The sequence below is a fragment of the Zobellia sp. OII3 genome, assembly GCF_002211465.1.
Taxonomy (GTDB): Bacteria; Bacteroidota; Bacteroidia; order Flavobacteriales; family Flavobacteriaceae; genus Zobellia; species Zobellia galactanivorans.
In genome coordinates, this window is record NZ_MWRZ01000002.1 from 1 (window position 1) to 57671 (window position 57671).

The 57671-nt window shown below is 43.1% G+C and carries 56 protein-coding genes (1 of these 56 running past the window's edge); 25 read left to right on the forward strand and 31 right to left on the reverse strand.

Features of this window, described 5'->3' with window-relative positions; genetic code table 11:
* Positions 1 to 378 (reverse strand): hypothetical protein (locus tag B4Q04_RS07135; RefSeq protein ID WP_123772342.1); only part of this gene is annotated, 378 nt, incomplete at its 3' end.
* 208 nt (positions 379 to 586) lie between these two features.
* Between B4Q04_RS07135 and B4Q04_RS07140 the strand changes: the two genes are divergently transcribed.
* A complete protein-coding gene (locus tag B4Q04_RS07140) occupies positions 587 to 2032 on the forward strand; it encodes a sulfatase (RefSeq protein WP_201723381.1) in 1446 nt (481 codons plus the stop codon).
* Positions 2033 to 2042: 10 nt separating this feature from the next.
* Here B4Q04_RS07140 and B4Q04_RS07145 read toward each other — a convergent pair whose 3' ends face one another.
* From B4Q04_RS07145 to B4Q04_RS07170, 6 genes are all read right to left on the reverse strand, one after another.
* Positions 2043 to 2711, reverse strand: a complete 669-nt coding sequence (locus B4Q04_RS07145) for an SCO family protein (protein ID WP_088696782.1) — start codon at positions 2709 to 2711, stop codon at positions 2043 to 2045.
* Between the two features lie 508 nt (positions 2712 to 3219).
* Positions 3220 to 4575, reverse strand: coding sequence for a hypothetical protein (locus B4Q04_RS07150; RefSeq protein WP_088696417.1), 1356 nt, complete (start codon positions 4573 to 4575; stop codon positions 3220 to 3222).
* A 253-nt stretch (positions 4576 to 4828) separates the two neighbouring features.
* Positions 4829 to 5947, reverse strand: coding sequence for a DNA polymerase III subunit beta (gene dnaN / locus B4Q04_RS07155; RefSeq protein ID WP_013995157.1), 1119 nt, complete (start codon positions 5945 to 5947; stop codon positions 4829 to 4831).
* Positions 5948 to 6077: 130 nt separating this feature from the next.
* Positions 6078 to 7748, reverse strand: coding sequence for a gliding motility-associated ABC transporter substrate-binding protein GldG (gene gldG, locus B4Q04_RS07160; RefSeq protein WP_088696418.1), 1671 nt, complete (start codon positions 7746 to 7748; stop codon positions 6078 to 6080).
* Entirely contained in the window at positions 7748 to 8479 is a 732-nt protein-coding gene (gene gldF, locus B4Q04_RS07165; protein ID WP_013995159.1) for a gliding motility-associated ABC transporter permease subunit GldF, read from the reverse strand. Before gldF ends, gldG begins: the two co-directional genes overlap by 1 nt.
* Before the next feature lie 168 nt (positions 8480 to 8647).
* Positions 8648 to 9481, reverse strand: a complete 834-nt coding sequence (locus B4Q04_RS07170) for an S-adenosyl-l-methionine hydroxide adenosyltransferase family protein (RefSeq protein WP_013995160.1) — start codon at positions 9479 to 9481, stop codon at positions 8648 to 8650.
* A gap of 290 nt (positions 9482 to 9771) precedes the next feature.
* Here B4Q04_RS07170 and B4Q04_RS07175 point away from each other — a divergent pair, with 290 nt between their 5' ends.
* Positions 9772 to 10725: a PhoH family protein gene (locus B4Q04_RS07175; RefSeq protein WP_013995161.1), complete on the forward strand. Its 954-nt coding sequence runs from the start codon at positions 9772 to 9774 to the stop codon at positions 10723 to 10725.
* 38 nt (positions 10726 to 10763) lie between these two features.
* Positions 10764 to 11714, forward strand: a complete 951-nt coding sequence (locus B4Q04_RS07180) for a phosphoribosylaminoimidazolesuccinocarboxamide synthase (protein ID WP_088696419.1) — start codon at positions 10764 to 10766, stop codon at positions 11712 to 11714.
* Between the two features lie 4 nt (positions 11715 to 11718).
* Here B4Q04_RS07180 and B4Q04_RS07185 read toward each other — a convergent pair whose 3' ends face one another.
* Together B4Q04_RS07185 and B4Q04_RS07190 are read right to left on the reverse strand one after the other, a co-directional pair.
* The gene (locus tag B4Q04_RS07185; protein WP_013995163.1) at positions 11719 to 12375 is read right to left on the reverse strand and encodes a PolC-type DNA polymerase III; all 657 of its coding nucleotides are present in this window, start codon (positions 12373 to 12375) and stop codon (positions 11719 to 11721) included.
* Entirely contained in the window at positions 12375 to 14300 is a 1926-nt protein-coding gene (locus tag B4Q04_RS07190) for a DUF294 nucleotidyltransferase-like domain-containing protein (protein ID WP_088696420.1), read from the reverse strand. The genes B4Q04_RS07185 and B4Q04_RS07190 overlap by 1 nt, the downstream gene beginning before the upstream one ends.
* 190 nt (positions 14301 to 14490) lie before the next feature.
* Here B4Q04_RS07190 and B4Q04_RS07195 point away from each other — a divergent pair, with 190 nt between their 5' ends.
* Together B4Q04_RS07195 and B4Q04_RS07200 are read left to right on the forward strand one after the other, a co-directional pair.
* Positions 14491 to 16710, forward strand: coding sequence for an FUSC family protein (locus tag B4Q04_RS07195; RefSeq protein ID WP_088696783.1), 2220 nt, complete (start codon positions 14491 to 14493; stop codon positions 16708 to 16710).
* A gap of 122 nt (positions 16711 to 16832) precedes the next feature.
* Positions 16833 to 17267 (forward strand): Hsp20/alpha crystallin family protein, encoded by a 435-nt coding sequence (locus tag B4Q04_RS07200; protein ID WP_013995167.1) that lies wholly within the window; start codon positions 16833 to 16835, stop codon positions 17265 to 17267.
* Positions 17268 to 17351: 84 nt separating this feature from the next.
* On the opposite strand, the gene B4Q04_RS23080 is transcribed toward B4Q04_RS07200, so the two are convergent.
* Positions 17352 to 17483, reverse strand: coding sequence for a hypothetical protein (locus tag B4Q04_RS23080; RefSeq protein WP_262508228.1), 132 nt, complete (start codon positions 17481 to 17483; stop codon positions 17352 to 17354).
* Between the two features lie 85 nt (positions 17484 to 17568).
* On the opposite strand from B4Q04_RS23080, the gene B4Q04_RS07205 reads away from it, so the two are divergent.
* The 5 genes from B4Q04_RS07205 to B4Q04_RS07225 all read left to right on the forward strand — a co-directional run bounded on the left by B4Q04_RS07205 (position 17569) and on the right by B4Q04_RS07225 (position 25059).
* A complete protein-coding gene (locus B4Q04_RS07205) occupies positions 17569 to 18159 on the forward strand; it encodes a DUF6134 family protein (RefSeq protein WP_088696784.1) in 591 nt (196 codons plus the stop codon).
* A gap of 51 nt (positions 18160 to 18210) precedes the next feature.
* Positions 18211 to 19647 (forward strand): cardiolipin synthase, encoded by a 1437-nt coding sequence (gene cls / locus B4Q04_RS07210; RefSeq protein WP_088696421.1) that lies wholly within the window; start codon positions 18211 to 18213, stop codon positions 19645 to 19647.
* Between the two features lie 71 nt (positions 19648 to 19718).
* A complete protein-coding gene (locus tag B4Q04_RS07215; RefSeq protein WP_013995171.1) occupies positions 19719 to 20495 on the forward strand; it encodes a patatin-like phospholipase family protein in 777 nt (258 codons plus the stop codon).
* A 240-nt stretch (positions 20496 to 20735) separates the two neighbouring features.
* Complete coding sequence (locus B4Q04_RS07220) at positions 20736 to 24014, forward strand: PAS domain S-box protein (RefSeq protein WP_088696422.1); 3279 nt, start codon at positions 20736 to 20738, stop codon at positions 24012 to 24014.
* Positions 23992 to 25059, forward strand: coding sequence for a response regulator (locus B4Q04_RS07225; RefSeq protein WP_013995173.1), 1068 nt, complete (start codon positions 23992 to 23994; stop codon positions 25057 to 25059). The genes B4Q04_RS07220 and B4Q04_RS07225 overlap by 23 nt, the downstream gene beginning before the upstream one ends.
* Before the next feature lie 19 nt (positions 25060 to 25078).
* Here the strand turns inward: B4Q04_RS07225 and B4Q04_RS07230 are convergent, their stop codons facing one another.
* Genes B4Q04_RS07230 through B4Q04_RS07240 form a run of 3 tightly spaced genes read right to left on the reverse strand, consistent with a single transcriptional unit; the run spans position 25079 to position 25992 of the window.
* Complete coding sequence (locus B4Q04_RS07230; protein ID WP_013995174.1) at positions 25079 to 25309, reverse strand: DUF6327 family protein; 231 nt, start codon at positions 25307 to 25309, stop codon at positions 25079 to 25081.
* Positions 25306 to 25656, reverse strand: coding sequence for a hypothetical protein (locus B4Q04_RS07235; protein WP_013995175.1), 351 nt, complete (start codon positions 25654 to 25656; stop codon positions 25306 to 25308). Before B4Q04_RS07235 ends, B4Q04_RS07230 begins: the two co-directional genes overlap by 4 nt.
* Positions 25657 to 25662: 6 nt before the next feature.
* Positions 25663 to 25992 carry a YtxH domain-containing protein gene (locus tag B4Q04_RS07240; RefSeq protein WP_013995176.1) on the reverse strand — a complete coding sequence of 110 codons (330 nt, stop codon included), beginning with the start codon at positions 25990 to 25992 and terminating at the stop codon, positions 25663 to 25665.
* 161 nt (positions 25993 to 26153) lie between these two features.
* Here B4Q04_RS07240 and B4Q04_RS07245 point away from each other — a divergent pair, with 161 nt between their 5' ends.
* The 3 genes from B4Q04_RS07245 to B4Q04_RS07255 all read left to right on the forward strand — a co-directional run bounded on the left by B4Q04_RS07245 (position 26154) and on the right by B4Q04_RS07255 (position 28013).
* On the forward strand, positions 26154 to 26657 hold the full coding sequence (locus B4Q04_RS07245) for a hypothetical protein (RefSeq protein WP_013995177.1): 504 nt from the start codon (positions 26154 to 26156) through the stop codon (positions 26655 to 26657).
* A 91-nt stretch (positions 26658 to 26748) separates the two neighbouring features.
* Complete coding sequence (locus B4Q04_RS07250) at positions 26749 to 27519, forward strand: DNA-directed RNA polymerase sigma-70 factor (RefSeq protein ID WP_013995178.1); 771 nt, start codon at positions 26749 to 26751, stop codon at positions 27517 to 27519.
* 86 nt (positions 27520 to 27605) lie between these two features.
* On the forward strand, positions 27606 to 28013 hold the full coding sequence (locus B4Q04_RS07255) for a hypothetical protein (RefSeq protein ID WP_013995179.1): 408 nt from the start codon (positions 27606 to 27608) through the stop codon (positions 28011 to 28013).
* A 213-nt stretch (positions 28014 to 28226) separates the two neighbouring features.
* Here the strand turns inward: B4Q04_RS07255 and B4Q04_RS07260 are convergent, their stop codons facing one another.
* From B4Q04_RS07260 to B4Q04_RS07300, 9 genes are all read right to left on the reverse strand, one after another.
* On the reverse strand, positions 28227 to 29426 hold the full coding sequence (locus tag B4Q04_RS07260; RefSeq protein WP_013995180.1) for an ABC transporter permease: 1200 nt from the start codon (positions 29424 to 29426) through the stop codon (positions 28227 to 28229).
* Entirely contained in the window at positions 29423 to 30610 is a 1188-nt protein-coding gene (locus B4Q04_RS07265; protein WP_088696423.1) for an ABC transporter permease, read from the reverse strand. Before B4Q04_RS07265 ends, B4Q04_RS07260 begins: the two co-directional genes overlap by 4 nt.
* A 4-nt stretch (positions 30611 to 30614) precedes the next feature.
* Positions 30615 to 31589: an HlyD family secretion protein gene (locus B4Q04_RS07270; RefSeq protein WP_088696424.1), complete on the reverse strand. Its 975-nt coding sequence runs from the start codon at positions 31587 to 31589 to the stop codon at positions 30615 to 30617.
* 7 nt (positions 31590 to 31596) lie between these two features.
* Positions 31597 to 33075 (reverse strand): TolC family protein, encoded by a 1479-nt coding sequence (locus B4Q04_RS07275; protein ID WP_088696425.1) that lies wholly within the window; start codon positions 33073 to 33075, stop codon positions 31597 to 31599.
* A gap of 100 nt (positions 33076 to 33175) precedes the next feature.
* A complete protein-coding gene (locus tag B4Q04_RS07280) occupies positions 33176 to 34447 on the reverse strand; it encodes an MgtC/SapB family protein (RefSeq protein WP_088696426.1) in 1272 nt (423 codons plus the stop codon).
* 29 nt (positions 34448 to 34476) lie between these two features.
* Positions 34477 to 36159 carry an ABC1 kinase family protein gene (locus B4Q04_RS07285; RefSeq protein ID WP_013995185.1) on the reverse strand — a complete coding sequence of 561 codons (1683 nt, stop codon included), beginning with the start codon at positions 36157 to 36159 and terminating at the stop codon, positions 34477 to 34479.
* 14 nt (positions 36160 to 36173) lie between these two features.
* Positions 36174 to 36560, reverse strand: a complete 387-nt coding sequence (locus tag B4Q04_RS07290; protein WP_013995186.1) for a hypothetical protein — start codon at positions 36558 to 36560, stop codon at positions 36174 to 36176.
* 176 nt (positions 36561 to 36736) lie between these two features.
* Entirely contained in the window at positions 36737 to 38734 is a 1998-nt protein-coding gene (gene ftsH / locus B4Q04_RS07295) for an ATP-dependent zinc metalloprotease FtsH (RefSeq protein ID WP_088696427.1), read from the reverse strand.
* A 1-nt stretch (position 38735) separates the two neighbouring features.
* A complete protein-coding gene (locus tag B4Q04_RS07300; protein WP_088696428.1) occupies positions 38736 to 39083 on the reverse strand; it encodes a carboxymuconolactone decarboxylase family protein in 348 nt (115 codons plus the stop codon).
* Between the two features lie 301 nt (positions 39084 to 39384).
* Between B4Q04_RS07300 and B4Q04_RS07305 the strand changes: the two genes are divergently transcribed.
* The 3 genes from B4Q04_RS07305 (at position 39385) to B4Q04_RS07315 (ending at position 41457) form a co-directional block, all read left to right on the forward strand.
* Entirely contained in the window at positions 39385 to 40038 is a 654-nt protein-coding gene (locus B4Q04_RS07305) for a WG repeat-containing protein (protein WP_013995189.1), read from the forward strand.
* Positions 40039 to 40182: 144 nt separating this feature from the next.
* Positions 40183 to 40968 (forward strand): universal stress protein, encoded by a 786-nt coding sequence (locus B4Q04_RS07310; protein ID WP_013995190.1) that lies wholly within the window; start codon positions 40183 to 40185, stop codon positions 40966 to 40968.
* A 57-nt stretch (positions 40969 to 41025) separates the two neighbouring features.
* Positions 41026 to 41457, forward strand: coding sequence for a hypothetical protein (locus B4Q04_RS07315; RefSeq protein ID WP_013995191.1), 432 nt, complete (start codon positions 41026 to 41028; stop codon positions 41455 to 41457).
* Between the two features lie 61 nt (positions 41458 to 41518).
* Here B4Q04_RS07315 and glk read toward each other — a convergent pair whose 3' ends face one another.
* The 6 genes from glk to ppsA form a co-directional block, all read right to left on the reverse strand.
* Entirely contained in the window at positions 41519 to 42592 is a 1074-nt protein-coding gene (gene glk, locus B4Q04_RS07320) for a glucokinase (RefSeq protein ID WP_236630986.1), read from the reverse strand.
* Between the two features lie 17 nt (positions 42593 to 42609).
* Entirely contained in the window at positions 42610 to 43656 is a 1047-nt protein-coding gene (locus B4Q04_RS07325) for a class I fructose-bisphosphate aldolase (protein WP_088696429.1), read from the reverse strand.
* Between the two features lie 64 nt (positions 43657 to 43720).
* The gene (locus tag B4Q04_RS07330) at positions 43721 to 44662 is read right to left on the reverse strand and encodes a 1-phosphofructokinase family hexose kinase (RefSeq protein ID WP_088696430.1); all 942 of its coding nucleotides are present in this window, start codon (positions 44660 to 44662) and stop codon (positions 43721 to 43723) included.
* Between the two features lie 31 nt (positions 44663 to 44693).
* A complete protein-coding gene (locus B4Q04_RS07335) occupies positions 44694 to 45383 on the reverse strand; it encodes a 2,3-bisphosphoglycerate-dependent phosphoglycerate mutase (protein ID WP_013995195.1) in 690 nt (229 codons plus the stop codon).
* 7 nt (positions 45384 to 45390) lie between these two features.
* Entirely contained in the window at positions 45391 to 46380 is a 990-nt protein-coding gene (locus B4Q04_RS07340; protein ID WP_013995196.1) for a 2-hydroxyacid dehydrogenase, read from the reverse strand.
* Positions 46381 to 46427: 47 nt separating this feature from the next.
* Positions 46428 to 48836 carry a phosphoenolpyruvate synthase gene (ppsA, locus tag B4Q04_RS07345; RefSeq protein ID WP_088696431.1) on the reverse strand — a complete coding sequence of 803 codons (2409 nt, stop codon included), beginning with the start codon at positions 48834 to 48836 and terminating at the stop codon, positions 46428 to 46430.
* A gap of 174 nt (positions 48837 to 49010) precedes the next feature.
* Between ppsA and atpD the strand changes: the two genes are divergently transcribed.
* The 9 genes from atpD (at position 49011) to B4Q04_RS07390 (ending at position 55811) form a co-directional block, all read left to right on the forward strand.
* Positions 49011 to 50489, forward strand: coding sequence for a F0F1 ATP synthase subunit beta (gene atpD, locus B4Q04_RS07350; protein ID WP_013995199.1), 1479 nt, complete (start codon positions 49011 to 49013; stop codon positions 50487 to 50489).
* A gap of 16 nt (positions 50490 to 50505) precedes the next feature.
* Positions 50506 to 50895, forward strand: coding sequence for a F0F1 ATP synthase subunit epsilon (locus tag B4Q04_RS07355; protein WP_013995200.1), 390 nt, complete (start codon positions 50506 to 50508; stop codon positions 50893 to 50895).
* Complete coding sequence (locus tag B4Q04_RS07360; RefSeq protein ID WP_088696432.1) at positions 50892 to 51224, forward strand: AtpZ/AtpI family protein; 333 nt, start codon at positions 50892 to 50894, stop codon at positions 51222 to 51224. Before B4Q04_RS07355 ends, B4Q04_RS07360 begins: the two co-directional genes overlap by 4 nt.
* The gene (locus B4Q04_RS07365) at positions 51217 to 51519 is read left to right on the forward strand and encodes an ATP synthase subunit I (RefSeq protein ID WP_088696433.1); all 303 of its coding nucleotides are present in this window, start codon (positions 51217 to 51219) and stop codon (positions 51517 to 51519) included. Before B4Q04_RS07360 ends, B4Q04_RS07365 begins: the two co-directional genes overlap by 8 nt.
* Position 51520: 1 nt before the next feature.
* The gene (locus B4Q04_RS07370; RefSeq protein ID WP_013995203.1) at positions 51521 to 52249 is read left to right on the forward strand and encodes a F0F1 ATP synthase subunit A; all 729 of its coding nucleotides are present in this window, start codon (positions 51521 to 51523) and stop codon (positions 52247 to 52249) included.
* 62 nt (positions 52250 to 52311) lie between these two features.
* On the forward strand, positions 52312 to 52581 hold the full coding sequence (locus B4Q04_RS07375) for a F0F1 ATP synthase subunit C (RefSeq protein ID WP_013995204.1): 270 nt from the start codon (positions 52312 to 52314) through the stop codon (positions 52579 to 52581).
* 7 nt (positions 52582 to 52588) lie between these two features.
* Positions 52589 to 53335 (forward strand): F0F1 ATP synthase subunit delta, encoded by a 747-nt coding sequence (locus B4Q04_RS07380; protein ID WP_013995205.1) that lies wholly within the window; start codon positions 52589 to 52591, stop codon positions 53333 to 53335.
* Positions 53336 to 53357: 22 nt separating this feature from the next.
* Positions 53358 to 54887 (forward strand): alternate F1F0 ATPase, F1 subunit alpha, encoded by a 1530-nt coding sequence (locus B4Q04_RS07385; RefSeq protein ID WP_088696434.1) that lies wholly within the window; start codon positions 53358 to 53360, stop codon positions 54885 to 54887.
* 18 nt (positions 54888 to 54905) lie between these two features.
* The gene (locus tag B4Q04_RS07390) at positions 54906 to 55811 is read left to right on the forward strand and encodes a F0F1 ATP synthase subunit gamma (protein ID WP_013995207.1); all 906 of its coding nucleotides are present in this window, start codon (positions 54906 to 54908) and stop codon (positions 55809 to 55811) included.
* A 106-nt stretch (positions 55812 to 55917) separates the two neighbouring features.
* On the opposite strand, the gene B4Q04_RS07395 is transcribed toward B4Q04_RS07390, so the two are convergent.
* The 3 genes from B4Q04_RS07395 to B4Q04_RS07405 all read right to left on the reverse strand — a co-directional run.
* Positions 55918 to 56370, reverse strand: coding sequence for a pyridoxamine 5'-phosphate oxidase family protein (locus tag B4Q04_RS07395; RefSeq protein WP_013995208.1), 453 nt, complete (start codon positions 56368 to 56370; stop codon positions 55918 to 55920).
* Positions 56371 to 56649: 279 nt separating this feature from the next.
* On the reverse strand, positions 56650 to 57630 hold the full coding sequence (locus B4Q04_RS07400) for an MlaD family protein (RefSeq protein ID WP_088696435.1): 981 nt from the start codon (positions 57628 to 57630) through the stop codon (positions 56650 to 56652).
* A 3-nt stretch (positions 57631 to 57633) separates the two neighbouring features.
* Positions 57634 to 57671, reverse strand: partial view of an ABC transporter ATP-binding protein gene (locus tag B4Q04_RS07405; protein ID WP_088696436.1) — the final stretch only. It continues 748 nt past the right edge of the window; 38 of the gene's 786 nt are visible here — the last part of the coding sequence; the start codon falls outside the window, past its right edge; the stop codon is at positions 57634 to 57636.

Here is a 57671-nt window from a genome sequence, read left to right on the forward strand (position 1 = left end):
GTCCAGACAAGTGGTGTAGAGGGTAAGCTGGGTACGGGATTGTTTCTGTTGATACTCCATACTTAAAGATAAGGAATATCGAACCTTGCGAGGTAAAGCTATCTTTAAGTATTGAGACAGTCTGACGCCCTTGTAAATATTTTGGTCTTCGCCGACATACCTGAAGTTTATAACAAGGATATTGTTTTTGAAAAAGCCGGTACCGGCTTGCTCTTGCTTCGCGCCGATAGTCCATTTGGCAACGATTCTGGCATTCCTGTCTAAAGATAAAACCAGTTTTCCTTTATACGAATGCGGTTCGGCATCTTGATTGCTTCCTATAATCGAATACTCGCCAACGAGGTCCTGAACGGTCATATCATTTTCTTTGGAGCGCAAAACTATTGAAAATTTAGTTGGGCTTTTTTCCTATCCTAGAATTTAAATTCCCCATTGCAATGCCGATATCTCTTGTTCTATCTATATTTCAATATATTTAGGGGGAAAGTAGTCGTGCCTTTTTTTAGAAGACCATAGGGAAAGATGTGAGAACACCTCCGGTCTTGAGTTCTCGATCTAAGATTACGGAGAAAAAAATATAGAGATAATGAAAAACGGAATAATGACCCTGGTGGCCCTTGGCCTAATATTGATAGGTTGCAAAGAGAAAAAAACGGGAGGAGAAGTACCGGAGGCTAAAGGTCAAACGAAACCTAAAAATGTAGTTTTTATTTTAGTCGATGATTTGGGGTGGAAAGATTTGGCTTGCTATGGTAGTTCCTTTTATGAGACGCCTAATATTGATAAGTTGGCGGCTCAAAGTAATCGGTTTACCAATGCTTATAGCCCCAATCCCGTTTGTTCGCCCAGTAGAGCGGCCCTAATGACGGGTAAATATCCCACTAGGGTAGGGATAACGGATTGGATTCCCGGTTATGAAAATAAAAATACCTTACTACAGGGGCCTGAAGACTTGTATGAATTGCCTTTGGAGGAAGTCACTCTTGCGGAAGTACTAAAGGAAGCGGATTATAAAACGTTTTTTGCAGGGAAGTGGCACTTGGGCGACACCGGTTTTTATCCGGAAGACCAAGGATTTGACATAAACAAAGGCGGTCATCACAAGGGGCGTCCGCCAGGAGGCTATTATTCGCCCTATAAAAACCCGAAACTTTCAGATGGCCCGGAAGGCGAATATTTAACCGACAGGCTTACTAATGAATCTATGGCGTTTTTAGAGGAGAATAAAGACCATCCGTTTTTATTATATCTATCCTATTACACCGTTCATACGCCTATTCAGGCCTCAAAAAAACACATAGCGAAATTCGAGGCAAAGAAGCAGGCCTTAAAAGATAGCGTGGCATTGTTCAAAAAAGAAGGAATAGGGCAAACGGTAATCAACCAATACAATGCAGCCTATGCTTCTATGGTATATGCACTGGATGAGAATGTAGGTAGGCTTCTGGAAAAAATGGAAGCTTTGGATATAATGGATAATACTTTGGTGATTTTTACTTCTGATAATGGAGGACTGACCACGCTTATGGCCAACCGAAAGGCGCCAACCAGTGTAAGACCGTTAAGAGCGGGTAAGGGTTGGGCTTATGAAGGAGGAATTAGGATCCCGCTTTTGATCAAGAGACCGGGACAAAAGCAGGGAAATGAAATTGATGCTCCTGTTATTAGTATGGACATGTTCCCTACAATCTTAAGCGAACTTGATTTGCCGCTTCGGCCAGATTTACATCAAGACGGAATCAGTCTTTCCCCCTTACTGGATGGAAAGGAAAATGTGTCCCATAAGAGTTTGTTTTGGGATTATCCGCATTATCACGGTAGTGGATGGACTCCAGGGCAAGCCGTTAGAAAAGGGGATTGGAAACTCATCTATTTTTATGAGGATGACCTCTATGAATTGTATAATTTGAAGGAAGATATCTCAGAGGAGCATAATGTGGCGCAAACCCGAGCAGATAAATTAGAAGAGTTGAAAGAAGCGTTAAAGTATTATAATGAAAAACTAGAGGCACCCAGGCCTACACGTAAATAAGGGCTTGGTTTTATAAATCCTCCTTTTGTAAGGTCTTGATATCAATGGCCAACCGGCTAACATCCTTGTCGCTTGTGCCGTTGTAAACACCCCGAATTCTATTCTTTTTGTCGATTAAAATAAAGTTTGGGGTATGGATAAAATCCTGTAACCCACCGTCCCCTTGATTTATCACGGCAAAGTAACTTTTACGGGCCAGCTCGTAAATGTGTTTTTTGTCGCCCGTGGTAATATGCCACTTTCCGTCAATGGCACCGTGTTTGTTGGCGTATTTCCTTAAAACCGATACGCTGTCAATTTCAGGGGTAACGGACATGGATAGAAACATCACATCATCGTCGTTCAGGAAGGCCTTTTGCAATTTTTTCATATGGTTGGCCATAATAGGGCAAATATTGGGGCACCGGGTAAAGAAGAAATCGGCCACGTAAATTTTGTCTTTGTAATTTTCTTGGGTAATGGGGGTATTGTTCTGGTCGATTAAACTGAAATTGGCGACCTTGTGCTTGTTTAAACTGCCCTGAATGGAAAGGTCTACTAATTCGGAATTGAAGTCGGTAGCGTTAAAAATAGGGAGTTTTTTCTCCGTGGAAAAAAGAAGGAATACAAAAAAGCCAACGCAAATAGGTAGTAAGGCTATGGCGATAAAAGAATACTTCGTTTTTTTTGATGCACTCATGGCATTGTTAAATTTATAGTACCGATGTTTCGATTTTTGTATCGGCATGCCCCAAGCCTTATAAAATTCGGCTTCAATGGTCTGGGCCTCCTCTTTTTTTTCCTTGGAGCCTTAAGCTCTGGTAGAGCCCCATAAGTAACCATCCGTTTTGCCTTAAGGTATCTAAATTCTCGGTATAAGTCTTTTCGACTTTTTACTATTCATGATATCAATGGTTCGGTTGGTGTCTATTTCGATGTTAGAAAGTTTAACATGGGCATAGGACCTCCCTTTTGAAATCATCCCAACCTAAGTTGCACAGAACTATGTAATTACTAATATATTAATTAAATAAAAAAAACAATGCAGTTCTGTGTAAAGCGAAGTGTTTTATGTTCGCTTGACCCCGTTTTTTGTGTAAATGGAATAGGTATAAACGAGAACAAGCCCCAAAAAAGGGCTTGTTCTTAAGTGTGTTAAAAGAGCAAGGTGTTAACCTTATATGGCTTGCGATAAAACAATTTAACGATTAGGGTTGATAAGAAGGTAGCTCAACAACGTATGATTCTACAGATTTGCCATCTTCGCTACCGCTCCAATCCGAACCAAAAAGTACGCGTGTTCCTGTGGGACTGATGACGGCATGTGGCTCACCCCAATAACCGAATTCGTCCTCGTCCGCCCTGTGGTGTCCAATACGGTATACTTCTACATTTCCAGGTTCAACCCGGGCTATGACCAATTCTTGGTCTAAAAGTTTTTGTCCGTCTTTTTCAAAACCGACCATAGAGGCTGCGATCCATCCCGGATTTTTATGGGCTACGGCAGAAATATGCGTACCACTTTTAGGATAATCATACCCTAAATCTTCAGATATTACGGGGATACAATCGCCCGTATTCAAATCATAGGCAATGATATTGCCCAAACAGCCTCCACGCGGACCTTCGCCAAAACTCACTGAAAAATCGGTATCGCTTCCGTTGGCCATTTGACCCAAACACGAATGTTCGGGCTTATTTTTATTCAGTTGGGCCTTTAAATTGCCATTAGTATCGTATGAGGATACATTGTGGTAAAAAAGATTACCGCTCGGAGCAGGCATGGCGGCCGTATAATTAACATCGCCTACCTTGAGAAGGGTTAGTTTTTTGGTCGAAAAGCGATAGGAGTAGGTTTGGTCGTTATTACAGCGGAAACCTATAACATCTGAATCCCACGACATCATCTGTACATCGTTGCCCATACTGATGCTTCCGTTACAGCCTGTAAGTTCTTTAAGGTTTACCATGATTTCTTTGTTACCCGATGACACGGTATACTTTATAAAATCGTCGGTAGATTTATCGAGGTAATATAGAATGTCGGCTTCGTTAAAATCCCAAAACAGCTGCTCTAGGTCATCGGGGCGAACATCGTCGAGGTTTCTGATAAAGGCATAGGTCTTACCGTCTAGTAATTGATGTACGCCATTGGTCTGGTCGTATAGGATCATTCTGCTCTCATCGGCATTCCATGCTTGAATGGTACTGTACATGGGTTTAATGACACTACCGTTGCCGCCATTTGAGATTCTACGGATGATCGTTCCAAAGGATGGGTCGACAATGGTCTTTAAGTATTCGGGCTTTGCTACATCTTGCATGGGGTGTGGCTCTAAATCGTTAGCGATTAGTTCCGTAGCTACATCAATAGGGGTTTCGTTTTCGTCCTCGGTATTTTCATCGGTATCTTCCTCTTCCTCGGTGTTCTCTTCTTCGGTAGGGGTTTCCGTTTCTTGTTCCTCGGAATCGTCATTCGTAACCAAGCCTAAGTTGTCGTTCGTACAGCTTATAACACAGAAACCGATGCTTAATAAGAATAGATAAATCTTCAACTTTTTCATACAATTTTAATTTCGGGGTTTAAAGATGTACGAAATAAACGACGGTCTAGTTGTTGTATTATAATTTTTTTGAAGGAATAAGGGAATGGTAAGCTGGTGATTTACTTCGTTTTATGCTTCTTCCTTTAGAGATTGGCAGGCGCATCAGGGCATTCCGACTTAATATAGGGCAGAATGAAGCGTAAGGATTTTTTTCAATAAAAAAAGCCCCGGAACATATTCCAGGGCTCTACTTTATATTGGGGTAATGTTCTTAGCTATTAAGCATAACCGGCATAACCAACATGGTTACATTTTCACCTTCGTCAAGTCCGTCGATAGGGGTAAGGATACCTGCTCTGTTCGGCAAGCTCATTTCCAAGGAAACATCATCGGAATTGAGATTGTTCAACATTTCGGTCAAGAATCGGGAGTTAAAGCCAATTTGCATATCGTCACCTTGGTAAGAACAGGTCAAACGCTCTTCGGCCTTGTTGCTGTAATCGATATCCTCGGCAGAAATATTCAATTCGGCCCCTGCGATTTTTAAACGTATTTGGTGGGTAGTCTTGTTAGAGAAAATAGCGACCCTTTTTACCGAGCTCAAAAATTGATTTCGGGCAATAGAAAGTACATTAGGATTCTCCTTAGGGATTACTGCTTCGTAGTTCGGATATTTTCCATCGATCAAACGACAGATAAGTTCGGTATTTTCAAAACTGAACTTGGCATTACTGTCATTGTATTCGATAACGACATCAGATTCGCTACCGGACAAAATTCCCTTTAAGAGTGTTAAGGGTTTCTTCGGCATTATAAATTCGGCTACTTGCGAAGCCGTAACATCCGTTCTTTGGTATTTTACCAATTTGTGGGCATCGGTAGCGACAAAGGTTAGGTTTTCGGGTGAGAATTGAAAAAAGACACCGCTCATCACCGGCCTAAGGTCATCGTTACCGGCCGCAAATATGGTTTTGTCAATGGCCGTGGCCAAAATATCGCCGAGAAGGGTAGTAGAACTAGGGTTGGCCAGTTCAACGGCTTTCGGAAATTCGGCACCATCTGCATAGGCCAAGGCATACTTACCATGGTTTGAGCTGATCTCTACCGTATTGTTATCCTCTACAACAAAGGTCAAGGGCTGTTCGGGAAAAGTCTTTAGGGTTTCCAATAAAAGACGCGCCGGAACGGCAATGGTCCCTTGGTTGTCAGAATCCACATCCAGTACCGAACTCATTGTAGTTTCAAGATCCGAAGCGGAGACCGTTAGTTTATTGTTGTCAAGGTCGAATAAAAAATTATCTAAAATAGGTAGCGTGTTGCTATTGTTGATAACACCACCTAAAACTTGTAACTGCTTTAAGAGATACGTACTGGATACTATGAATTTCATAGGAGAATCGTTATTTCAATTTGTGGGATATAGTGTCTAAAAATGTCTCGAAATTAAACCAAGTTCCGAAAAACTCAGTGAAACAAAGATATTTGAAATGCATTTTTTACCGAAACAAACTTATTAACATCTAGGCCCCGTATTTGCGCTTTCTAAAATAGTTGAAAAATGCCCCAAAAAGAAGTGTCAATCCTACGGGAAGCCCAATATTTATTAGCTGCCAATAGCTTTTTTGGTCGACAATCTTTTTGGCGTCCATGAGGGGTACGGCCACTTTTTTATTTCGAATGTTTATAAGTCCTTTTTCGTCTAAAAGGTAATTCATGGCGTTTATTAAAAATTCTTTGTTTCCATAATAGTTGTTTGTCCACTTGTCGTAACCCAATTCCAAGGGCCTATTGTTCCGTACCTGATTGCGTATGATGTCGCCATCCGAAATTACCAACATGGCATTCTCTTGACCTTGGTCAAGGGTGCCTTTCAAGGCTACCGGCTTGACCCGATTGGCGAATGCCGATGTAAATTTACCGGTGATAAGAACGGCCAAGGGGTTGTTGCCCTTGTTGTAGCGTTCTTTGTCGGGAGGGGTGTTTAGGTCTATAAGGTCTAGACTGATTTGCTTAGGTGTACCGTCTAATTTTGACAGGGGCGAACTCGACAGTAGTATGGTCTTTTTATTGCTATTGGCCAAGGTATCTATAGAGTTGGCAAATTGAAACCGTATGGCCTCAAGGTTATTGTTTATAGGATGGTCGTTTTTTGAAAAGACCATCGGGTGGTAATACCAAGGAACGGGATTGTACTGTGAATCGTTTCCTTCTCCCGATGCAATTACGATTTGGGTGAAATACATATCGTTCACCAAATTGCCGTTGACCCGTACACCGTACTTAAAGAAGAAATCGGTAAGGTTTAAGTCCCTCGGAAGCGCCATGGCCGTGCCACTTTGATTAAAAAGGCTGTCCAATTCCATATTCACCTGGTCGATAAGCCACATCGACTTGCCCCCGTTTACGATGTATTGGTCGAGCACATATTTTTCGGCATCGGTAAAGGCTTCGGTAGGTTTGGCGATCAGGGCAAGGTCAAATTCCTTTAATTGGTCTAGGGTCCCCTGCGGATTGTTGGCCACCGAATCAAGTGTAATGGCACCTATATTATAATACTCACGAATGGAGGTGAGAAAATCAGCGATATAAATATCATCAAGTTCGCCATTCCCCTTTAATATGGCAATTCGTTTTTTCTCGGTAAGGTTTACCTTGGCAAATGCATCACTAAAGGCATATTCCAAGTTCTGTACAGAATTGTTGACCCGGTCCTCGGTGGAGGCCCCTAACTTATTCTTGAGCAAGGGCACCTTAACGGTCTTGTTCTTATAGTTGACCATGGCCCAAGGAAAAACGATTTCTTGTGACACCTTGCCACTGTCCTCTACGGTAACTTGTGCGGGTTTTAGGCCCAATGCCTGTAGGTCGGTAAGTGTGCCTTCAATGTTTTCGGTATCTTCAAGCGGGTCTACAAAATTGAATTTTATATTGTTGTTCTTACTGGCGAATTCCTCCAGCAACTGGCGTGTCTCGGTCTTTAGTCTTAAGAATTCAGGAGGGAGGTTGCCCTCCAGGAGCACATCTACGATAACCGGTTGGTCAAAATTTTCTACCGTGTTCAAGGCTTCCTGCGATAGGGTATACCTTTGGTCTTCGGTAAGGTCAAAACGGGTATACACCCAACCGGAGGCAAAATTGATTATCAGTAGAACGATCAATGCGGCAACTACGCCAATAGCATTTTTCTTCATTATCGGTTTGTGTTTTTAAGCTTTTCTACCGTAAGAAAAAGAAAGAAAGCGGTCAAGGAAACAAAATAAACCAGGTCTCGGGTGTCGAGTACGCCCCGGGCAATACTCTCAAAGTGATGTTTCATACCCAATTTTTGAACAAAAACAACGGTTTCACTGGTATCCATAATGGTAGCCAGACCTTCAAAACCATAATACAGTATAAAACAAAGTACGAGCCCCGTAATGAAGGCTACGATCTGGTTTTCCGAGAGCGTAGACGCAAAAAGCCCCACGGCGGTATAACAGGCCATTAGGAATAGGGTCCCGAAATACGAACCTATGACCAGTCCCGTATCTATATTACCTGCCGTAGTGCCCAACTGGGATACGGTGTAAGCATAAAGCAAGGTCGGGATCAGGGCAATTACTCCCAAAGCCAAGGTGCCCAGAAATTTACCTAAAACGGTTTGCCAAAGGGTAAGTGGCTTGATAAAGAGCAATTCTAAGGTGCCTAGTTTTTTCTCCTCCGAGAAACTTTTCATGGTAATGGCGGGAATCAAAAAAAGAAAGACCCACGGGGCCAACAGAAAAAAGTTGCCCAAATCGGCAAATCCGTAGTCGAAAATATTGAACGGTCCCTTGAAAACCCATAGAAACAGTCCGTTGAGAACAAGAAAAAGGCCGATGACCAAATACCCTATGGGCGAAGTAAAGAACGATTGTATTTCACGTTTGAAAATGGCGAGCATATATAAAGCTTCTAGATTGTGGTGTATTTCTTCCGGTCGGTCTGAAATACAGCTAGGTTTGAGGTTGTTTTATGATGAAAGCTTAAAACCATGTCATCAAATTTATAAACAATTTCAATTTAAACCAGTATTTGTTCGATTCATTCTTAATCGGTTTGTAGGTGATTTCTATACAAAGCTAATGGTAACGGTATCCCTGTAATCGAGTCCGAGTAGGGTAGAGGCCCCACCTACGGTGTTCAGGTCACTTTTGTATATGGACAATTGCACATATCCGGCACTGTTAAAAAGGGCCAAAAGATCACCAGCTCCCTTACGCTGGCTTCTTTCTAGGTCAAAATTGATAATGTCACTATACTTATTATGTATTTTCTTGATTTTGGTCGTACGGGCGTTGAGTTCAAAATCGCGTCCCTTACGGTAGGCTTCAAAATAGTTCCTATGGATATTGGTCACCACGTTTCCGTAGTTGTCTATATAGATAACGCTGCCGATGATTTTGTTGCCGTTATCGGTGGCGCTGGGGGCAAATTCCCTAAGCTCCTTCAATCCGTCAAAAGGCTTGCCCACAACTTCCAAGGTACCTCCACGGGCAATATGGCAGGCTACCTGTACAAAAACGTCAAGCACGGGAAAGGAACCGTGGCTGGGGTTGGGTATGTTCAGTTCCACGACTTTTTCGGGCTGGACCTCACTGGTAATGAGTCCGATCACCCCATTGTTGGCACTGATAAAATAATGGCCGTTTACTAGAACCGCAATATGTTGGTTTTCTGGGGTGGGTTCCGAATCTACACCAACGATATGTATGGTGCCTTCAGGAAAATGTTTGTAGGCATTCTCTAAGATATAGGCACATTCCTGAATGTTGAACGGACTTATATCATGGGAAATATCAACTATTTTTGCATCGGAGAGCTCTTTATAGATAGTTCCCTTAAGGGTACCGACAAAGTAGTCTTTTAGACCAAAATCTGTAGTAAGCGTTATAATCGGAGTCATGAATTCTTTTCATTTATATCAAGAAAAGTAGGTGTTAAACGAGCTTGGGAGGGTCGGACGATGAGGCGTGCAACGGTAATAACTACGCTAAACCGATATAGAAAGGAATGCAAGATGCTACTGGAAAATGTAAAAATCTGATTATTTAAGTTCGCTATCATACAGTAATGTTGATATGTTTTAGTTAGGCAAACTGAAATTTTCGTTAAGTTTGTTAAACAAAATTATAACAAAAAAACAGTCAGGCGAAATATTATGTTCACGGGCTCTCATTTTAACACCTCCACTTTTTGAACGAACTGATAATAGAACTTACAGAGATTAGCCCACGCGAATTTTTCGGGCAACAAAATCAAAATATAGATTTACTAAAAAAGTATTTTCCAAAGCTCAAGATCGTAGCAAGGGGAAGCAAAATTAAAGTCTACGGTGATGAAGAACTCCTCGAAGAGTTCGAACGCCGCTTTGATATGCTTACCGCCCATTTTGGCAAGTACAATAAATTAGACGAAAATAGCATTGAACGTGTGCTGACCAGCAATACGTCCCAAGACTATGAGTCTCCCGAGAACAGTGGGGAAACTTTGGTACATGGGGTTAATGGCCGTCTTATAAAACCACAGACCCTCAATCAACGAAGGTTGGTCGATGCGGCCAAGAACAACGATATGGTCTTCGCCATTGGCCCGGCAGGTACGGGAAAGACCTATACCGGCGTAGCCTTGGCGGTTAAAGCCTTGAAGGAAAAGCAGGTAAAGCGCATTATCTTAACAAGACCTGCAGTCGAGGCCGGTGAGAACCTAGGCTTCTTGCCAGGGGATTTAAAGGAGAAATTAGATCCCTATATGCAACCTTTGTACGACGGACTTAGGGATATGATACCTTCGGAAAAGCTGGCCCACTTGATAGAGAACGGAATCATTCAAATAGCCCCATTGGCCTTTATGCGCGGACGTACCTTGGATAATGCCTTTGTTATTTTGGATGAGGCCCAGAACACGACCCATGCACAAATGAAAATGTTCCTTACCCGTATGGGAAAGAACGCCAAATTTATGATTACCGGTGACCCCGGACAGATCGATTTGCCGAGAAGGGTGATTTCAGGACTCAAGGAAGCCCTTTTGATCCTTAAAAATACCCAGGGCATTGAAATTGTTTATCTCGACGATAAAGATGTGATTCGTCATAAGCTGGTAAAAAAGGTGATTGACGCATACAAGAATATAGAACACCAAAATTAATACGAAACCCTCTTTTAATAGAAAATTACCCGCATAGAATGAGCAGTACCATTACAGATACGAATTTTGAATTTCCTGGCCAGAAAAGTGTTTATAAGGGCAAGGTACGTGAAGTATATGAACTTGATAATGGAATCTTGGTCATGGTTGCCACCGATCGCCTATCGGCCTTTGATGTGGTAATGCCCAAAGGTATTCCTTATAAAGGGCAGATCCTGAATCAGATCGCCACTAAAATGATGGATGCTACCAAAGATATCGTTCCCAATTGGTTAATGGCTACGCCAGACCCCAATGTAGCGGTAGGACACGCCTGCGAGCCTTTCAAGGTGGAAATGGTCATTAGGGGCTATCTTTCGGGGCATGCGGCCCGTGAATACAAAGCAGGTAAGCGTATGTTGTGCGGCGTGGCCATGCCAGAGGGAATGAAGGAAAACGATAAATTCCCCAACCCCATTATTACCCCGGCTACCAAGGCTGAAATGGGAGATCACGATGAGGATATTTCTAAAGAGGATATTTTAAAAAGAGGTATCGTCTCTAAGGAGGATTATGAAGTTTTAGAGCAATATACACAAGCCCTTTTTGAAAGGGGTACCCAAATTGCGGCCGAAAGAGGACTCATACTGGTAGATACCAAATACGAATTCGGAAAGACCAAGGACGGTAAGATTGTTTTGATAGACGAAATCCATACGCCCGATTCTTCGCGTTATTTCTATGCCGACACCTATGCGGAATTACAGGAAAAAGGCGCGCCCCAAAAACAATTGTCGAAAGAGTTCGTACGCCAATGGCTTATTGAAAACGGCTTTCAGGGGCTTGAAGGGCAAACCTTGCCCCATATGACCGATGAGTATATAGAAACGGTTTCCGAACGTTATATCGAACTGTACGAAAACATAACGGGCGAAGCTTTTCAAAAGGCCGATATATCGGATATCCAAACCCGTATTGAAAAGAACGTGTTGGCTTATTTAAAGGCTTGAAGGCTTACTTCAGTAGTTTTTTAACCGAAAAATTTTTCTTTGTTTTTAATTTTTGCAGAATCTTCATAAAGGCAATGGCGGTAATGTAGGCATCGCCTAGTGCCGTATGCCGGTCTTTTTTGGAGATATCGAATTTTTCGGCCAGCTCATCGAGTGAATATTGGGGCTTGACCGGTAACAGTGGCGATTGGATCAGGGTTCGCTTGTAAAGGACGGAAGTATCTAGAAACTTGTTCTTTAGGTCGGGCATCCCGTGCCGGTTGAGGGCCTTGTTGATCATGGTTCGGTCGAAGCCGGCATGATGGGCCACAAGAACCGAATTGCCGATGTAATCTAAAAATTGGATCAGGGCATCCAACTCCGTAATACGTTCCTTGGGCTCTTCCTGTAAAATACCGTGTATCTGAATGTTCTCGGCATGATAGAAATGCTGGTATAGATAGACCTCAAGACTTTGGTTTACATTGATATGGTTGTTCTGAAGGCTTAGTGCCCCGATAGATAAGATACGGTCGGCTTCGTAATCAAAGCCCGTAGTTTCCGTATCGAGTACCACAAAGCGGATCTTTGAGAGGTCGTTCTCCGGCTTGGCGTTGAACCGCTCTAAGTAATCCATCCAAAAATCGGGATAGTTCTTTTTTCGTTTTTTAAACAGGTTCATTAGCCCAATAGGTTTGTCACTTTAAAGCGTATTTTTAGAAGCTCCTGGAGGTCTTTAATGGTTTTAAAGCATCGCTTCAACTTGATTTTTTCTTCTTTGGTCAATTTGTTAAGCGCTATAAAACGCCCCGAGTCATTGTGTAGGAGTCCATGTCTGGTCCTGAATTTTAAAAGGGCTTTTGTAGCGTACGAGCAGGCCATGAACAATTCCTCGTTGTTGGGCTCCAGTTCGGCCAATTTTTCAAATCGCTCCGCCGTATTGTTGATCGACTTTACCTTATGGGAGAGGGTCAACACACGTGCACCATCGATCAAGGGCATCAAGGCCCTTCGTTTTACATCGAAAAAGTCTTTGTACTCGCCATCTTCCTCTACCAAGAAACTTCTGAAAAAACCACTAGGGGAAGGACTCTGCAATGCGCCACTGGCCAAGTGTAAAAAGAAGTTCGGGAATTTTTCCGTCGTATCGAATATGTGGGCACTAAGCTCGCTTACCAAATCGGGATCTCCGTACGATAGGTTGTAATCAAAAAATATGGAAGACAACAAGACCTGGTCAGGACCGGGATTGGTGATCCAATGGTAAATCCGCTCCTTCCATTCCGAAATACTGGAACACCACTCGGGGTTGGAAGCCATCATTTCAGCAGGGCAGTACTCATAGCCTATACTAAAAAGACCTTTTGTGACAATCTTGGATAGATTTAAAAAATAGGCTCGGGTCGACCTTAATAAATAATCGGGTACGTCTTCAAAGACCAAGGCGTTATCTTGATCTGTATGCAGTAATTGTTCGCTGCGCCCTTGGCTGCCCATGGCCAACCAGGCAAATTTAACCGGAGGAGGACTCTCCATCTTATCAAGTGCGATCTTGATGATCTGTTTGATGCACGCATCGTTAAGTTCCGATATGATTTTCGAGGTCAGGGTGAGGGGGATGTTCTGGTCGAGATATCCTTGAAGCAGGTTCATGATCTGCCGGCGTACGGCCTTTAGCTTTTTGAAACCATTGGCACGTTTGATGGCCTTGATCAATACCGCAGGGTTGTTGCCCAACTCGAACATGATATCATGCTTGCTTATGATACCTACGGCCTCTGTATTCGGTGTACCATCGAAGGTTAGGCATAGATGGCTGATGTTACTCTTCATCATGGCCATCTGGGCCTGGGTCACGGTCATTTTTTTCGGATAGGTAATAACTGGGGAGCTCATAATGCTTTTTGCCCTTGAGGTGATAGGAAAGAGTCCCGTTGCAATTTTATTCCTAATGTCCTTATCCGTTATGATTCCCACGGGAAGCTTGTCTTTTAAGACCAACATAGCCCCTACTTTTTTTTCGGTCATGGTAGAGGCAATGGTTTTGATCATGGTGTTTTCGGTGCAGGTGACCAGCTTTTTTGAATAGTGGACGCACTGCAGGTCTAGGAGTTGATTGTCGCCTACCTTAGCATTTTCTGTCGATTCGGAGGCCCCGTAGAGTTTGCCCCTATGACTCTTTGAATAGGGATTTCTGGTGTTCGACGCAAAGCTTTCGATAAGAAAGGTGCCTACTTCGTCGTACTTTTTTATGATTGGTTTGAAATCCACTATCGGGATGGCGTAAAGAATGGTCTCTTCGTAGGCCTTGGCCCCGATCTTATAATTTTCATTGGCAATAAGCGGCCTCAGTCCGAAGATGTCACCCTCGTCGCACAGGTCCACGACCTCGTCATTGGGTTCTTTGGTGAGTATGACCGCCCCTTTGTGCACGACATAAAAATACTTGTGCGCTTCTTCATCGATGGCGAAAATAGCCTCTCCCTTTACTTTGTAGACAATGCTTATTTCTTCCGATAGGCTTTCTATTTCTTTGATATCTATTTCATTGAAGGGGGGATAGTTTTTTAAAAAATCGGCGACCCTTGCTGAAATCGTGTTCTTCATACGGCTAATTTAGAGCTAAAGTTAGGTCAGGATTTGCATTAAACAAAGTAAAACCGACTAAAGAAACGGGTGTTAATAATCTTTGGCCCCTCCTTGTCGTTCTAGGGGGAGATTCTTAAAAGAAGCTATCGCAGTTGATGTGAAGCCCTGTTTATAGCTTATCTTTGCCATGGTAAAGGGCCGTTTCAGTATGTTGAACAATACCATCGCAGTAAACTTTAGGGAACTCTTACAGTTTTTGAAAAGCACCGATTTTTCAAAGGCCATATTGGTGGCGGTTGCCGTTACCGTCCCTATTTTATTGGGATTGTATTTCGATCGGCTCGAAATTGGACTGGCACTTTGTTTTGGGGCTTTTTGGAGCTCGCCCAGTGATGTCAGTGGTAGTTATAGGCATAAAAAGATCGGTATTCTTTGCTCTGCCGCATTGGTGGTCGTGGTTACCTTTATTGGGGGCTATCTCGATTTGAACCTGTTTGTCTTGATTCCCGTTTTGGGGCTGCTGACCTTTACCATAGCTTACCTCTCCGTTTTTGGCTTTCGGGCTTCATTGATCAGTTTTTCGGGGCTTTTGGCCTTGGTATTGAGTTTTGCCCATGAACTTCAAAATCTGGAGGTATATCAGTATGCGCTCTTTGTCGGCTTGGGCGGTCTGTGGTATTTGTTTTTGGCCGTCGTTTGGCACCGTATCAACCCCACAGGGGAAGTTGAAGAGGTGTTTACGGAAACTTATCTTTTGACGGCAAAGTTCCTGCATATCCGGGGGCGCTTGATCGAATCAAATACCAAGCGAGATGACTTACTTTCCGAATTACAGAATATACAGGTTCAGCTCACCGAGAACCACGATAGCTTACGGGAGATGCTTATCGTCTCGCGAAAAAGTTCCGGACAATCCATGTACAACGGAAAACGGTTATTGGTACTTACCCAGTTGGTCGAGATGCTAGAAACGGCCATTTCCAACCCCGTCAACTATGCGAAGATGGATGATATTTTTTCAAGGCATCGAGGATACATGGAAATGTTTCAAAGGCTTATGTTCCGAATTTCCGACCAATTGGAAAAAATCGGCCATGCCGGTAGTGATAGGAGGAAGTTGCCGAACAATAGGGAGTTGAAAGAGTGTGTTGGGAGAATCAAGGAAGAGATTACCAAATTAAGGTCCATACCGAAGAACGAAAACTTGGAAGGCTTTTTAATGCTTCAAAACCTTTTTGAATATCAGGAGAAGCAGGTGGAAATGCTGAGAAAGATCAAATGGCTGCTCGATGACCCCAAACCCGAGGAACTAGAGTTGATCGACGAAGAATACGCCCGTAAATTTGTAGCCTTGCCCGATTATGACCCCAAGGTACTTGTTCAGAACTTTAGTTTTGCCTCGTCTATATTCAAGCATGCTTTGCGCTTGGCGGTCACCGTAATGATCGGTTACGGGGTGGGTACGATTTTTGAGTTTCAGAACCCGTATTGGATCTTGTTGACCATCATCATTATCCTTAGGCCAAGTTACGGCCTTACCAAGGCCCGTTCAAAAGACAGGATCATAGGAACCCTTATCGGAGGGGCCATTGCATTTGTTATAGTTTCCCTTGTACAGAATACCTATGTTTTTGCCGTGTTGGGCATAGCCTCCTTGGTAGCTGCATTTTCTATGCTACAGCGGAATTATAAAACGGCGGCTACCTTTATCACCTTGAGCGTGATATTCATTTACGGTATTTTAAGACCCGATATTTTGACCGTCATCCAATTTCGGATCCTCGATACGGTAGTGGGCGCGGCATTGTCGTTTTTGGCCACCTTATGGCTTTGGCCTACATGGGGCTTTCTGAACATCGCTAAGAATTTTGAGGACTCTTTGCGGGCCCACAAGAACTTTTTAATTGAAATAGGCCGTTTTTACAGTGCGAAGGAAAAATTGCTTGCCCCGCTTCGCGTTACCCGAAAGAAAGCTTTTGTAGAAACCTCTAACCTGAGTTCTGCCTTTCAACAAATGGTCCAAGAACCTAGGTCAAAGCAAAGGAATATAGACGAGGTGTATGAGTTTGTGGCGCTTAGCCATGCTTTTTTAGCCTCCTTGGCCTCTTTAAGTTCTTACATACAGAACCACAACACTACGGAAGCTTCCGAAGGTTTTAAATCGGCCATAGCCCAAATAGGGGAGAATATGGATCGGGCCATGCATAGCTTGGCCCATGAAGGTGAAAATACTGATTTTTCAATCAAAAACCTTGAACGCTCCTTTGAGGACAATCGTTCTAGGTTCGATACGATTGCCTGGGATTTTGAAAATGCCGTAAAGACCGGTAAGGTGAGAAATTTGCAGGAAGCCTATCTCATACTCGAACAGTTGCGTTGGCTCTTTTCCCTTAGTGGTAAAATGTTGAAATTGAGTTCGAAGATCTAGTTTTTCAAATACTTCTTTATTTTTTTTGTTAAAATCCTACATCCTGACCTAGGTCATTCTTTTGGTTGTGCTTCCATTATACTTTAGCCGTACGTTAATTGTTTAACTAAAAAGTTGATATTATGTCACTAATTAAATTTAACAAAAGACCCTGGGGAAATCTTGTAAGTAATGATTTTTTCAACAACGACGATTTTTTTAATGGAGGTTCTTGGTTGGGAAAACTAGAAGAGCCGGCCATGAATGTTAAGGAAAACGAAGATAATTTTGAAATTGAACTTGCGGCACCTGGTTATGACAAGAAAGATTTCAATGTGAGTATCGATAATGGATGCCTGAACATTTCAGCGGAAAATTCCAATGTCAAAAAAGAAGAGGAAGATAACTATAGCCGTAAGGAGTTTAGTTATACCTCTTTTCAAAAATCACTCCGATTGCCTGAAAGCGTAGCCGACGATAAAATAAAGGCGAGCTATAAAGATGGCCTTCTCAAATTCAAAATTGCCAAAAAAGAAGAAGCCAAAAAACACAGTCCGAAAACTGTAGAGATATCATAAGAAACACTAATCGTTAGAACAGCCTTCTTATCAAAACCTGTATGCGTCCATGTAGGTAGGTTAGATATGAGGGCTTTCTTTTTGTTATAATTCTTCTTCTTCTTCTTCTTCTTCTTCTTCTTCTTCTTCTTCTTGGGTTTGACGATAAACCCCCTGACCTGCCATATGTAAGGCGCCATTAACCTTTGATCGGCGTTTGGTCCAAAAAAACTTCACTTTCTTTTATGATATTGGTCAGGGAGAGACCGTATTTAATTACGGTAATTTGTACAAATACAAATACCCTACTATATTTAACATTATGGTCAAATACGTAATCGGACTTATTTTTTGCATTGGTCTTATGGGCGATAGCCTTGTTCCCGTTACGGTATTGCAATACGATATCTTAATGAAAAACAAGCTTATAGGGAGTTTAGAAGTAAGCCGAAAGACCGTGGGCACCGTAACTACTTATCAGAGTTTTACCAGCATCAAAACCAAGCTATTGACACCGATAGCGGTAGACTATAAGTATGATGTAAGCTTTGACAATGACCACCTTCAAAAGGCCAATGTCAATATTTTGGTCAACAATAGGCCCCACGCCGAGACAAGTACTTTGTGGAAAAATGATCAATATCGTATCCTAAAGAACAAAAAGGAAAGTAACTTGAAAGATTCTATCGACTATACCACTATATTGCTGTACTTTAAGGAGCCAAAGCATATCGATTATTGCTATTCGGAACAAGATGGTACTATGAATACCATAGTGGCCCTAGGAAACCATAGCTACAAGAAAATCAATGCGAATGGCAAGGAAAACTTATACTTTTATAAAAAAGGTATTTTGCATCATGCTACTATTGATGGAGGTGTGGTTAATTTTGAAATGCGCATCAGTGAGTAGGTCTTCAGGAAAAGATGATTTGTTTGCATTGGATAAAATAACATTTGGAATATGACCATCGCACTTATCGTTTACTTTTCGTTGGCCCTGTTCTTGGTAGGCAGGTTACTGCTCTATGGTATACGCCCCACTAAGACCCTTGCTTGGCTTTTGGCCATCTTTACCATACCGGTCGGCGGTATGTTGTTCTACTTCGTTCTGGGGCGTAACAGAAGAAAAAACAAGTTTTACCGCCTTAAAAAGACCGAAGAGATATCGGCATACCTAAAAACGGTCGAGGCCTATTGTGATGACATAGATCGAAATAATGGGGTGAACGTGCCCGAACCGATAAAAGGCCACATCAAATTGGTAAAGCTCATAGCCAAAAACTCCAGCTTTTTACCCAGTTTAGGTAATGAGCTGACCCCCTTAAAAGATGGGCCGGCAACCTTTGACGCCATTTTTCAGGCTATGGAAGGTGCCCAAAAGTTTATACATGTTCAATACTATATTTTTGAGGAAGGTGAACTGGCCAATCGGTTTCTGGCCCTTTGGCAACGAAAAATAAAGGAAGGGGTTGAAATCCGTTTCCTATACGACGGTTTGGGAAGCAATACCTTAAGTAAGGCCTATGTCAACCAACTCAAGGAATCAGGGGTAGAAGTATTTAGTTTTTTGCCCATTCGGTTCAAAAGGCTGCTCTCGTCCATTAATTACCGAAACCATAGGAAGATCGTGGTGGTTGATGGGCATACCGCCTTTACGGGCGGTGTTAACGTATCGGACAAGTACATTAACGGTGACCCGGTGTTGGGTACTTGGCACGATATGCATTTGCGACTTAGGGGGCCTATAGTCAATAGCCTTCAGGCGGTATTTGCCATGGACTGGAGTTTTGCCAGTGGCAAGGACGATATGCTGACATTGTCGTATTTTTCGAACATACCCAAGATTGGAAAATCTATTGTACAGACCGTTTCGAGCGGCCCTGATTCCGATTTTCCGTCGGTGCATCAACTGTATTTTTCATTGATCAACAGCGCCAAAAAGTACATCTACATCGTAAACCCCTATATTATTCCGGGGGAAGCCCTTATGGAAGCTTTACAGGTAGCCGCTTTGGGCGGGGTCGATGTCAGGATCTTGCTTTCATCCAACTCCGATAGTTTTTTGGTCAGATGGGGCGTACGCTCGTATTTTGAAAACTTTTTGGAAGCCGGGGTTAGAATTTACCAATATCCTGACGGTTTCTTGCACAGTAAACTCATGTTTACCGACGATGAACTGACGACCATAGGTACCGCCAACCTCGATGTGAGGAGTTTTGAACAAAATTACGAGGTCAATGTTTTGGCCTATGATAAAGAACTGACAAAGCAGCTGAAACGTGATTTTTTAAATGATTGCAAAATTAGCCAAGAAATAAATTATAAGGAATTTACACGGCGACCCAAGTCCGAGCGTTTTAAAGAGGGACTCGCCAAAGTATTTAGTCCCGTCTTGTAATATGACCTATGATTTGGATCATATTTAGATAGAGGTATAGTTCGTAAATTTCCACAATTAGCGCAAAACAAATGAATATAGGTCTTGTACTTTCAGGAGGAGGAATTAGGGGAGTGGCGCATATTGGCGCTATAAAGGCTTTAGAGGAGCACGGGATATTCCCAACACATATATCGGGTACCAGTGCCGGAGCCATAGTGGGAGCACTCTATGCGGGAGGTGTCGGTTGGGCCGAAATATTACATTTTTTTAAAACCATCCCCCTATTTCGTACACAGAAGTATGCCCGTAGCAAACCGGGCTTTTTAGATACGGAGAAGTACTATGATAATTTCAAGGAATTTTTTCCCAAGGACGATTTTAGTGTATTAAAGAAACCGCTCTACGTAACGGGTACCGACATCATAAAGGGTACGCTCAAAATATTCCATAAGGGGCAACTCATTCGACCAGTATTGGCCTCGGCTTCCTTTCCGGGAATGTTTACCCCTACAAAAATAGGTGACGCTTATTATATTGACGGAGGGGTCCTCAATAATTTCCCCATTGAACCGCTAAAGAATAAGTGCGATAAAATTATCGGGGTCTATGTCAATCCACTGAAAAAAATAAGAATGGAAGATCTAAAACATTCTTATACTGTCGTGGAGCGGGCCTATAAATTGAAGTCCGCTTCCGAATCCATGCTAAAATTCGCGGAATTTGACATGATTATCTCCCCTGAAGGTCTTTCCGCTTTCGGCACCTTCGATATGAACAGCATCGATGCCATATTTGAATTGGGCTATCGGGCCGCTAAAAAAAATCTTGAAGAAAACGACGTAGCATTGCAGTTTACGGTTGAATAGTATAGCAAATAGTGTCGGTTAAAGTAGAAATCATGACAAAGGTCATGTTTCTATAAGGAGGACCATTATATATTTGTTAAAATCATACATGGACGCTTTTTTCCTCTATAGTATTCGGAGCGTACTACGCCCCACTATTCGGAGTCGGTCTAGGTATGCATATTTATAGGCCCAATTTTGCAACGTGGCCCCGCCTTTTTTGTAATTTAGTTTGAAAATAAGGCTTCTAGACTGTACCCAATGGTAGAAAAACTAAAAGACAATGACCTTTTCAAAGGAATATTTGAATCTTCGGTAGAAGGTATTATTGTGGTGGACTATAAGGGGCGCATTTTCAGGGCCAACCCTTCAGTAGAAAAAATGTTCGGCTACGGACCGGGTGAATTGGCCCATAAAACGGTAGAAGACCTTGTGCCGGGCCAATATGGAAAATCCCATCAAAACCATAGAAAGAACTTTGCCAAAAAACCTACGTCCCGACCTATGGGAAAAGGAGGGAATCTATGGGCCCTGAGAAAAGACGGCTCACAGTTTCCTGTGGAAATCAGTTTGAGTCCGACCCAAATCAACGATGAAAACGTTGTGGTTGCCTTTGTCATAGATATAACCGATCGTTTATTGGCTGAAAAAAAGGCCGCCGTCAGTGCCGAGAAAATGAACGAGGCACAAAGTTTGGCCCATATCGGTAGCTGGGTATGGAACCTGAGGACCAATGAAAGAAACTGGTCGGATGAATTTTATAGAATATGCGGCCTGCCTCCTGGTGATAAGCGGTTAAATGTTGATACGGTCCTACAATTCATTCATCCAGACGACCGTCAAGCTACCATAGATGACATTGCATACGCCATTGAAAACCAAACTTCCTATTCCAACAATAAAAGAATGGTCAGAACCGATGGTAGCATACGATATATCACGGCAAGGGGTAAGGCCTCATATGACAATGAGGGCAAGCCCTTGGAATGGTTCGGCACCATACAAGACGTCACGGAACAAAAGGCAACCGAACAGCAACTCGAAGAAAACCTGACCAAGAACAAAGCTTTGCTAGAGGCTTTGCCCGATATGATGTTTATATTGGATTATGAAGGGGAATTTCTTGACTACTATGTACCCGAACCCGAAAAATTGTTCGCTCCGGCGTCTAGTATAATAGGGGGGCATATAAAAGAACTCTTGCCGCCCCATATTTGCCAAGCGATTCGCGATGGAATCGATAAAACTATTAAAACTAACGAAATACAATTTGTAGAGTACAATTTTGACGGGGAGAAGGGAAGGCAATTTTACGAAGGCCGTATTGTCCCTATGGACAAAAACCGCCTTCTGACCATTATCCGTGATATTACGAACGAAAGGGCCATAGAGAATATTCTATATGTGCGCAATCAGGCTCTGGCGGCAACGGCCAACGGGATTATTATTTGTGATGCCCGAGAGCCCGACCATCCTATTATATATGCCAATGAGGCCTTTTGTAAGACCACGGGATATGATGAGGACGATTTTATGGGGAAGAATTGTCGTTTCTTACAGCGTGAGGACAAGGATCAGTTCGAGATCAAATTAATGTCCGAGGCTATTAGAAATGGAGAGGATTGCCGTGTGGTGTTGCGTAATTATAGAAAAGATGGTTCCTTGTTTTGGAACGAGGTGAGTATTACGCCCATATACAATGAAGAAAAGGTGTTGACCCATTTTGTTGGGGTACATAACGATGTTACGGCCCATAAGGTAGAGGAGTTTTTTAAGATCGGGCAATCCCATGTTATGGATATGATCATTCAACATGAACCATTGGAACACATTGCCTATAAAATTGTAGAGACCATTGAAACCGCCATTCCCAATTGCCATGGGTCAATTCTGTTATTGGATAAGGAAACGGGCAGTTTAAGGCAATTGGCGGCACCAAACGTGCCGAAAAGCTTTACGGATGCCATTGAGGGAATGCAAATAGGAGCAGAAAACGGGTCTTGTGGTGCAGCGGCCTATTTAAAAAAAGAAATCATTGTTTCCGATACCTCTAGTGATCCGCTTTGGAGCGCATTTAGGGAATTGGCCGAGGAAGCCAACCTTAAGGCGTGTTGGTCCTTCCCTATATTTTCGTCCAACCAAGAATTGCTGGGCACCTTTGCCATTTACTTCAATGTTTCGAGAATACCGCTCGATACCGAAAAGGAAATCATATATAATATCACCCAGGCCACAAGTGTGGCCATTGAGCAGCACAATATCAGCGCAGCGCTACGGAAGAGTAGGGAAGAACTGGCCGTCTATGCCGAAGCACTGGAAAACAAGGTGGCCGAACGTACCGTTGAATTAAAGGATATGGTGCGGAAGTTGGTGGAGTCGAATATGAATCTCGAAGATCAAATTCAGATTACCAAGACCGCCGAAAACAGTGCTATTGCCAGTCAAGAGTTGTTGGTTACCATTTTTAGAAATTTTCCCAAGGGCTTTGTAGGGGTAGTCGATATGCATTTACGTGTAGTGTTCATAGAGGGCGAAGATCTCGATACACTCAATTTCAGGAAGGCTATACAAGTGGGGGATACCATTGACGAGTTAAACAATGTTCCTGCCGAACTAAAGAAAAAAGTGAAGCAAAACGTACTAAAGACCTTAAAAGGCGAACATCGCTCCTTTGAGGCGAAAGTACAAGGCAAATCGTATTTGGTCAATACCACCCCTTTGTTCAATGAGGAGCAAGAGGTGGTTCAGGCCTTGATCGTCTATAATAACATTTCCGACCAAAAACGGGTAGAGGTCGAGATTCGCAATACGCTGCAAAAGGAAAAGGAACTCAACGAGTTGAAATCTAGATTCATTTCAATGGCTTCCCATGAGTTCAGAACTCCCTTAAGTGCCATTCTATCGGCAACCAACCTTATTGAAAGGCGAAATGGCGACGGTCAGGAAGAAAAGCGAACAAAGTATATTCAAACCATAAAGGGCAGTGTGAAAAATTTGGTAGACATACTGAACGATTTCCTATCTTTAAGTAAATTGGAAGAGGGCAAGGTAGTGGCCCAGCCCATCTTGTTCGATTTTGTTGAATTTATAGAGGTATTGGTAGAAGAGGTCCAAGGTGTGAAAAAGAACGGACAGACCATAGATGTCATTAACAGCCGTTCGCGTATAGAAGTAGGGCTTGACACTAAATTACTAAGACATATTGTACATAATTTATTGTCTAACGCCATAAAGTATTCTGAAGAGCACAAGCCTATTACGTTAAAAATCGATACCAAGGACGATAAGCTTTTTATTGAGGTTGCGGATCGGGGTATCGGAATACCGGCAGAGGATCAAGATTACCTGTTCCAGCGTTTTTATCGGGCAAAAAATGCCACCAATTTTCAAGGTACAGGGTTAGGTTTGAACATTGTAAGGCAATACACGCTTTTAATGAACGGAACTATCAGCTTTCGGAGCCAACTTGGCCAAGGCACCACTTTTATCGTAGAACTCCCCTTAAATCTTTTGACAAATGAAAAAAATACTGCTTATTGAAGACAATTACGATGTACGTGAAATGACCGCGGAAATTCTGGAACTTGAAAATTACCGGGTAGCCACCGCCGAAAACGGAAAAATCGGTATTGAAAAGGCGAGGTCTTTCGCCCCCGACCTAATTCTTTGCGATATAATGATGCCCGAAATGGATGGTTATGGCGTTTTTGAACAACTGAGCCAAGACCAAAAAACGGCCTGTATCCCCTTTATCTTTTTAACGGCCAAATCGGAAAAATCCGATTTGCGGAAGGGAATGGCCATGGGGGCCGACGATTACTTGACCAAACCTTTTGAGGCCATAGATTTGATCGAAGCCATAGAGGCACGGCTCAGGAAGAATTCCTTTTTGCGCAAAGAATTTTCAAGAAATGTACAAGGCATCAATGATTTTATAAAGGAGGCTTCAAAATATCAAAACCTAAAAGATCTTTCGGCTGACCGTAGCTTGACCCAGTATAGGCCTAAAGAAGAGATTTTTTCGGAAGGGAGCATGGCCCATAATCTCTACTTTATACAAAGTGGGGAGGTTAAAACGTACAAGCACAATGAAAACGGTAAAGAGTATGTGACCGGCATGTTCAGTGCGGGCGATTTTATAGGGCAACTTTGTGTCTTGGGAAGTTCGGGTATGTATACGGAAACGGCCGTGGCCCTTAGTCACTGTGAAATATGTAGTATTCCCAAGAAAGATTTCACCCAACTGTTGTTCAACAATAAAGAGGTATCGCATAAGTTTATCGGTATGATCTCGAACAATGTTCTTCATATGCAAAACCAATTGATGGGCATGGCCTTCGATTCGGTACGTAAAAGGGCCGCTACCGCTTTGTTGGAACTGTACGATAAAGGGCTTATCAAAGATGATGATATGGGTATCAGTATCTCTAGGGAAGATTTTGCGGGCTTGATCGGTACGGCGACGGAGACGGCCATACGGGTACTATCGAGTTTTAAGGATAAAGGATTGATCCAATTGGGCGAATCGCGTAGAATTATACTCTCGGATAAAAAACAATTGCAACAGGTGGCCGACTTTGGCTAGTTGACCTGCTAGGTTAAGGCTATGACTTCCGCCCTAGGCGACGTAGCCATTCGAGTCCCTTGCTCAGGGCAAAATCGATTAACGACCGTTTAATGTCAAAGCTTGCGGTTTGTATCATTTGCCTTGGCTCGAGGTGGTCTTTGGTGATTTTTAGGTCAAGTTTCAAGCTTTCCTTCGCAATTTCACGTTGGAGTCGTAAAATTTTCAGATCATGGTCTATTTCCGAAAACGAACTATATTTTTTTGTCATGGCCGGTCGAAATAATGTTTTGAGAATTTTTGTAGCAATGGCCGCTGCAATACACTTCTGAAGAAATAAAAGATAAGGGCTACAACTATATAAAAAGCGCCCACGATCAAAAAGCCCGAATAGAAACTTCCCATAGCCTCATTAAGGGCGAGGGAGATACCCAAGGATACCATGGACAAGGCTAAAAATAGTACAGCCCCTATGATTAAAGATTGGGCCAGGGTCGTAATGGAACCCATGAGTACTTTAAAGAATTTGAGCTTGTAATATTCTTCGCTGGTTTCAAGATAAGACCTCATATCCGCATCTACGTCAATGAGGTCTTTTTTTAATGTTTCAAATGCCATATCGCACTATTTGTGTAGTTGGGCGTTTTTCTTCTTAAGGTCTTCCAGTTTGCGTTCTAAAGTAGATATGATATCATCGGCCTTGTAACTCATATTGCTAATGGTCTCATCTAATTTTTGTTCGAACTCTTCTTTCTTTTCGTTGGCCGTTTTGGTCAGTTCGTCTTTGGCATGTGCCATTCGTTCCGTTAGGTCGTGTTTGGCATCCAAAGCCTTGTCTTTGATTTTATGTCTTGTTTCAACTCCTTTGTCGGGGGCATAAAGTATTCCGATGCCCGCACCGATTGCTGCTCCTGTCAATAGAGCAAGAAGAATGTTTCCACTATCGTTTGCCATGATTTTTGTTTTTAATTAGTATGAATTGTGAATGGTAAAGTTAGTCAGGTAAAATTTTTGACCATATGACCTAGGTCAGGCATATAGAAAATATCTACTTGTACTTTAGCGAAGGAGAATGCTCCGAGTTTATGACCATGCGGTCTCTAATTTAAAAGAATATGCACGTCCCGAAAACAGAACAAAAACAGGTTTTTCTAAAACCGTACGACCAAATTTCAGATTTGGAAAAGGCCTTAAAAGTGGTCGGTCAGATGGATTTTGATAAAATTGTAATATCGGTAATCGGTAATCTACAAGATGATTATACGGACAATTCCAAAGAATTGACGTTCAAAGAAACGCAATTACGACATTTTTTTAAGGAACTTCTAGGTGAAGATACCGCCTTCAACACCTTCTATAACCCCGAATTAGGGCGTTTGTTCGTTGCAGGTTTCTTGGTCTCGACCTTTCTTGACCCTGTGGGCAACCGCGCGATAGGGGTGCTTTCCGGAGGACCTTATGGTATATTAAGGGGATTGGGAGTGAGCGAGGAACAAGCCTTGGCATGTGTTGAAAAGTTAAGTGAAGGTGCAACTCTGTTCGTGGCTAGGGGCCATCGTTTCGATCTTGAAAAATTGGAATTGAAATTGGACACTTCGGTCGATATGGACAAACCCTAATACGCTTTATATGATGCGACTGACCTAGGTCATAGTTTTCTAGCACATATAGCCGCAATTTTATGATGTATTCTAATCAAAAACACATAGCATGGACACTCTTGAATATTATGAAAATAAAAAAGAATTTAACGTATTCGTAGCGAGTACCTTTTCTGACCTTACCCGCTTCAAAGAACAGAACGACCAAACCTCCTTCAATAAGCTGCTGCTAAAAGACCTGTATCAGGTAAAGCGCTACATTGGCAAAAGGTTGGCCGCGGCCCTGAGCAAGGGAAATCTTCCGAAGGGAAAGTACAAAGTAGATGATTTTGTAGATCAGCTATTTATAGAGGCTTATACGAACTTTTTTGAGGTGGACAGCGAAGAACAGCTACATCCATGGTTGTTCAAAAAAGCCGATGAGCTTTTGGAAGAGACGATTGTAGATGAGGAGTTTGACGACTACTTTCTGAAGAATATCGATGATTATTCCCGACCTGAATGGGATGCCATGGAGGAAAAGTTCAGTACCGATGGTGATGGTGATTTTGTCATGATCGACGAACTCGACGATATATCTTATGCTAAGAACGACTACGTATTGAACCATGTCTTTATAGAGGACCATAATAAAGAGTTGATAGCGCAATTAGATAAGGAATTGGGACGGGAAAATATTAGGAGGCATACCACCATGGTACTGCACAATCTTCCACTGCCCATGCGTACGGTATTTGAACTGGCCACGGAATTTCATTTCTCGGTAGATGAAATCGCCATGATCAGAAACCAAAGCTTGGAAGAAGTGAAGCAACTTTTGGAAAATGCCAGAAAGACCCTTGAAGTCAGTTTCTTTAATAGATATGAAGTTAAGAAATAAGTAGGCCGTCAACAATTGATAAATGTTTAAGACCACCATGAGTTCATTGGTGCCATAAATATTAAAACTTTTAAAAGCATAGGAGTATGAAAACACAAACACTGAATCCAAAAACCGAATTACTTTTAGGGGCAAGTTTAGAGGTGCTTCATTTTGAGAGTAGGGAATGGTTGAGCAATATAGCCTTTTATAAAGATGAGGCCCGTTTTTTTGCCGATTTGATAGAGAAGGGAAAGACCGAAGATGCCGCACAAACGGCATACAACCAAATTCTTGAAAATTTGGACGCGGTACATTCCGAATTGTTCGATTATTTGTCCGATGATATCGAAGAGCACGAAAGGTTGCTCTCTCGCTTGGAAATGGGAGAAAGCGGTCTGGCCGATGCGGATTACAGGGAGAAGCACCGTCAACTCAAAAAACGAATGGAAACCTTTACGGATAACTTTCGTGAGTTTAAAAAGATGGTTTTCGGTTATGTGAAAAATCTTTAAGTTTCTAAGCTTACGGGTATAACGTTGTGGGGATGGGGTATCCGTAAGCAAAAGAAACACGTTTTATTTCAATAGTTTAGGGGTTTTTAGCCCCTAGTAAAACAGCTCTTGGTTTCAGTCATTGAAACTAAGGGCTGTTTTTATATAATAAGCAGATGGATCCTTGATCGGTTCGGCCGAAGATGTGTAAAAAGAAGGGGTGGCAACAAAATTTCAATCGCTCGATAGGGGAACCGGCCTATTGTCCGCTAGTTTTGGCTCTCCTTTTTGTAGGTAACGAAATCTGAAAAACGCGGCCACATACCCCACAAGCAATAAAATTAAAAGGTGGATGACCTCATTGAGGTAAAAATGACTGTCAACCCCCATGATGGCAAGTTTTTTTAGCAAGACGAAAAAAGGTCTTAGGGGAATAAGGTTTGATATAAATTGAACGAACAATGGCATCTCATTTATAGACCAGGTTACCCCCGTAATTAAAAATACGGGATAAGAGGTAAAAGCAATGACCTCCATAGCCCCAGTTTCCGTATTAAAGAAAGAGGCAAAGAACCATCCGTATAAGAGGGTGGCCAAAAGAAAAATGATGGAGCCTCCCATGAGGGCAAGGAAGTTTCCGTGGATGGGTAAATCAAAAAAAGGAAACACTACCAAAAGCACAAAGAAACTATAAGCTAGGAACAAGAGAAGGTAGATTCCGGTTTTTCCTGATATATAATTGATAAAGTTGTTGTTGCTATCCTTAAAACCAACTTTCATGAGTCCTTTTTCACGATCCGATGCCACGCTTTCCGACAGACCTATGAGTAGGGTTTGATGCAGTATGAGAAACAGTACGAAGGGCAATAAAAAATCGCCGTAATTATTGGTAGGGTTGTAGACCGAATTGACTTGCGCCCTTACAGGATCGGCATTACTGCTGGCCAACTGTGGTAGGATCGTCTTTGATTCAAAGAATTTTTCCCGAGACTCTAGGGCGTAGTCCAAGGAGACCAAATTAACGGCTTTGTTGATGTCGTTAGAGGGTAAAAAACGGGTGTTGTTCAATACGAGTCCGATAGGGGCGGTTTCTTTTCTTTTTAGTTTTTTTTCAAAGCCGTACGGGATATAGACATAGCCTTGCACATCAAAGGCGGAAATACCCATATGGGCTTCCGGTAGACTGTAATACGCATGGTTCAAGTCTACTTTTTGGGTCGCATTGAGCTTATTTAAAAATGTTCTGCTACTTTTTGTATGGTCCATATCGACCACACCGACGCTTACTTTTTCTTCGTCTTTTTTGATGTAAGTGGTCCCTATCATAAAAAGATATAGAAAGGGGGCAACGAAAAGAACAAGGAGAATGCTTTTGTCGTTAACTACTAAAAGCGCTTCCTTTTGTATGAGTTTCCAGATGATTTTTAAGTTCATATCGCCTCTATTTTTTTTACGGGAAAAATGAGCTTTCCATTCAAGGTCAATCCTCCTAAAATCAATATAAATCCAGCCAAGAGAAATACCAGCAACTTCCCTATTTCGGGCCATATAAAATGAACCGGAGTATCTAACTGGTAAATCTTAAGGAAGCCGGTCAGAAAATGGGTAAAGGGAATGATATCGGCATAAGCGCGGTTGATCCAAGGCATGGCCCATATGGGAAAGGTAAACCCACTAAAGACAAATGCCGGCGAATTATAGAAGATGGCAAGGTCAAGTGCTATAAGCTCATTTTTAAATAGTAAGGAGAGTCCAAACCCCAAAAAGATATTTACCGTAATCAGAAGAAAGAGTAGGGCCATTAGGCCACCTATGTTTCCATAAACCGGTATTCCGAAAACGGGAAACAATACGGCCAGAACCATTCCACATAAACTAAGGCCATAGACCAGAAACGCTAAGTATTTTCCAAAGAGCATAGAAAGAAAGTTTCCTTTTGAAGCCGTAACCAGTCCTTGAAAAGTGTTGTTTTTCCATTCGTTATTAAAGGCCCTAGAGGCAGCAATGAATACGATCATTTGCAATAGTACAATGCTTAGCCCCGGAATTAAGTAGTAACTATAATTGTATTGGGGATTTCCCAGAACCCGGGAGTTTACCTGAATGGGGAGAACGGTTCCCGATATTTTACTTGGGTCTATACCCAAGGGTGCCATTCGCTTGATGGCAACGGAAGCACTTAGCAACTGGCTTATCTGAACCGCTGATCGGTATACCAGGTTTCCAAAGACAATGTTGGTAGAGTTGCTGTATATTTTTACTTGTACCTTTATTTTTTTTAATACGTTTTTGTAAAAATCCTTAGGAATGTAAAATACCGCCTCGACATCATTTTTTACAAAGGCCCTTTCAATGTCTTCATCAGAGGAAATGTAATGGGTAATCTTAAAAGTGGGCGAGGCCTCTAAAAACCTGATATAGGTACGGCTCATAGAACTGTTGTCGTTATCGTAAACAGCAATGGGTAATTCTCTTAGCGCTCCCTTATAGTATATGGCGCCAAGTATAAAAAATGCCAAAAGCGGCACGATAATAAATAGGTTCCGAACGGATTTTTGCTGTGCCAATCGCAGCAATTCCCGCTTAAAAACACGATATATACCCCAGTTGCCTAACATAATATTATTTGTGAAAGTGTATGGACATGCCCGGTCTTAGTTCCAATATACGGTCTTGGGGCTTTAAGTGAATTTCAAAAGTTTTTAGGTCATATTCGCCCTTTGCCTTTACCGGAACCCAAGTGGCAAAATCGGCCATGGGAGCAATGTAACTGACTTTAAAATCTATTTCTTCATTGCTAAGTCCTGGCACGGTGGCCTTATAGACTTGGCCCATTTTAAAATCGGACAGGTCGTCTTCCCTTACATTGACGATCGCATAGACCTTTTCGGGAATTTGTATGGTCACGATAGGATATCCGGCCGCCATGACTTCTCCTTCTTCCGCAATCTGATTACTGATAATTCCTCCGGCAGGGGCTACGATTTGTAGCTCGTCATAAAATGCCTCAACTTCGTTATATGCGCTTTTAGCACTTTCATAACTGCCGTAGGCCGCACTTATATCTTCTTTTCTTGCCCCTTTTTTGGCCATTTCCCAAACCGATTTGGCCGCATTCATCTGCTCTTTGGCCGCATCGTACTTGAATTGGAGCTCATCCATTTCCTGTTTTGAGATGATATTATCGGCATAAAGGGCTTGGTACCGCTTATAGGTTTTTTCGGCAAAATCAAATTGACTTTTAGCCATTTGATATTGGTTTTGAAGCGCATTTATCTCTTCTTGTCGCGCTCCGTATTCCGCTTTGTTGAAAAGGGATTTGGCAGCTTTGACCATGCCTTGGGCCTGGCCCTTCTTAGCGTTCAATATATCGGGTTCCAACTTGGCCAGTACATCTCCCTTTTCTACGGTGCTTCCTTTTTCTACCAATAGGTTGAGTACCCTCCCGGAAATCACAGAGGACACATTTATTTCTGTGGTTTCCAACATGCCGGAATAGATGGTTTCTTCCTTGCTGTTCGCCTTAATGAAAAAGAAGGCAATGGCAAAGACGATGATCAGTATAGGTAGGGCCAAGGTTATATATGCTTTTTTCATGATGTGCCTATTTATTGATAAACGGTATTATTTTTTCGGGTTCTCCTATGGCGGTATAGAGATTGGCAATCGCTTGGTAGTACCCATTGAGGGCTACCAATTGCTCTATTTTGGATTGCTTGTACAACAGCGATGCATCGATTACATCTATGGATTTTCCCAGACCTTCTTCAAACCTTCTGGTGTTGATCCGTAAATTCTCTTTCGCCAATTCTACCGTAGCTGTTAGGCTGTTGTATAGTTTTTGCTGGTTACGTGCGGTAACGTAGTTGGATTGTACCAATAAATGAATTTGCTTAAAGGCATAATCCTTGGCATTTTTGACTTCTTTTTTCAAGTGTTTGCTTGATTTCAATTGGTTGATGTCCTTAAACCCGTTAAAGAGATTGATTTGGGCCTGAACGCCGACCATAAATTGGGGAGGGACTACAGGCAGTTCATCGCGGAACATATTGTACGTACCAAAAGCCGCTATGTTGGGCATAAACTTCGATTTTTCCAAAGCCAGTGCCTGTTTGGCCATTTCCTCTTTTTGGTCTATTAAGCCTAAAACAGGTTGTTTTGCATAGGCCGTGGTCAACAGCTCGTTGAAATCGAGATAGAGTTCTTTGTAAGAAATGCTATCCATTACCTTAAAGGGAATCGTATCCGCCAAGTTCATGGTAGTACGTAAGGCCATGGTGGCCAATTCTTCTTTGTTCAGGTCGTTGTTCAAATCCTTTTGGGCATCGGCTACCGCTACTTGGGCCCTTAGCAATACGTGTTTAGGGAGAATTTCTAGTTGGACCGAACGCTCTGCCTGCTCTTTATGCTTGAGCATTGCGTCATAAACCTCCTGTCGGGTCTTGACCACCTGTTGTAATAGCACTACGTTTAGATAGCGTTCGATAAGTTCGTTCGCGATTTCATCCTTTACCTGTTTTAGTTCAATATCGGCCGAACGCAACTCCGCCTTGGCGTATCTCTTGGCGGCAATGATTTTTCCACCGGTAAATAAGGGTTGTGTCGCCGTTAATGCCGCTGTAGGGAATTGCCGGTTGTCTATTTCCATATTCGGGTAGGGTGGGAATTGGCCCAATACACTTACCAATGTACTATAGGCACTTTCTGTGCTTAGCCCTGACAAACCTATTTGCTCGCCGTAAGCGGCTACAAATGCCGCACCGTATTTCCCCCCCAGATCATCTAGGGAAGTGGAAATCTGAGAGGTGTTGACCTGAATGTTTTCGTTGAGATAAGTATAACCGCCCAAGAGGTTCAAGGAAGGGAGAAAGTTGCCTTTGGCCGCTTTGTCGTTGTAGACTTTCTGCTGTACACGCTCGTTATATTGCTTGATTTTTTCATTGTTGGCATAGCTGAGTTCCAATGCTTCTGAAATACTTATTTCTTGCTCTTGCGCCTGTATATATGACGAGAGCATTATCAACAGCAGGAGCGTCATATTGGTGAATGACGCTTTACACCTTTTTCTAACCCGATCTTTCATCTGTATATAAGAGTTTAACCTTATCAGGTGCAAAGGTGCCCTGTCTCGATACCAATTGGAATGACCTAAATCATACCAATGGAATAATTGGGATATTTTGTTAAATGCTGTGGGAAAGAATATAGACTACGCTGACAAGAATGATGGCCCCAAAAGTATAGGCAACAAGTTTTCCGGTAGTTTTTGAGCCTTTGAGGATGCTGATTCCCAGTTTGACCAGCATGTTGCTTAAAACAGCGGCAATGATTACCAAAGAAGCCAAATTTAGCTTATCGGTATCGAGTGAAAATTTCGCCATGCTAATGGTAATGGCATCGGTATCGGCCAAGCCTGAAATAAGGGCAGAATAATACAATCCGCTTTCGCCAAAGAATTTATTACTATAGAAAACAGCGAATAGGATGACCACATAAATGGCGCCAAAACCAATGGCGTTCAGTATATTGAGCGGGTTGCCCAATTTAATGTTGGTATCGGGTTTTTTGGTGTCCCTTTGGATGAGTACTAAGGATACGACCAGGCAGATCAAGGTCAACAAGGTAAATGGAAGTGCCAAATAGGTCAAAAGGGCGCTGTTGAAGATATATACCAAAAAAGCCAATCTAGGAAACATAATGGCCGACGCAATAATGATTCCGGCAGCGTATTTTTTTGAGAGTTCGGGTGATTCTTCACTACGGGAGGCGTAACTCCATGCAACGGCAGTACTCGATATTAGACCGCCAAGGATGGCCGTTAGCAATATGCCCCTTTTAGAACCTACATATTTCACCAAAAAATAACCTATAAAGTTTAAAAAGGATACGATTACTACTATAGAACCGATTTCAAACGGATTCAATAAGCCATTTGATCCGTAGCTTTTGTTAGGTAGGGAGGGCAATATCAAAAGGGCAATAATGGAAAACTTGATAAAGGCAAAAAGCTCTTCGGAAGTGATGTTGCTGATTACCGTTCGAAACCTTGTTTTTAGGGAAAGTAGCGTTACGAGAATCACCGATGTGGCCACTGCGTCCCTATAGTATTCCGCCGATACCATGACCCCTAAGATAAAAGTGGCGATCAAGGCTAGATTGGTAGTCAGGCCCTTGCTATATTCTTCTTGTTTTTGATAAATATGGTTGAAAGCCAAGAACAATATAAAGGAGGCAAGGCCGACGATCAATAGCCAAACCGTAAATTTGTCGCTAAGGTTTTCTAGGGTGAAGCCCAGTATGGCGACAATGGGAAAGGTACGGATGCCCGCAAAACCTTGATCCTTCAATTTGTTATACTCCCGTTCCAAGCCGATGATAAGGCCTATTCCCATACTGATGAGTACGCCGAGAATATAGCTGTCCATAAATTCGTTTATACCTTCAAAAGTCACCATAGGCTTTTAGATTAGTGGTCGTAGAACATTTAGAATTGATCGTTCCTGAATATGGATATCACAATATAAAACCCCAATAGGGCCGAAAGAACAAAGCCCATGGCTCCCAACAAGGGAATGCCGTTGATCAAGGGAGGCATTTGTGCCATGACCAGAATAGACGACCCGATGGAAAGGGCGGCTATGATGACGGCAAAGACCAAACGGTTCACCGATTTGCTGGTTGCGGTCTGGAATTCTTTTAAGCCCTTATGTTCATGCACCACCACTAATTTACCATCTTTTATCTTTTTTAAAATGGAGTTGATATCATCGGGTAGGGTGTCTATGAGCTCATTAAGGTCTTGAAAGCGGCTTAGGTTCTTTTTAAAGAGCCTTTTTAGGTTAAACCTTCTGCCGATGATTTTCGCGGTATAGGGTTCTAGATTATCGGAAATGTTGAATGCGGGATCTAGCTTTCGGCCTACGCCCTCTATGATGATAAGTCCCCTTATCAACATGTAGAGATAGTGGGGCAAGACAATTTTGTTTTCGTACAGTACGGTTTTGAACTGGGTGAGGGTGCTTCCTATCTTTACGTTCTGTAGGGCGGTATCGCTGACCCCTGATACCAATTCATATATATCTTGCTCGAGCTTCTTTTGATCGGGAATATCGGTTTTTACGGCAATTTTCTCAAGGAGGATTCTAATTTTTTTGACGTCCTTCCTCAAGAAATACAGGAGTAGGTCTCCTAGGACTTCCTTGTCGTTCGGCATGATGCTACCCATCATACCAAAATCTAAAAAGGAGATTTGTCCGCTTGTAGGAAGCACAAAAATGTTTCCCGGATGTGGGTCGGCATGAAAGAATCCGTGCTCAAGAATTTGGGCCAGGTAGAGGTCGACCCCAACTTTGGCTACGGCCGAAGGGTCGATATTTGCGGCTTTGAGCCTATCGATTTCAGAGACTTTGATACCGTCGAGAAATTCCATGCAGATAAGGCTGTCGGTACAAAAGTGGCGATAGATTACGGGTACATGGATCAGCTCATTGTCCTCAAAATTCCTCGCGAACCTTTCTGTGTTTTCTATTTCCCGTAAAAATTGAAGCTCCTCGTGAATACTTTGTTCAAAGGAAGCGACGATACGTACGGGTTGTAAGGCTTGTGCATGGGTACTGTATTTTTCAAGGGCTCGGGCTAGCTGCTTCATGATCAGCAGATCACTTTCTATGATTTCCTTTATAAGGGGGCGCTGAATCTTAAAGACCACTTCTTCGCCGGTCAACAATTGTGCCCGGTGCACCTGGGCCAAAGATGCAGCGGCCAAGGGCTCGGGATCCACCGAGAGAAAGTGGTCGGGGAGGGAAATGTTTAGTTCTTCTTCAAGTACCTTTTGTACATCAAAGTTTTTTAATTGGGGCGCATGGTCTTGTAATTTTTCAAGCTCCTTAATGAGTTCAGGAGGAAGCATGTCTTCCCGATTGCTAAAGATCTGGCCTAACTTGACATAGCTGGGCCCCAGTTCTTCGAGCACCATACGAATACGTTCGTAAGTAGAAAATGAAAGGTTTTTTTCGGTATCGGGGTGTTGGTTTAAGTAGGTTTTAGGGATAGCCTTTATGATACCGCTATTTGCCAAAACGTCCTCAAAACCATATTTGGCGAGGACGTTGAACAGTGTGGCGTACCTTTTTATTTCCTGTTGCTTCGGGAGTTTGAATGCTGCCATATGCTATGGATGTATTACATATACTTCGTTAGAAAACGGAAGAACTCTTTTTTAAGGTCGGCGTAAATCTGTCTTTGGGTTTCCATTTTCTCTCGAAACTGTATGTGGTTCTTGACCATGGTGACATCCATCGACTCATGGTTATTGTCTCTTTGCTTTGAAATATTCATTTCGTGTTCCGCTATGGTTTCCTGCAAATCTTCAATAACACCTGAGTGTAAGATAAATTCATTTTGAAAATGTTCTAGTTGTGCAAGTACTTCCTTATCGGTCCAACGGTTTACCAACTCCTTCAATCGGTTGTTAAAAGATTTTAGTTCATCTTTCCAAAAGGCCAGCTCAGATTTCCATTGTTGGTGTTCAAAATGTAAGTCGGAATTGTAAATTGTTGCTGTTTTCATAATCGCTCTATAAATTAGGTTCGTAAGAATTTCACTTTGAATAAATGCTATGACCAAAGGTGTAATTATCTGGGCACAATTGGTATGACGAAAGTCATACTTTCGACTTTTATCCAGACAAGCTATATTTGAAGCTTCGGTCTATCGGAAATCAAAGGTCGATGACACGGTTGGCCTTAGGGCTTATGTGTGTTTAGAAGCGACAATGGGCTGTCGTCATGGGTGCTGTTATCCTTGGTTTTATTTTCTATCCTTTTTCCCAAAAGTTTTTCCAGATCGTCTTTTTCCACAACCTCTTGCTTGAGTAGAAGCTGCGCCAGGTTTTCCAGTTCGTTTCGGTGCCTCAACAATAGCGTCTTGGTTTTCTCATAAGCTGTTTGGATCAGGGCTTGCGCCTCATTGTCTATCAGTTCGGCCATAGCTTCGCTGTAAGGTTTGCCTAGCAGTTGATTGTTTTGACCCGAGGAGTCATAAAAACTCATGGGCCCAATCTTTTTGTCAAGTCCGTAATAAGAAACCATGGCATAGGCCTGCTTGGTGACCTTTTCCAGGTCGTCTAGGGCGCCGGATGAGATTTCATCAAATACAATTTCCTCTGCCGCCCGCCCGCCTAAGGAGGCGCACATCTGATCGATGAACTGTGCCTTGGTAACAATTTGTCTTTCTTCGGGGAGGTACCAGGTAGAACCTAATGATTTGCCCCTCGGTATAATCGACACTTTTACCAAAGAATCAACATGCTTTAGATACCAGCTTACTACGGCATGACCGGCTTCATGATAGGCTACGGTTTCTTTTTCTTTTGGGGATATGATTTTACTTTTTCGTTCCATTCCGCCTACGATACGGTCCCTTGCCTCGAGAAAATCGTGGTAGTGTACCGTTTTTTTCTTTTTCCGGGCGGCAATAAGGGCTGCCTCGTTACAGATATTGGCAATGTCGGCTCCTGAAAATCCGGGACTTAATTCGGCCAAGCTTACCACATCTACATCTTTGGCCAGTTTGAGTGGGCGAAGGTGGACCTTGAATATTTCCATGCGCTCCTCCTTGGTGGGGAGTTCGAGATAAATATGGCGGTCGAACCTTCCGGGGCGCAAGAGGGCTTTGTCCAGTACGTCGGGGCGGTTGGTAGCTGCCAAGACAATGACCCCGGTATTGGGGCCAAACCCGTCCAATTCGGTCAGGAGTTGGTTCAGGGTGTTTTCGCGTTCGTCGTTAGACTGAAATCCGCCGCCTTTACCACGTGAGCGGCCCACGGCATCTATTTCGTCGATAAAAATAATGCTCGGGGTCTTTTCCTTCGCCCTTTTGAAGAGGTCGCGAACCCGAGAGGCTCCAACGCCTACGAACATTTCAACGAACTCGGAACCGGACATGGAAAAGAAAGGTACTTGGGCCTCTCCCGCCACGGCTTTGGCTATCAGTGTTTTTCCCGTTCCCGGTGGGCCGACGAGCATAACTCCCTTGGGAATTTTAGCGCCTAATTCGGTATAGGTTTCAGGGTGTTTGAGAAAATCTACGACCTCCATAACCTCGGCCTTTGCTTCCTTGAGGCCGGCTACGTCATTAAAGGTGACGGTGCTCTTGGTTCCCTTTTCCACCAGTTTTGCCGTAGACTTTCCTATGTTGAGCATTGAACCACCCATAGGACCTCCGCTTCCCATGCGCTTGAGTATAAAGAACCAGAATAGGATCAATAGGGCTATGGGAAAAATCCATGATAATAGGCTTATCCAGCTTGTCCTGTTTTGGTATTGAATGTCGATTTTGTCCTCAGGCGAAAAATCGGCTTGTGCCGTCTGTAACTTACTCTCGAAATTCTCGACCGAGCCGATGGTTATGCGGTATTTCGCACTTTCAACGGAGCTGAACCAACTTGGGGCTTGACCTGTGGAGCTTGGGTCTTTAACGGCTTGGTTTTTGGTGTATATCTCTGCGAACTCCCTGTTTACAACGGTGATTTTAGAAACCTTCTGCTGCGTTAAAAGCGAATCTTGAAGAAAGGTCCAACTGATTTCCTTGGCTCCTGAAATAGGGTTGGAGAAAAAGGTAAATGCCATTAAAAAGATAAAAAGTAGCAAGTAGACCCAATAGTATCCTAGTCCGCCTGAAGGCGGGTTTGGTTTTGGGGCTTTCTTCCCCTTGGGGGTATTTGTGTTCGATTGCTGTTTCATATTATTCCATTACCACAAATTGGTTCAATGCTTCCAAAGCTTCACAGCCATATATAAGGGCAGGGCCTCCGCCCATCATTATCGCAACGCCTATGGTCTCTAGAATTTCTTCGGCACTGGCTCCCGATTTTAAGGCGTCGTTTACGTGAAAGGCAATACAACCGTCACAGCGGACGGTAATGGCGATGCCCAGGGCAATGAGTTCTTTGGTCTTTGAGGAAAGTACGCCCTCGGCGGTACTGGCCTTGTGAAGGCTATTAAAGCCACCGATGGTGTCGGGAATGTTGACACCTAATTCTTTTATTGATCGGGTAAGGTCGTTATACCGTTTTGAATAGTCTTTGATCATGGCGCTATGTTTTTCAGTTTAAACTATTGGAGTGATTTATCGTGTACTTAAAACAAGCTCAAAACTATTTTAAAGGATTATGGTAAACTATGATTTAAATCAGGGAAGAAGGGGAATTTATGCGTTTGGAAGGGGAAAACAACGCTAGGCATGGCCATGATAGGCCAGAAGCCTATACAAGATAAGGCCCGGTATCACATTTTTTTGCGGGCTTTATAAAACTATGAAGCAACTGACCCAAGTCATTTCCGGCCAAACAAGCAGCACATACCTTTGGGTGAACACAAAAAAATAATGAAAGATGAAACACTTACTTATTATCACATGTTTATTGTTGATACCTTATTTAGGTATTTCACAGACGGTAGAACAAATCAATAAACCCACAGTGGCCGAACTCGACCAAATCACGCCTTTTAGTGATGGTTTGGCGGCGGTTAGAAAGGGAGACCAATGGGGATTTATTGATGAAGAAGGACAATTGGTTATTGGTTTTAGGAATGACCTGGTTTGGAATAAAAATCCACAAACCGATAATCCGGGGGTTGAAGGTATTGGCTATCCCCAGTTCAAGAACGGACGCTGTGTGGTGAGGGAAGTAAAAGAGGATGGTATTGCCCGATACGGCTTTATAGATAAAAAGGGAAACATGGCCATACCCGCTGAATTTTTGAACGTCAGTCCCTTCAGTGAAGGCCATGCCGTGGGTATTTACGAAAGTAAATCGCTAAGAGGGAAAAATACCTTTCAATTAAAGATTTACGATTATGACTTTACCGAGGTCGTGGTCAATGAAGTAGGTGAAATGATATGGCCCATACAAGAACGGCAGAATATCGTAATGTCTGGAAAATTATATAAGCTACCGGAATTACAGGCCAAGATGATTTCGGACCATCTCTTGGCCGTAAAGGACAAGGCGAACAAATGGAAAATTGTAAAGCCCAAATTTTAGAACTGCCAAAATCAGGGATAAGCCTGAATAGTTAGACCCTTTGTTTAAAATAACGGCATATGATTCAGGTCATGGGTTTTCTTGAGACCTCAGGGTATTTTTGGTTTAATAGGATTATAAAACCTTATTCAAAGACAAATTAATATGGACAGAATATCGACAATACTAGTACCGTTCGATTTTACGGAGGCATCAAAAAAGGCATTGGAATATGCCATAGGCTTTGTAGGCCGGCTTGATGATATTAAAATTGTATTGGCTTATGTTTCAGGAAGCTGTAATCTTGAGTTATTGCCAGAGAATTTTGAGAAATTGGAGAAAAAATATAGGGGAAAGCTGAAGAACAAACTTGAATGGAAAATACAAAACGGAAGTCTCGTCCAGACCTTGTTGGATATTAAGAAAACCGAGCGGATAGACCTCATTATAATGGGAACATCGGGTATTGAAGGCCATGGGGAAAAGCAGCATACCAATACCGAAGAACTTGTATTGGATAGTAAATGTCCGGTTTTGGTGGTTCCGCATAGCTATAAAGAGTACAATCTGGCGCAGATAGCCTTGGTTTTGGGCAAGGAAAAGATCGATGACGCCAAGGTGTTGGGAAGTCTTTTGAGGATAGCCCGAAAGTGCAATGCCAAAGTGCATGTGCTGACCGTTGAAAACGAGCCTGGCATCTATGGCTATAGCAAAGAGGAAGAGCAGAACGAGAAAGCCATAGAGTATTATCTTGAAACCTTTTATAAAGAACGTGTTTTCATTAAAAATGATGATGTTTTAGAAGGAATTTCCAATTATGCCATAAAGCATGATATAGACCTTGTCGCCATCCTTCCCCGAAACCATGCGAAACATGGCGCTCCTTCCCAAGGACAGTTGACGCAATCGTTGATTCAAAATTCCAAGGTGCCCATTCTTGTATTGGAGTAGTCCTGATTCATATTGAAGAAAAGAAAAAATCATTGTTTTCTATAAAATAGTTACTACATGGATAATTTTAGAACTAGGCCCAAGGGCGATTTTATCGAGAAAGGCAATTGGCAAGAACTGTATGTCTTGACCGAGCATTGGAAGTCTGACCTTTTGTTCTATAAGGACGACCTTAAGTTCTTGCGACATCTTGAGGATAAATATTTTTTATGGATAAAGGCCGAAGCTGATTTGGAAAACATCCGTAGAGTAGGGGAAAGTATCTTGAAAGACACAAGGGATTGTGACCAACTCCTAGAGCGGGTAGATACCCATCTATCGCATCTTTCCAACATTATTGGCAATTCCGAAAGCCAAGACGAAAAGGCCTTTAGGGAGGAACACGCCGAGCTCGAGGAAGACATGGCTGAATTTGTCAAGAATGTCAGGGAAAATAGAAGGCGACTTTTTAAAGTGGTCGAATACGATGTTGAAATGGATAAGTTATAGCTAAAAAAAAGACCGTGAACCCCTTAAGTCCACGGTCTTTTTTTATCTACTAACAAGTGTTTTACTCAAGTGACATGGCCGCATAGTAGCCTGCTCCGAGCAATGCCGTATTGTCGTTGAGAATAACGTTTACGGGAACCATTTGCAAAAGGGAGTTTAAACGTCCCGATTGCATAAAATTATCGTTGAATGCTTCCCGGTTCATTCCCTTTATTATTTTGGGCATGATGCCCCCACCAATAAAAATCCCTCCGGTAGCCTTGAATTTTAAGGCTAGTTGAGAAGTCTCTATGGCCAAAAAGCGGACAAAAAGATCAAGGGTTTCCATACAGACCGGATCTGTCCCTTCTATAGCGGTCTTGGTAATTACGGCCGCAGGGTCTTCCTTGGCCATTTTCGCCTTAAAGGCATCGGATTCCTTTTCACCACTGACATTGCGAATGAGCTGATAGGTATCGCGAATGCCTTGTCCCGATAATAGGCGTTCCCAGCTTACATGGCCATATTTCTGCTGAAAGTACTTCCAAATCTCATAATCGAAATCATTTCTCGGGCTAAAATCGCAATGACCGCCCTCGGAGGCAAAGGGGTGGTAGGCCTTGCCGTCCCAATACAGACCGGCTTCCCCTAAGCCTGTGCCCGGGGATATAATCACGGCATTACCCTCTATTTGCGAGCCGTATTTTAAGGGGTCAAGGTCTTTTTCCCCTAAGGCCGCCAAACCATAAGCATTGGCCTGCATATCGTTTATTAGAAAAACGGATCTAAGGTGAAGTTCACGGGTCAGTTCTTGGGCATCGATGCCCCAGGGGAAATTAGTACCGTACACCTTGCCATTGGTTATGGGCCCCGCTACACCAAAACACATACTATCGATTGGGGTCATTTCCTTTACTTCAAACTCATGTATGATCTCGAGTAAGGAATTGTAGTCTTTGGTTTTGTACGAGTTTTGTTTTAAGGGGGAAAGATGGCCGTCTTTGTATTCAAAAAGGGCGAGATTGGTTTTTGTGCCCCCTATGTCCCCGGCCAATACAATGCCGTTTTTATGGCCTAGGTTCTTTCGGGACCCTATGGCCAATGGTATTAGGGAATTTCGGAGTATTGGAAAAGAGCGTCCTTCTATCATTTTCATAAGGGTCTATTTTTATTTTAAGCTATCGTAATTGATGGGTCTAAATAAATATCCTGAATAAGGTTTAGTAACTTGATTCCTTCCTTCATCGGTCTTTGAAAGGCCTTTCTACCGGAAATCAGTCCCATACCACCCGCTCTTTTATTGATTACGGCCGTACGTACGGCTGTGGCAAAATCGTCTTTGCCCGAAGCCCCACCGGAGTTAATGAGTCCCGACCGGCCCATATAGCAATTGGCTACTTGGTAACGGGTCAGGTCTATGGGGTGATCGCTAGTGAGTGTACTGTAGACAAGGTCGCTGGTTTTTCCAAAGTCTTTTAGGGCAAGAAAACCGCCATTGTTACTCGCTTGTTTTTGTTTGATGATATCGGCTTCCAGGGTTACCCCAAGGTGGTTGGCCTGTCCGGTCAAATCGGCACTAAGGGCATAGTCCTTGTCCTTTTTAAAAGCATCATTGCGCAGGTAGCACCAAAGAACCGTGGCCATGCCCAATTCATGGGCACGTTTAAAGGCTTTGCCGGTTTCCTGTATTTGCCTGTCAGATTCTGGAGAGCCGAAATAAATAGTGGCCCCAACGGCTACGGCGCCCATGTTCCAGGCTTGTTCTACTTGGGCAAAATAGATTTGATCAAAAGTGTTGGGGTAGGATAGGAGCTCATTATGGTTCAATTTGACCAAAAAAGGAATTTTATGGGCGTATTTCCTTGAGACGGCACCGAGCACACCGAGGGTTGAGGCAACGGCGTTGCACCCTCCTTCAATAGCGAGTTTTACAATGTTCTCGGGATCAAAATAGTCGGGATTGGGCGCAAAGCTGGCCCCTGCGGAATGTTCTACGCCCTGGTCGACCGGTAAGAGCGAAAGGTAGCCCGTACCGGCCAGCCTACCGTGATCAAATAACTGTTGTATGCTTCCTAAAACCCGGTTAGACCTATCTGTCGGTGCCATAATGCGATCGGTGAAATCAGGTCCGGGCAGGTTCAGTTTATCGTTGGGAATGGTCGTACATGTATGATCTAACAAAGACGCCGTTTCTTCTTTCAAATAGTATTCAAGTTCCATTTTGGGTGCTTTAGTTTGTATTTTAAATAGGTTTTTGTCCTTTTTGGGTGCTTTAGTTTGTATTTTAAATAGGTTTTTGTCCTTTTATCCAATCATAAAGCCGGTCTGCATCTTCCTTATGACAGAGTTGGGTACCGTGGTGCATGGTAGCGGCAGTTCCACAGGCTACGCCGTATCTGACCATATCGCTCAAGGGTTTGCCCCATATCAAGCTCATGACCATTCCGGCAACCATACTATCTCCGGCACCAATGGTACTTTTTTGATGAACCACGGGAGCAGGTATCTGTTCCATTGTATTTTTTGTGGCCAATAAAGCGCCTTTTGGCCCTAAGGAAACGACAAGAACTTCGCAATCATGACGCTCTAAAAACTGTTGGGCCAAGGGCTTCAAGTCTAAATCGGTTATAGAAGCCACCCCACATAGGGCCCCTAGTTCGGCCAAATTGGGCTTCAACATATAAACTTTTGACTTAGCGGCTTCCATAAGCGCTTCGCCCGAAGTGTCAAGAATAAACCGGACTTCTTTTTTTTCGGCCATGCGACCTACTTTTAAATAGAAGTCCTCTGGTACATGGGGAGGAAGTTTTCCACTGGCCACCAAATAGTCCCCTTCATGGAGTCGTTGTTCGAGTTGTGTTAAGGCAGATTTCCATTCTACTTCCTTTACGGGCGGACCCGGCATCCCAAATCGATATTGCTGGTTCGTAGTGGTATCGGTTACCGCAAGGTTTTCTCGGGTCCATCCCTCAATGGGAATTACCGATTGTTCTATGTTTTGTTCGGTTAAGAGCTTTTTTAAAAATTCTCCCGTTGGCCCACCTGCAAAGTAGCTACAAAGTGATGTTCCCCCTAATTTTCGAATGGCCCGTGATACGTTTATGCCTCCGCCACCGGCATCATAACTGGGTTCGGCACAGCGTAATTTCGTGTTAGGGCTCATGCCTGCCACGGTAGTGCTTTTGTCAATTGCAGGGTTTACGGTAAGTGTGATTATTTGTGCCATCTTAGGAATTTTTAATACAGGTTCGTTCGTTTTATCGTAATGGGTAGTGCTCGGTAATATTGAGTTTATCGTCAAAGGCGTACATATGGGGTACACCCGTGGCCACTTCTACTTTGGCGATCTCATCGGATGAAATATGTTCTAAATATTCGATAAGGGCCCGTAATGAATTTCCGTGAGCGGCAATCAATATGGTTTTGCCCTTGGCCAATTCAGGTGCAATGGCCTCAAAAAAGTAATTGACCACTCGTTTTGAAGTATCCTTAAGCGATTCGCCCAAGGGTAAAACAGAGGTGTCCAAGGCCTTATAATTAGAATCGAATTCAGGATTCCTTTTATCGGTGTTGGAAAGGCTGGGAGGGGGCGTATCGTAACCTCTACGAACGCTTAAAAAGAAGGCTTCACCTACCTCTTTTAGCACTTCGTCCTTGTTCTTTCCCTGCCAATCGCCATAATGTCTTTCGTTCAACTTCCAGCTATAGCGGGTGTCTACGTGCATCATCTCTGCCGTTTCCAATATGATCCAGGCCGTGCGGATGGCTCTTTTTAGATAGGAGGAGAAACAAAGGTCTATCTCAATAAGGTTGGATTTTATCAGTTCCCCGGCTTTTCTAGCTTCTTCCATACCTTCCGGTGCCAAGTCAATGTCCGTCCATCCCGTAAAAACATTTTTTACGTTCCAAAGACTTTTTCCGTGCCTGACCAATATTAATTTTCCCATGATAGGCTTATTTTATTTCGTTTTTACAAGCATTTCCTTTTTCCATACATTCCAAATTGTCAAAGGTGATTTGTGAAATGTTTTCAAGGGCGGTATCGGTCAAAAAGGCTTGGTGACTGCTGATCAATACATTTCTAAGGGTCATTAAACGGGCCATGGCATCATCTTGAAGGATATCATCGGAATGGTCCTCAAAATAGAGTCCTTTTTCCTCTTCATAGACATCCATCCCGAAATAGCCTATTTGCCCAGATTTGAGTCCGTTTATGACATCTTGGGTATTTACTAAGCCTCCCCGGCCGGCATTGATCAGCATCACCCCTTTTTTCATTTTCGAAATCCTATCCGCATCAATAAGATGATGGGTCTTTTCGTTTAGGGGGGCATGAAGGGTAATAATATCGGATTGCTGGCACAAGGCATCCAGATCGGTATAAGTGGCATCGTATTTTTCTACCAAGGATTTATCTTCAACAATGTCATAAAGCAATAGTTTACAGCCAAACCCATGTAAAATCTTGGCCACTACGCGTCCAATTTTTCCCGTGCCTATGATGCCTACCGTTTTTCCGTTCATATCAAAGCCGACGAGCCCGTTCAACGAAAAATTCATTTCCATTATCCGGTAGTGGGTTCTGACCAATTTGCGGTTGAGGGCCAGCATGATGCCTACCGTAAATTCGGCAATGGCGTAGGGCGAATATTCGGGCACCCGTGCCATGCGGATACCCAACTTTTTTGCATGGGGCACATCTATATTATTAAAACCGGCCGAACGTAGGGCTACATATTGAACACCAAGTTCGTGCAATCGGTCTAAGATGGGGGCAGAAGCATTGTCTTCGGTGAAGATACATATGGCATCACAGCCTTTGGCCAAATCTACCGTATCCAAGCTCAGGTAAGTATCGAGCATTTTTAGGCTATGCTTGCCGTTATTGGCATTTTGCAGATAGTCCCTTTCCCAATTATGTACATTGAATATTGCTATTTTCATTTTTAAGTTCTAGTATAATTCAAAACTAATGGATATTGACCTTGACATTAATTACTGCTTTGGGCCATACCATATCCGATTTTGTTTTTCTCAGCTTTAGTGATGTTTTTGATACCGGCGATCAATGCATCGGGATTAAAGGATATGGAGTTGATGCCTTTTTCCACAAGAAATTGGGCAAATTCGGGGTAGTCACTTGGCGCCTGGCCACAAAGTCCTATTTTAGTATGGGTCTTACGGGCCGATTCGATGACCATGGCAATCATCTTTTTCACCCCGATATCGTTGATATCAAAAATGTCGCTCAACAATTCGGAGTCTCTATCCACACCCAAGGTCAACTGTGTCAAATCGTTGGAGCCGATTGAAAATCCGTCGAAGTATTCGGCAAATTGCTCTGCCAAGATGATGTTGTTGGGTATTTCGGTCATCATATACAGTTGAAGTCCGTTTTCCCCTCGTTTCAAACCGTTTTTTTCTAAAACCGATACGACTTTGGCAGCTTCTTTTAGGGTACGACAGAAGGGAATCATAACTTTTACGTTGGTAAGGCCCATAGTTTCACGTACCCTTTTCAATGCCATGCACTCTAATGCAAAGGCGTCTTGGTATTTGGGGTTGTAGTACCTCGATGCTCCCCTGAACCCTAACATTGGGTTAGATTCTACGGGTTCAAATTCGGTTCCGCCTATTAAGTTGGCATATTCGTTGGTTTTAAAATCACTGGTACGAACGATAACGTCTTTGGGGTAGAAGGCTGCTGCAATTGTGGCAATGCCTTCGGCAAGTTTGTGCACAAAATAATCGGACTTATCAGGGTAGTGGTGCGTTAACTTCTGAATCTTCTCTTTAACGGCAGGGTCTTTCAACCTATCAAAATGTTTTAAGGCCATGGGGTGGATTTGAATGGAGTTGTTGATAACGAACTCTAAGCGCATTAAGCCCACTCCAGCAGAAGGGTAAAATGAATATTTGAAGGCTTGTTCGGGATCGGCCAAAATAAGCATAGCTTGGGTTTTCGGATTTCCAAGGGCGGCAATATCCACTTCGTTTTCATTCCATTCCAAGAGTCCGTCATAAACAATACCGGTATCGCCCTCGGCACAAGAAATCGTGATGTCTTGTCCGTCTTTAATGACCTTGGTGGCATTGTTGCTACCAACTATTGCTGCGGCACCTACTTCCCGTGCCACGATGGCCGCATGACTGGTTCGCCCGCCTTGGTCCGTGATAATACCTGCTGCTTTTTTTAGAATGGGGTCCCAATCGGGATTGGTACGTTCGGTAACGAGGATTTCTCCTTTTTGTAGTTTGTCGGATTCTTCAGGACTGTGTAATATACGGGCCTTACCGGAAGAGATTTTATTGCCGAGGCCCATTCCGCGGGTAATTTCCTTTCCCTTGTTCAGTAAGGTATAGGTATTGATTTTGAGTTTGTTCTTTTTGGCACTCTGTACGGTCTCTGGCCTGGCCTGTACGATAAAAAGTTCATTGGTGAGTCCGTCCTTCGCCCATTCAATATCCATAGGGCGTTGGTAATGGTCCTCAATAATCAATGACCACTGTGCCAGTTTTACCACTTCGGCATCGGTAAGTACGTACTGTTCTTGTTTTTCCACCGGAGTATCAAGGTTCACGGTACCGCTTCCCGATTTATCGTAGACCATGGTTTTTTCCTTACTGCCCAAACGTCTAGAGACAATAGGTTGTTCAACACCATTTTTTAGACTGGGCTTAAAAACAAAATAATCATCGGGGTTTATGCTGCCCTGTACGATATTCTCGCCCAATCCATATATGCTGGAGACCATTACTACTTGGTCAAAACCCGTATCGGGGTCTAGGGTGAAGTTTACCCCGGAAGCGGCCAAATCTGAGCGGACCATCATTTGTACACCAATGGAGAGGGCTACCTTGGTATGGTCAAAACCGTTGTCTTCCCTGTATTTGATGGCCCGGTCGGTAAATAACGAGGCATAACATCTTTTACAGGCATCTATAAGCTCATCTTTCCCCTTTACGTTTAAATAACTTTCTTGTTGGCCCGCAAAACTGGCGTTGGGTAAATCTTCGGCCGTAGCGCTACTGCGTACCGCCAGTGAAATATCTCCTTTATACTTTTTTGCTAAGGAATCGTATCCTTCTTTAATGGCTTCCTTTATATCTTCAGGAAGCTCGGTGCCCAGTATAGCCTTTCTCACCGAGGCCCCAATTTCCTTTAAGTTCGAAAAATCTTTAGTATTCAATTTTGCCAAAAGGCCAAAAATTTCGTCCTGTATATGTACTTCTTGTAAAAAATGCCAGTATGCTTCCGCTGTGGTAGCAAAGCCATCAGGTACCTGTACGCCTTTAGAGGTCAGCTTTTGGAACATTTCACCTAAGGATGCATTTTTTCCACCTACGGTAGGAACATCGTTAATGTCAATTTCGTTAAAGTGACGTATGTAATTTTTCATGGCTATGTGTTTATAAGGTCGTTCCCGACCAAGATTTCAGAATACGAATCTCCGATGATTCCCTGCCAATGGAAATGACCTAGGTCATACCCCATTTTTTCTTCCATGACTTAGGTCATTTCCTCTGGAACTACGGGGCCATACTTTTACCACCTCATTTACAAGCAGAGAAGTATGGCAAGGGATGTAAATCATAACAGTACCCCCATTTTCGGTAGCGTAGTTGCCGTACAGGGAAGTGTAGTGGACATTTGGTTCGATAGCGACTTGCCCTCGATCAATACTGTAATACGTACTGGGCCCGATAATACCATTGTTGTCGAGGTGTTATCACAACTAGATGAGCATAGGGTCAGGGCCATTGCCTTAACGCCTACACAGGGTTTGGCAAGGGGAATGGTAGCGGAAACCGATGGCGGACAGTTATCTGTTCCTGTAGGCAAAGAAATCATGGGACGTATGTTCGATGTCTTTGGCAATACTATCGACCACGGAGAAGCTTTATCGGAATTGCCTCGTAAAAGTGTACACCAATTGCCGCCACCCCTATCTAAACGCTCTACAAAATCTGAAATTTTTGAAACTGGAATAAAGGCTATCGATGTCATGGTGCCCTTACAACATGGTGGTAATGCCGGTTTGTTCGGTGGGGCAGGTGTTGGCAAAACGGTACTGTTGACCGAGATGATCCATAATATGGTGGGCTATCACCAGGGTATAAGTATGTTTTGCGGTATTGGTGAACGTTGCCGTGAAGGCCATGAACTGTACCATGATATGAAAAAGGCCGATGTACTGAAAGATATGGTGATGATGTTCGGGCAGATGAACGAACCGCCCGGAGCGCGCTTTCGGGTAGGTCATGCCGCTTTGACCATGGCAGAATATTTTAGGGATGACGAACATCGTGATGTGCTTTTGCTTATCGATAACGTGTTTCGTTTTATTCAAGCGGGGATGGAAGTTTCCGGCCTTATGGGGCAAATGCCCTCAAGATTGGGCTATCAACCTACTTTGGGTACCGAACTTGCAAAATTGGAAGAGCGGATAGCCAATACCGATACAGGGGCCATTACCAGTATACAGGCCGTATATGTACCTGCGGACGACCTGACGGATCCCGCGGCGGTACATACCTTTTCCCACCTTTCGGCCTCGATCACTTTATCAAGGAAGAGAGCGGGCGAAGGACTTTTCCCTGCGATAGACCTATTGCAGTCAAGCTCCAAAATGGCAACTCCTGGGGTTATTGGGGAGCGACACTACCACCTTCTACAGCAAATAAAACAAACCTTGGCCCAATATGAGGAGCTAAAGGATATCATAGCCATGTTAGGTTTGGAACAACTCTCGGTAAATGACCGGGCTATTGTAAACCGGGCGAGGCGCTTAGAACGGTTTTTTACACAACCCTTCTTTACTACGGAACAGTTTAGCGGACTCAAAGGGAAAGGCGTAAAATTAGAAGAGGCCCTTGATGGTTGCGAACGTATTCTCAAAGATGAATTTAAAGATTTGCCAGAGCGTGCTTTCTATATGGTGGGCACCATAGACGAAGCTATCGAAAAGGCTAAAAAGGAACAAAGTAAAAAAGAAAGCAAAGCTGGGACACAAAACGCGGCTACTTCTGATAAAGAGATAGCAAAGGCATAGAACGAAACAAAAAACCATGGAGCTACATATTTTACTTCCGTTTAAGATATTCCTGAAAATTTCAGGGGTGCGGCGTATCGTAGTAGATACCAATGCCGGTTCCTACGGTTTTTTGCCCCATAGGCTCGATTGCGTTGCCGCGCTGGTTCCGGGAATATTGATATATGAGACGGAGGATGGACAAGAACACTATGTAGCGGTGGATGAAGGTATACTCACGAAAAGGGACGCCTATGTAGGGATATCGGTACGAAATGCCATTGCGGGGGCTGATCTAGGAAAATTAAGGGATGCCGTAGAGCGAGAATTTATCGATCTAGATGAAAAGGAAAGAGACGTGCGGAAGGCGGTGGCCAAACTGGAAAGTGAATTTATTCAAGGGATTAAAAAACTTCGTCAATCATGAGTGGGAAAACCGTGAATAAGAAAAGGGGAAAGGGCTTTTTAGATCAAGTGGATAGTAAGGAAAAACAAATGTTACAGGCCCGAAATGAAGAGAAAAGGAGTGAGTGGAGGGGCTTTGGCACTTTTGGGATGGTGGGGTGGTCCGTTGCCGTACCGACCGTATTGGGAGCTGTGTTAGGACTATGGTTGGACAAGAGATACCCACAGACTTTTTCATGGACGCTGACCTTGTTACTTGCCGGTCTGTTTGTCGGTTGTGCCCTTGCCTGGCAGTGGATAGACAAAGAGAATAAATCAATGCACGAACATAAAAATAAAAAAGATGAATGATTTAGTAATGACCTTATCCGTGCTCTTTGGTGGAGCTTGCCTTGGATTCCTGTTTTTTGGAGGTCTCTGGTTTACATCAAAAAAGATGCTATCGTCTAAAAAGCCGGTATTGTGGTATTTGGGAAGTTTGTTCATAAGGGTGGGCCTTACCCTTTTGGGATTCTATTATATGGGCCAAAACAATTTTAAGTATATGTTGATTTGTCTTTTGGGCTTTGTTGCCGCCCGTTTTATGGTCATTCGGATGACCAAGACCAAAGCGATGAAACCCGTACCTGTAGAAAAGGAATATTGATATGGAACTGAGTCCTGACGAAACGATTTTTTGGCAAAATGGCTTTATCACCATTAACCTAACCTTGGTCACCACTTGGGTGTTAATGTTCGTACTGGTGGTGGCATCTGTTTTGGTAACCCGAAAACTGCGTAGCGATTTAAAGATATCGCGGTGGCAATGCATTTTGGAAATGCTCGTAACCGGAATGAACCAACAGATAAAGGAAGTGGGACTAAAGAAGTCGGAAAAGTTTTTGGGCTTTATTGGAACCCTGTTCATTTTCATTGCCTTTGCCAATTTGTGTATTATTTTCCCAGGCTATGAACCGCCCACCAGTTCCCTGTCTACCACGGTGGCTTTGGCGCTCTGTGTTTTTCTGGCGACACCCCTTTTCGGTATTGCGGAAAACGGGGTCTTGGGCTATTTGAAAACCTTTATAGAGCCTACGTTCATAATGCTTCCCTTTAACATTATTAGTGAAGTGTCTCGTACCTTGGCATTGGCGGTTCGCCTCTTCGGTAATATAATGAGCGGGGGACTTATTGTAAGCATCCTCTTGAGTATAGCGCCCTTGTTCTTTCCGGTGTTAATGACGGTTTTAGGGCTTATAACAGGGGTTATACAGGCCTATATATTTAGCATTTTGGCAACGGTTTATATTGCTGCCGCAACCGAGGAATCGGACAAAAAGAAGGCTCGGGTCAAGAAAATGAAACACAAATCTATAAGGGTAACGAACTCAAAATGACAAGGAAGGGTATTCCTTTTTTAAATTAATTCAAAACTGGTTTAACAATAAAATTTAACACTATGGATAATACTACGATAATCGCTATGGTCTCAATTATTACCGCAGGTATAACAACGGGAATCGGTTGTATGATACCGGCACTGGGGCAGGGTAAGTCTATTTCAACGGCATTGACTTCAATGGCCCAACAACCCGACGCAAGTCAGACGGTGACGCGAACGCTTTTTGTGGGGCTGGCCATGCTTGAATCTTTGGCCATCTATTGTTTTGTGATTTCAATGATCTTGATTTTCGCCAATCCTTTCTGGAACCATTTCATCGCTAAATAAATAAAACATGAAAATCGACTGGTTTACCGTAATAGCCCAAATCATCAATTTCTTGGTGTTGATGTGGTTATTGAAACGTTTTCTCTATAGGCCCATTTTAGCTTCCATAGATGAACGGGAAACGAATATAAAGAAGCAACTCTTGGATGCTGAATCGCAAAAAAGGGAAGCGGCCAAGGCAAGGGACGAATTCAACCACAAAAATGAGATTTTTGATAAGGAGAAGGATGAGTTAATGCGAAAGGCAGCTATGGAAGCCAAGGCCGAAGGGGATAGGCTAAGGGAAAATGCGAGAAATGAAGCCAATGAACTGAAGGAGCGCTTGGAAAAGGCTTTTGCCGAAGACCAAACCATCAAAAACAATGGTATGGCGAAAAGGATAAAGGGCAAAGTGCTCGATATTACCCGAAAAACCCTGAAAGACCTGTCGTCCGCTAGTCTGGAAGGGCAAACCCTTGAGGTCTTTTTAAATAAAATAAAGGGCTTGCAAGCCGATGAAAAAATAAAACTTTCAAAAGCCCTTGAGGGAGGCAAACCCATATTGGTACACAGTACTTTTCCGCTATCGGAAAAACAACGGGAAGCCATACGAACCGCGGTAAAAGGCTTGTTGAAAACAGAAGCTGTTCTTGAGTTTAAAACCCGACCGGAATTGATCAACGGAATTGAAATGTTGTCGAATGGTTATAGGTTGTCTTGGAGTATAAGGGACTATTTAAAACCTTTTGAAGAAGCTGTGGAAATAGAAAGCTAGATAGAACGGAAATCGAAATGAAATGGGAGCAACGGATTATAAGGGTTTAGTAGACGATACGTTTAATGAACTTGCCAAACAAACGGAACATCACGAGTTCAAGCTATCGCCAAAAGAAATAGGGCGTGTTACCAGCGTTTCCGCCGGTGTGGTAAAAGTATCGGGCTTGCCTAATGCGGGATATGAGGAGTTGTTGAAATTCCCGGGAGACTTGTACGGTATTGCCTTTAATATCGATGAAGATGAAATCGGCGCCATTCTCTTGGGAGAGGATTCCGATTTAAATACCGGTGACCTTGTTGAACGTACGAATCGCGTAATGGACGTTCCTGTGGGCAAGGCCCTCCTTGGAAGGGTCATTGGGCCATTGGGCCAGGCTATGGATGAAAAAGGGGCGATTTCCTATGAAAAAAGACTACCTATCGAAAGGAGTGCGACACCTATTATGGACCGTGCCGGGGTCAGCATGCCCTTACAAACGGGAATTAAGGTAATAGATGCCCTTATTCCCATAGGGCGGGGGCAAAGGGAATTGATTTTGGGTGATCGGCAAACCGGGAAGACGGCCATTGCTTTAGATACCATAGTCAATCAAAAAGATAAAGATGTCATTTGTGTCTATTGCGCCATTGGGCAACGGGCATCATCGATTGCCAAGGTTATTGCCGATTTAAAGGAAAATGGAGCCATGGGGTATACCATCGTTATGGTAACCGAGGGGAATAATTCACCAGGGCTTCAATATATTGCTCCCTATGCGGCTACGAGTATAGCCGAATATTTTATGGAGATGGGGAAGGATGTGCTTATCGTTTATGATGATTTAACGAACCACGCTAGGGCGTATCGTGAGCTTTCCCTATTGTTGAAAAGACCTCCGGGACGCGAGGCCTTTCCCGGCGATATATTTTATATCCATTCCCGACTGTTGGAGCGTTCTACTCATTTAAGCGAAGAACTCGGAGGTGGTTCGTTGACCGCCCTTCCTATAATCGAAACCGAGGCACAGAACATTTCGGCCTATATACCTACCAATTTGATTTCAATAACCGATGGACAGATTTATCTATCGCCCAAACAATTTGAATTGGGTATTCTACCTGCGGTTGAGGTGGGTAAATCGGTTTCTCGAGTGGGGGGAAAGGCCCAGCTACCGGCCTATAGGGCCATTACGGGCGACTTAAAACTTGGGTTTTCCCAGTTTGAGGAATTGGAGACCTTTGCCCGTTTTGGTTCCCACTTAGATGAAGAAACAAAAAAGGTGATAGAACACGGTAAGCGTATTCGGGAAGTTCTCAAACAGAATGAACTAGAACCCTTATCCGTAGCGGAACAAATAGGTGTACTTCTGGCCCTCACCCAAGGCCTTTTTGATACGATTCCTATTGCAGATATGCATGAGGCCGAAAAGGCGGTCATAAAAAACATAGACGCCTTGCCTGAGTCCGTTCAAAAAAGCTTTTACTCTAATGATGTTGTAGACGAGACTGGGCGGGAAAGCATATTAGCGGCAGCCAAAAGGGCACTTAGCGCCTTTCAAGCGGAAGGGTAAGCACCAAAAATAAGAGGCATGGATTCATTGGAAAGTTTAACGAGACAGATTACCGGGGCCAAGGAGCTTAACTCCATAGTGCGTACTATGAAGGCTATGGCCGCCGCTAATATTGGCCAGTATGAAAGGGCCATGGAATCTTTAGGGGATTATTGGGCCAACGTTTCTTGGGGACTTGTAGCATATTTAAAATACATCGGATTGGAAAGCCCTATTGTAAAGCAGGGCGAAAACCCTAAAAAAGGCCCGAAATCTATTTGCGCTATTGTTTTTGGATCGGATCAAGGTTTTGTCGGGCAGTTTAACGATGCCCTTTCGGAATACGTGCAAGAGTCCTTATCCGCTCACGAGGGGAAAATGGAAATCTGGACCGTAGGGGTGCGCGTACCTCTATTGTTGAAGGATAGGGGCATGACCGTAACCAAGGAATTCAATCTACCCAACTCCATTCACGCCATTACCGCCCTTATCGGGTCTATTTTGCTGCAGATAGAGGAAAACCATGAGAATGGAAGCATAGATGAGTACTACCTTTTTCATAACCATTTGGAAAAGGAAGGTTCTTACCGACAGGAAAAATCACGTCTATTTCCCCTAGATGTAAAATGGCAACAAGAAAACGGACGCTTAAAATGGCCTTCCCCAAAACAACCCGAAGTGATTGGCGACAGTGCTAGGCTTATAGGGAGTTTAATTCGTGAATATCTCTTTGTTAGCCTATATAAAACCTGTACGGAATCATTGGCCTGTGAAAATTTAAGCAGGTTGAATGCCATGCAACGCGCAGAAAAGAACATTGAAGAATTGCTCGATGATATAGGCCACACCTATCATCGTTTAAGGCAAAGTTCAATAGACGAAGAACTTTTTGATGTGGTCTCCGGTTTTACGGCCCTGAAGAAAGACAGGAAGTTGGGGGGCTAACACCAAGCGTATCGACCAAGGGTACTATGGCACGCTAAAGGCCGGTTTATACCTGTTTCCAGATTTGGATAGGTGTTCCGTGTTCATTAACCCCATCATAGTTTTTTTAGGTCTCGCGACGCCTACCGGTAATCTCAAGGATTTTGATTATATATATGATAGGATTGCCCCTAGAATAGGATTTACTTGAAAACTCATTGATAAATTCAACATTTTTATGCTCCTGCCTATGGATAATCCCTTTTATGCCTTCTACAAAGGTATGAAGTTTCTCTTTGGCCTTTTCGCCATTAAGCTCTTCAAATTCGCCAAGGACAAGGGCGGATTCCCAATTCACCATGGATTGGATTTCTTCCACTACCAGGGAAACGGATGAATTTTTTCTCAATGCATTCACTTTATGACCTTCCGTGGTGTAGCTTATGAGAGTATTGTCCTCAGGGTCGAAATAGTACGTTATGGGTACTACATAGGGTTTTCCGTCTGAGATATACGCCAGATGGCCGGTGTAATTTTTTCTAAGGATACTGGTACTTTCACTAACTGAGATTTCATTCATAAATGGGGTGTTTTATAAGTATTAAGGTTTGAATGATGGGGCTTCTATTTTATTGGAAGGGAACTTCATGTTTAAGTTAAGCTAATTATTTAATTCAGCCATTTGTTTTTCAATTATTTAGCTAGGTCTTATCCGTTTGTATGCGGGCAAATCGGTTAACAGGGGTGAAGGTATTACAGTATTAAAAAACGCCATATGATTTATGTCATATCATCATGGGGCGATTAAAAGAGTATAGCTTCTATACGTCTTTACTAGGTGTTTACTGTAATTACGCATTTATTGTTTTTGATTCTTTTCCTGTTGCTTTTCCTGTTTTTTGAAATAGCCACGGGTCAAAAAATTATGTTTTAAGGCTTCCATGTTTTCGTTGAATTTGACCAGCCCCTCATCTACGTTCTTTACGGAGTTTTGAAGCTGGTGTACCAAGGTGGTATCCGTTGCCAAATAGTTTATGGCCCCTTTGCCTTTGTTTATCCGGTCTACTATGGTGTTGAGGTTTTTTGCGGTTCCCTCAATTTCTACGGATGCGTTTTCAAGGTTATCCAATACATTTCGGATTTTTGCCCCGGAAAGCGAGTCGCCCAAGAGGGTTCCGGCAACACTTTCCTTTGAATTGAAATGTTGTACAAGTTCATTTAGTTTATGCATGGTCGTGCGGGCATCGTTACTGGTCTGTTTTAGGTTGACCAAGGTCTGTTTTAAGTCACCTCCCATAAGCGTGTCATTGAGTAAACGGCCCAAGGTTCCGTCTCCGTTATTGATAGAGCGGGTAATATGAAGGAGCTGCTCGGTCAATAGGGCGGCATTTTCATTGGTTACGCTTAAGGTATTCATCATATCCGCAGTGGCCACTCCACTAAACGAATTGATTTCATCCCCAGATTCAACATAGGGTGCTTCGCCTACGCCAGGAACGATGTTAATGATCATACTGCCCACTAGGCCATCTGAGCCGATATTGGCTATAGCGTTTTTTTTGATGTGTTTTTGCATTTTGGCATCGATGAGCATATCTACCTCGATTGTGGTATCGTTGATCATTTCAATATACTTTACCGTACCGATGCTGATACCGGCATAACGAACATTGTTGCCATTCTGTAGCCCCCGTATGTTCTTAAAGCTAACCTTTAGGGTAAAGCTATTGCCGAACATGTTTTGTTGGTTTCCGATGAAATAGATGACCAGAACCAGTAGTGCCGTACCTATGAGAACAAAAATCCCTAACCTAAATTTCTCCGATGCTGATTTTTCCATAATCTATTTTTTAAAGAAGGCCTCTATTTTGGGGTCCTTAG

Coding starts and splice junctions, on each gene's coding strand:
- B4Q04_RS07260 (WP_013995180.1), bottom strand. CDS start 29,426: ATGAACTTAAAAATCATCTGGAAACTCATACAAAAGGAAGCGCTTTTA.
- B4Q04_RS07255 (WP_013995179.1), top strand. CDS start 27,606: ATGAAAACACAAACACTGAATCCAAAAACCGAATTACTTTTAGGGGCA.
- B4Q04_RS07190 (WP_088696420.1), bottom strand. CDS start 14,300: ATGAAGAACACGATTTCAGCAAGGGTCGCCGATTTTTTAAAAAACTAT.
- B4Q04_RS07335 (WP_013995195.1), bottom strand. CDS start 45,383: ATGGGAAAATTAATATTGGTCAGGCACGGAAAAAGTCTTTGGAACGTA.
- B4Q04_RS07300 (WP_088696428.1), bottom strand. CDS start 39,083: ATGATCAAAGACTATTCAAAACGGTATAACGACCTTACCCGATCAATA.
- B4Q04_RS07390 (WP_013995207.1), top strand. CDS start 54,906: ATGGATTCATTGGAAAGTTTAACGAGACAGATTACCGGGGCCAAGGAG.
- B4Q04_RS07340 (WP_013995196.1), bottom strand. CDS start 46,380: ATGAAAATAGCAATATTCAATGTACATAATTGGGAAAGGGACTATCTG.
- B4Q04_RS07360 (WP_088696432.1), top strand. CDS start 50,892: ATGAGTGGGAAAACCGTGAATAAGAAAAGGGGAAAGGGCTTTTTAGAT.
- B4Q04_RS07375 (WP_013995204.1), top strand. CDS start 52,312: ATGGATAATACTACGATAATCGCTATGGTCTCAATTATTACCGCAGGT.
- B4Q04_RS07225 (WP_013995173.1), top strand. CDS start 23,992: ATGAAAAAAATACTGCTTATTGAAGACAATTACGATGTACGTGAAATG.
- B4Q04_RS07215 (WP_013995171.1), top strand. CDS start 19,719: ATGAATATAGGTCTTGTACTTTCAGGAGGAGGAATTAGGGGAGTGGCG.
- B4Q04_RS07240 (WP_013995176.1), bottom strand. CDS start 25,992: ATGGCAAACGATAGTGGAAACATTCTTCTTGCTCTATTGACAGGAGCA.
- B4Q04_RS07400 (WP_088696435.1), bottom strand. CDS start 57,630: ATGGAAAAATCAGCATCGGAGAAATTTAGGTTAGGGATTTTTGTTCTC.
- B4Q04_RS07315 (WP_013995191.1), top strand. CDS start 41,026: ATGGATAATTTTAGAACTAGGCCCAAGGGCGATTTTATCGAGAAAGGC.
- B4Q04_RS07150 (WP_088696417.1), bottom strand. CDS start 4,575: ATGAAAAAGTTGAAGATTTATCTATTCTTATTAAGCATCGGTTTCTGT.
- B4Q04_RS07290 (WP_013995186.1), bottom strand. CDS start 36,560: ATGAAAACAGCAACAATTTACAATTCCGACTTACATTTTGAACACCAA.
- B4Q04_RS07365 (WP_088696433.1), top strand. CDS start 51,217: ATGAATGATTTAGTAATGACCTTATCCGTGCTCTTTGGTGGAGCTTGC.
- ppsA (WP_088696431.1), bottom strand. CDS start 48,836: ATGAAAAATTACATACGTCACTTTAACGAAATTGACATTAACGATGTT.
- B4Q04_RS07305 (WP_013995189.1), top strand. CDS start 39,385: ATGAAACACTTACTTATTATCACATGTTTATTGTTGATACCTTATTTA.
- B4Q04_RS07330 (WP_088696430.1), bottom strand. CDS start 44,662: ATGGCACAAATAATCACACTTACCGTAAACCCTGCAATTGACAAAAGC.
- B4Q04_RS07170 (WP_013995160.1), bottom strand. CDS start 9,481: ATGACTCCGATTATAACGCTTACTACAGATTTTGGTCTAAAAGACTAC.
- B4Q04_RS07385 (WP_088696434.1), top strand. CDS start 53,358: ATGGGAGCAACGGATTATAAGGGTTTAGTAGACGATACGTTTAATGAA.
- gldF (WP_013995159.1), bottom strand. CDS start 8,479: ATGCTCGCCATTTTCAAACGTGAAATACAATCGTTCTTTACTTCGCCC.
- B4Q04_RS07245 (WP_013995177.1), top strand. CDS start 26,154: ATGCACGTCCCGAAAACAGAACAAAAACAGGTTTTTCTAAAACCGTAC.
- B4Q04_RS07220 (WP_088696422.1), top strand. CDS start 20,736: ATGGTAGAAAAACTAAAAGACAATGACCTTTTCAAAGGAATATTTGAA.
- B4Q04_RS07250 (WP_013995178.1), top strand. CDS start 26,749: ATGGACACTCTTGAATATTATGAAAATAAAAAAGAATTTAACGTATTC.
- B4Q04_RS07275 (WP_088696425.1), bottom strand. CDS start 33,075: ATGAAAGATCGGGTTAGAAAAAGGTGTAAAGCGTCATTCACCAATATG.
- B4Q04_RS07265 (WP_088696423.1), bottom strand. CDS start 30,610: ATGTTAGGCAACTGGGGTATATATCGTGTTTTTAAGCGGGAATTGCTG.
- B4Q04_RS07380 (WP_013995205.1), top strand. CDS start 52,589: ATGAAAATCGACTGGTTTACCGTAATAGCCCAAATCATCAATTTCTTG.
- B4Q04_RS07140 (WP_201723381.1), top strand. CDS start 587: ATGAAAAACGGAATAATGACCCTGGTGGCCCTTGGCCTAATATTGATA.
- B4Q04_RS07355 (WP_013995200.1), top strand. CDS start 50,506: ATGGAGCTACATATTTTACTTCCGTTTAAGATATTCCTGAAAATTTCA.
- atpD (WP_013995199.1), top strand. CDS start 49,011: ATGGCAAGGGATGTAAATCATAACAGTACCCCCATTTTCGGTAGCGTA.
- B4Q04_RS07230 (WP_013995174.1), bottom strand. CDS start 25,309: ATGACAAAAAAATATAGTTCGTTTTCGGAAATAGACCATGATCTGAAA.
- gldG (WP_088696418.1), bottom strand. CDS start 7,748: ATGAAGAAAAATGCTATTGGCGTAGTTGCCGCATTGATCGTTCTACTG.
- B4Q04_RS07310 (WP_013995190.1), top strand. CDS start 40,183: ATGGACAGAATATCGACAATACTAGTACCGTTCGATTTTACGGAGGCA.
- B4Q04_RS07395 (WP_013995208.1), bottom strand. CDS start 56,370: ATGAATGAAATCTCAGTTAGTGAAAGTACCAGTATCCTTAGAAAAAAT.
- B4Q04_RS07285 (WP_013995185.1), bottom strand. CDS start 36,159: ATGGCAGCATTCAAACTCCCGAAGCAACAGGAAATAAAAAGGTACGCC.
- B4Q04_RS07370 (WP_013995203.1), top strand. CDS start 51,521: ATGGAACTGAGTCCTGACGAAACGATTTTTTGGCAAAATGGCTTTATC.
- cls (WP_088696421.1), top strand. CDS start 18,211: ATGACCATCGCACTTATCGTTTACTTTTCGTTGGCCCTGTTCTTGGTA.
- B4Q04_RS07280 (WP_088696426.1), bottom strand. CDS start 34,447: ATGGTGACTTTTGAAGGTATAAACGAATTTATGGACAGCTATATTCTC.
- B4Q04_RS07200 (WP_013995167.1), top strand. CDS start 16,833: ATGTCACTAATTAAATTTAACAAAAGACCCTGGGGAAATCTTGTAAGT.
- B4Q04_RS07235 (WP_013995175.1), bottom strand. CDS start 25,656: ATGGCATTTGAAACATTAAAAAAAGACCTCATTGACGTAGATGCGGAT.
- B4Q04_RS07180 (WP_088696419.1), top strand. CDS start 10,764: ATGAGCAGTACCATTACAGATACGAATTTTGAATTTCCTGGCCAGAAA.
- B4Q04_RS07205 (WP_088696784.1), top strand. CDS start 17,569: ATGGTCAAATACGTAATCGGACTTATTTTTTGCATTGGTCTTATGGGC.
- B4Q04_RS07145 (WP_088696782.1), bottom strand. CDS start 2,711: ATGAGTGCATCAAAAAAAACGAAGTATTCTTTTATCGCCATAGCCTTA.
- B4Q04_RS07270 (WP_088696424.1), bottom strand. CDS start 31,589: ATGAAAAAAGCATATATAACCTTGGCCCTACCTATACTGATCATCGTC.
- dnaN (WP_013995157.1), bottom strand. CDS start 5,947: ATGAAATTCATAGTATCCAGTACGTATCTCTTAAAGCAGTTACAAGTT.
- B4Q04_RS07195 (WP_088696783.1), top strand. CDS start 14,491: ATGTTGAACAATACCATCGCAGTAAACTTTAGGGAACTCTTACAGTTT.
- ftsH (WP_088696427.1), bottom strand. CDS start 38,734: ATGAAACAGCAATCGAACACAAATACCCCCAAGGGGAAGAAAGCCCCA.
- B4Q04_RS07325 (WP_088696429.1), bottom strand. CDS start 43,656: ATGGAACTTGAATACTATTTGAAAGAAGAAACGGCGTCTTTGTTAGAT.
- glk (WP_236630986.1), bottom strand. CDS start 42,592: ATGAAAATGATAGAAGGACGCTCTTTTCCAATACTCCGAAATTCCCTA.
- B4Q04_RS07185 (WP_013995163.1), bottom strand. CDS start 12,375: ATGAACCTGTTTAAAAAACGAAAAAAGAACTATCCCGATTTTTGGATG.